Raw genomic sequence first — 47087 nt, 5'->3', positions numbered from 1 at the left:
TGGAATACTGCCCTCATCGCGCCGGCGTCCTAACGCAGGCCCCTTTAACGGGTCGTGCGGACCGTGTCAGGTAGGCAGTTTGACTGGGGCGGTCACCTCCTAAAGAGTAACGGAGGTGCGCGTAAGGTCCGCTCAGGATGGTTGGCAATCATCCTTTTGAGTGCAAGAGCATAAGCGGGCTTGACTGCGAGGCCTACAAGCCGAGCAGGTGGGAAACCAGGTTCTAGTGATCCGGCGGCACAGCGTGGAATGGCCGTCGCTCAACGGATAAAAGGTACTCCGGGGATAACAGGCTGATCTTGCCCAAGAGTCCACATCGACGGCAAGGTTTGGCACCTCGATGTCGGCTCATCGCATCCTGGGGCTGGAGTCGGTCCCAAGGGTATGGCTGTTCGCCATTTAAAGCGGTACGCGAGCTGGGTTCAGAACGTCGTGAGACAGTTCGGTCCCTATCCTCCGCGGGCGCAAGAGGATTGAGGAGATCTGCCCCTAGTACGAGAGGACCGGGGTGGACGGACCTCCGGTGCAGCGGTTGTCGACCAACGGCACTGCCGCGTAGCCGCGTCCGGAACGGATAACCGCTGAAAGCATCTAAGCGGGAAGCCGTCTCCAAGATGAGTCCTCTTTTTGGTAAGGGCACTGGTAGACTACCAGTTTGATAGGCCGCAGCTGTACGCACAGCAATGTGTTTTTAGGCAAGCGGTACTAATAGCCCGAGCTCTTCATCATATTCCATATGACAATTGCGCTTGTATACATCAAGAATCGAGACGCTATGCGGCCCTCAGGGTGCATGACAAGTCCCATAGAAGAACACTCGGATTAAGGCGCCGGCGCGCCTTAAAGAGACCTTACTCTTGAGCGCCCGGCACGAGCGCGGCCATGGAGGCGGGGATCACCCGGTCCCATCCCGAACCCGGCAGTTAAGCCCGCCCTCGCCGAAAGTACTACGGAGGTAAGTCCGTGGGAGGATAGGGCGCCGCGCTCGTGTCGTGCACTGAAGAGGTGGGTGCTTATAGGATGTCTACGAGACTCGCTTAGCGGGTCTTTTGTGTTTAGAACGGCTGCGGCAGTTCTCTCCTGTAAACACTATCCGTGCCTCTCTAGCAGGAACAGGGTATATTGCTCTGCCTTTTGTGTTTCTATCTTCAGCAGTTATGAAGGTCTGCCCAACCTGTCCTGTATCCGAGCGCTAGTAAACTTGTCTTTTGCATTTCTGTTCTCAGCAAGTTAGGGTTGTACTTTCGATACGCTGTTAGACCTCGGTATGACAGGCATCGCGCAATGCTTCAAACAACGGTAAGCAGTTGGGCAGGTATTCGGGATGCCACTGCACACCGATATAGAAGGTGCGATCAGGATCTTCAAGTCCTTCGTAGACACCGTCAGAGGCAATAGCATTAACAAACAGTCCCGAAGCAGGGTGTTCGATGGCCTGATGATGCATCGAATTGGTATTAATTACCCAATCGATATCGTCAATGTGACGCGCCTGAGGGCCAAACAAAATATCAAACAGGCGCGTTTCTGGCTGTATATGCACCGTTTGTACGGCGACATTGTAGGGCTTGTTTTGCTGATGTGTACTCGAATGAGAGCGATGATGCGTACTGACATCGCTGATGAGCGTGCCACCGAGACTGACATTCATAACCTGACAACCGCGGCAAATACCCAGAGTGGGAAGATCCATCTGGTGCGCGCGGCGCGCGAGCTGCAGTTCGCAGAGATCGCGGTCGCGATTGAAATCCATGTATTCGATATCGTCTTCAATCAATCGCCCGTAATGACACGGATGTACATCGCCACCACCGATAAGTACGAGCCCATCAAGGCGTGCGATCTGGGCTTCAAGATCAACAAAGTCGGCAGTATTCTTAAGCAGTACTGGTGTCATATTGCAGCGTTTAAGCACGTCAAGATATACCCGTTCCGAATCGGTTAGGTCGGAAAATGACGTGGTATGAGTGGTAACACCAACAAATATCATGTGTTAGAGCTCCAGGTAACGCTGGAGATCTTCCCATTGCAGTAGGGCCTGTCGGTACCCTTGCTGGTACAGATCAAATAGCTTGTCGGGATTGTTTTCCATGGAATTGACGGTTACTGGTTGGGGTGGCTGAATAACAAAGACACGACCCGCTTCGTGCATACGCGCAAGACGTCGATAGGTGAGGTTGTATTCAAAAGGCCGCATTGTTAAGCGTTCAACATAGAGCGGATAATTCGCATAGAGTGTGCTTGCTAATGCTCCTAACTTAAAGGGTTTCTTTACATAGGTTGCATCCTGGGTCAGTACAATAACGTGTTTTTTTGCGCCCTGCAGCATACTGAAGAGATAGGGGACGCTGTCGCATGTACCGCCATCAAGAAGCTTCTTGCCATCTACTTCAACAATATGTGACACAAAGGGCATGCTTGCGCTTGCGATGAGGTACTGCTCATCTGTTGGGCGGTAGCCTGAAGAGAAGGTATGGTAGTCCGCGTCACCGTATTCCAGGTTGCTTGCGACCGAAGTCAGTTGCATCGGTGAATTATTAAAAGCTTCAAAGTCAAACGGATCAAGACGGTGGGGGATTTCATCAAACATGAAGTCGAGACCCATCGCATTGCCGGTCAGAGCAAAGTTTCGCATTGAAAGATAATGCCAATCGGTGCAGTAATTTATGTTGAGGTAGGCACTTCGTCCGATATCACCTGCGACATAATTAAGACCACACAGCGCTCCCGCTGATGTTCCAATCGTATGCTGTGCAAGTAACCCTCGCTCGAGAAACAGGTCGGTGACACCTGCGGTAAACAGGCTGCGCATAGCACCACCCTCAAGGATAAGGTCAAATGGTTCGACACCATGGTTGACCCATGCAGGGGTTTTCTTGGTTTGTGGTGTAGATGTAGCGTCGTCTACTGCATCAATGGTGTGCGTATCTGTCATGAAACTCCTTTATCACCCTCAGTATACCCTGCGTATTGTTGTGCGCATGCCTTCTACAGGAAATCCTAGCTGGTGTAAAAGGTGTTCAATACGCAGCTATATACAGCTATGTGCACCGTAATTCAGCTGCTATTCGAAGACCACTGTGCGTTCAAGCGGTGGTGGTATGAAATTCAGGGACTTTTAATTACTTGCAAAACGATTGTGTACAATTGAATATGACAAATTGATGACGAAAGAAGATTATCAGTGCGCAATGTGCTCAGAGGCGCTAGAGTGTCAAGGGTACAAGATAGAGTACGTATTGAAGAGTACTCAGAAAAAAAGGAGGCATCATGGCTCAGCAGATCTCTTCTCAGGAATTTGAGGAAAAAGTTCTGAAATCTGACAAGCCGGTTTTAGTTGATTTCTTTGCGACGTGGTGTGGCCCCTGTAAGATGATGTCGCCCGTTATCGATGAGGTTGCAACCGACATGGAGGGCAAAGCTGCTGTTTACAAGCTCGATGTAGATGAAAGCTCTGACATTGCGCAGCGCTATGGGGTCATGAGCATTCCCACGCTTATTGTTTTTGAAAACGGTGAAGTGAAGAATCAAACGCTCGGCGCACAGCCAAAGCAAGCCGTACTTGATCTTTTTAATTAACGGAATAAATAGCCCATTGCATATGATGGGCGCATGCTACGGGGGAGTTGTCTGGTTAAGGGCGGCGCCCCCGTCGTGTATATGTACCGTTTGTGATGCATGAACGGTTGTGTAAATAACTATGTGTGCTTGCTAACGGTCATGTGAACAACTGCGTGCGTGTGGAAACAGCTATAGGTGAGTGATTCGACGCGGGCAAGTCGAGAACAGACAACAAGAATAGACATGCGGTTTTACCGCATGAAGTTATCGCTCACACAAAGTGAATGCGTAATGCAAGGATAACGTGCCTTAAACAGGTTCAATTAACAAGAGTAAAGGAAGACAGCATGGAGACATTTGATATTGCTGTTATCGGGGCAGGTCCTGCTGGTATGACCGCGGCGCTCTACAGTGCGCGCGCAGGCCTCTCGGTTGTGATGTTTGAAGAAATGATGCCGGGCGGTCAGCTGGCTCAGACTGATAAAATTGAAAATTACCCCGGTTTCCCTGGTGGTATTGGTGGCTTTGAGTTATCTATGGCCATGAAAGAGCAGGATGACGGTTTCGGAGTGGTGTATCGCAACGAAGCGGTCAGTGCTGTTGACTTTACGGGTGATGTGAAAACGCTGACGACAGCGAACGGTCAGGTATCTGCCAAAGCAGTCATTATTGCTACCGGTGCTCGCAGCCGCAAGCTTGGTATTGCGGGTGAAGCGGAGCTGGCTGGACATGGTGTATCGTATTGCGCCACCTGCGACGGTAATTTCTTCCGCGGTCAGGATGTCGTAGTGGTTGGCGGCGGCAACACCGCAGCAGCCGATGCGGTCTATTTATCGCGTATCTGTAATACGGTTCATCTGGTTCATCGTCGAGGCGAAATGCGCGCGACTGCTGCTGATCGTCATCGGGTTGCTCAGGCCGACAACGTGGTATTTCATGGCAACAAGGTTGTTGATGAACTACAGCAGCAAGACGGTGCGGTTGTTGGCGTGGTGATTCGCGATGTCAACACGGGTGAAACACAGACAATCCCGACCCGTGCGGTGTTCGTGGCCATCGGTAAACTTCCGAATACAGAAGCCTTTGTGGGGCAGGTGCCACTGACCGATGCCGGCTATATTCGCACTGAAGAGAACGGGGCAACGGAAGTTGCTGGTGTCTATGCGGCGGGCGATGTGCGCGAAAAGCTTCTGAGGCAGGTTGCTACTGCTATTTCTGATGGTGCAATTGCCGCGGAGGCCGCCGCAGAGAGCTGCTCGGCGTGATAGAATAGCGAACCACTTGAAATGAGCGCCGCGTCTATTCGCGGCGCTTTGTCTGGTAAGCCAATGAAGCATGCTGCGATGGGGTAAAAGCATATGTTGGAAAAGGAAAAGCTCGAAAAGATTATTGAAGCGTATCGCGATTTACAGACGCGTATGAGCGATCCAGCGGTTATTTCAGATCAAAAAGAATATAACCGCTTGGCGAAAGAGTATGCCCACCAAGGTCCACTTGCGACGGCAGCGCGTACGTATGTGCAGGATATCGACGATCTCGCCGAAGCTAAAGAAATGATTTCCGATGCTGATATGCGGGAGTTTGCCCAGGAAGAGATTACGCGTATTGAAAACGAGCTTCCCGGTTTGGAAGATGACATCAAGTTCATGCTTATCCCAGCTGATCCAGCAGATGATAAAGACATCATCGTGGAAATTCGTGCCGGTGCTGGTGGTGACGAGGCGGCGCTGTTTGCAGGCGATCTCTTTAAGATGTATTCGCATTTTGCCGATGTCAAAGGCTGGAAAATCGAAGTGCTGAACGCGTCTGCTTCAGAAGCGGGCGGCTATAAGGAAATTCAGTTCAAGGTGAAGGGCGACAAAGTTTATTCCGAAATGAAATTTGAAAGTGGCGTACATCGCGTGCAGCGGGTGCCAAAAACGGAAAGCCAGGGTCGTATTCATACCTCGACGGCAACGGTTGCTGTGCTTCCAGAAGCTGATGAAGTAGAAGTTGACGTGAAGCAGGAAGACCTGCGTATCGACGTGTATCGTGCTGGTGGTCCGGGCGGGCAATGCGTTAATACGACCGACTCAGCGGTACGTATTACTCATTTGCCAACCGGTTTGGTTGTGCAATCACAGGATCAAAAAAGCCAGCTGCAGAACAAGATTGCGGCGATGGCGGTACTGCGCGCCCGCCTGTATGAAAAGATGCTGGAAGAACAGCGTGCGGCTGAAGGTGCCGAACGACGCGCTCAAATCGGTACGGGCGATCGCAGCGAAAAAATTCGCACCTACAACGGCCCGCAGGATCGCGTGACTGACCATCGCATTGGGTATAACGGTACCTACAATGGCATTCTGATGAATGCTGGCGGCGCTGGTCTTGAAGATTTAATTACTGCGCTGCAGGCTGCCGATCGCGCTCAGAAGCTTGAGCAGGCTGTTTAGTCTTACGCGTAAGTGATCTTCAGGGTATAACGAACATGACAGCAGAAGAGGTAGGCACGCAAGCGGGCGAGCCGTGGACCGTGCGGAAAATCCTAAGCTGGATTGAAAGATATCTTTCTGATCGGGGAGATACAAATCCCCGTCTTGCAGCTCAGTGGCTTGTGTCTGAAGCGCTTGGCTGCAGTCGCATAGCGCTCTATGCCGATATTGACCGGCCACTGTCAGCTGAGGAACGCACTATTTTGCGTGAGTATACCCGCCGTCGTGCGGCGGGGGAGCCACTGCAATACATTACCGGATCAGTTGATTTTCGCTTTATTACCATAAAGGTACGTCCCGGTGTGCTGATACCACGTCCGGAAACTGAAGTACTGATGAGCGAAGCACTATCAGAGCTCAAGCCGCGCATTGATGAATGGCGCTCGTTCGAGCGCGAAAGCCTTTTACGGCGTGAACTACAGGCGCAGATGACAGCAGCTGGTGCTTCTACTACTGTTGCCGATAATGCCTTGAAGCAGGCTTTGGAAGAACGAGGTAATTCTACCTATAACAGCGAAGCGGTTATAGGAGCTAACACCAACAAAAACGAAGCAGAAGACAACCCGCTTACCCTGCCAGTAGCACCTCTGCCACTGCGGTTTGTGGATGCCTGCACCGGCACGGGTTGCATTGCTGCTTCTCTTGCGCGTGAGGTTCCCTCATCTTCAATAATTGCCACTGATATTTCTGCGGAAGCGTGCGCTCTTGCCGCTGAAAATGCTGCTGATCTTTCCGTATCTGATCGGGTTGACGTCGTGTCTTGCAACGTGCTTGACGGTGTTGATCCGAACTGGCAGGGTACAGTTGATCTTGTTATTTCGAACCCTCCGTATATTCCCACGGATGTTCTTCAATCGATTGATCAAGAGGTAACTGCTTTCGAGCCGCGTTTGGCGCTTGATGGCGGGGAGGATGGACTTGATGTATTTCGGCGCCTGCTCGATCAAGCACCTGCTTTGTTGGTCCCGGGTGGCGTTCTTGCGGTTGAATTACATGAGGACTGTCTTTCGCAGGCACGCAGCCTTGCCGCTGCTGCTGGGTTTGATGACATTCGTATTGCGCAGGACCTTGCTGGCCGCCCGCGTGTCCTTATCGCCCACAAACCCCTTTCGACCATATCTCCGGTGTAATTTGCTGGATAATCCCCTCCGAGGTGATGTGAATGTACGATTTTAATGTCCTTGACGAACAACTTGCCGAAGCGATGTTGTTTCTTCGCCAGAGGCTGCATGGTCGCAGTCCGCAGATTGGGCTTGTACTGGGCAGTGGCTTGAATCCGCTGGCCGATAAGATTGCAGATGCGGTACATATCGACTTTACTGAGGTGCCGCATATGAAGACGGTAACGGCGGCAGGGCATGTTGGCCGTTTCGTCTGTGGTGAACTTGGTGGTCAGACCGTGCTTGCTATGCAGGGTCGTCTGCACGCCTATGAGGGCTATACAGCCCAAGATGTAGCGTTCCCCATTTGGCTCATGCATCGGTTAGGCATTGAGACCGTTATCACAACTAATGCAGCCGGGGCTCTGAATAAATCATTTGCTCCGGGTGACTTCTGCGCGATAAGCGATCACATTAATTTTACGGGGCGCAACCCCATTGTTGGTATTGATCCATCTGAATTGGCAGAGCGCTGCTTTTCCATGACGGCTGCGTATGATGCTACGTTGCGCGCGACGGCTCATACTGTTGCGAGTGAGAAAAGTATCACTCTTCATGAGGGCGTTTACCTGGGGGTTTTGGGCCCGAGTTTCGAAACACCGGCAGAGATTCGGATGTTTCGTTCGTGGGGTGCCGATACGGTTGCCATGAGTGTGGTTGAAGAAGTCATCGCTGCGCGCCATGTTGGCATGCGCGTGCTCGGCCTTTCCCTTATTACCAATTGTGCAGCTGGCCTCGGCGAAACAGATACCTGCGATGCCAATGCAGCAAATGGTGAAGCGGTGCTTGCGACTGCGTCGGCGTATCAAGATGATTTTGCCGCGCTTGTTATTGGCATTCTTGAAAAGCTTTCCTAAAACAGCGCACGTTATAGTAGTGTCTAGTCAACAGTAATGTGCAACTAAAACCATCTCGACAAGCTTGTCATCGGGTTATAGTAGTGCGCAGTTAATAATAGTGTGCAACTGATAGGAGCGTTCAGTTGGCGCGAGAGCCACGAGCTCACAGCTGACGCTTGCACAGTAAACAGCATGAGGGGAACGGGTATGGATCAGTACAAGCAGGAATTCATTGAATTCATGGTTGAATCGGGTGTGCTTAAATTCGGTTCATTTACGCTCAAAAGTGGTCGTGTTTCACCGTTTTTCATGAATGCTGGCGCCTATGTGACGGGTGACCAACTTCATCGCTTGGGCTGCTATTATGCGCGCGCTATTCATGAGCGCTTTGGTGATGAATTCGACGTTGTTTTTGGCCCGGCCTATAAAGGCATTCCTTTGGCTGTTGTCACAGCGATGGCTTACCACGAACTGTATGGTAAAGAAGTGCGCTATTGCAGCAATCGCAAGGAAGCGAAGGATCATGGTGAAGGGGGCAACCTGCTTGGTGCCGCCCTTGTCGATGGTGACCGCGTGATTATGGTGGAAGACGTTACTACGTCAGGCAAAAGTATCGATGAGACCTATCCCCTTATTACAGCAGCCGCAGATGTTGATGTGCGGGGCCTGATGGTGTCGCTGAATCGAATGGAAGTTGGTCGGGGTGGCGTCAAGGCTGCTATCGATGAAGTGTCAGAGCGCTACGGATTTCCTACTGCTGCCATTGTTTCGATGGCTGAGGTCACTGCCTGGCTGCATAATCGCCCCTGTCAGGGACGGGTAGTCATTGACGACAAGATGAAAGCAGCTATTGACGCATATTACGACACGTATGGTGCCCGCGCGTAATACGTATAACCTGCGTGTATACGGTGTGATACATAAACGTATTCGGTGCCGTACACAGCGCGATATGTAAATATATGCGCACATGGCGTAGCGTATAAGGATACGGCTGCCGCCAGCGCTATCGTGCATAACACTATCTTATCAAATGCTATCGCACTCCAATGTACGCAAGTGAATGCTTTGTGTGTGCTTTCGTTTGCTCTGTCGCGGCGCTTTGCTGAGGGTCTATACTGCACAAAAATTGAAGAGTGCATGCGTTGAAGAGGATCAGTAAGGGCCATCCATCTTTTCAGCAAACAGGCGGTACTGCGAGCCTGTGGTGGACGTTCTGAAATCCCTTGGAGCAGTTCGATCGAACGCGCACGACTGAGTAGGGATGACCTTTCTGCTCGGCGGGCGCCAGTAAGCCGAGCCGGTGGCAGCCGATAGTGTCGTCGAGGGATATCTATACCCTCGGTTTCCCTGATGTCTGAAACCCGCAGCGGCTTGCTCCGGGTTTTTTCTTTTGGCGCACCTCTTCGGCAAGTAAGGGAGAAGGGAAGTGCCGATGAGAAGCGATGCGATTAAGAAGGGTCTCGCACGCGCCCCGCACCGCAGCCTGTTAAAGGCCGACGGCTTTACCGACGAAGAACTCGCTCGTCCGCTTATTGCGGTGGTATCTTCGCGCAACGAAATTATTCCTGGGCATTTGCATCTGCAAACGATTGCTGATGCTGTTTCAGCTGGTATTCGCATGGCAGGTGGAACACCAGCTCAAGTCAATACGATTGGCATTTGCGATGGCATCGCGATGAACCATGAAGGCATGCGCTATTCGCTTGCGAGTCGTGAAGTGATAGCTGATTCAGTTGAATGTGTGGTGCAGGGGCATCGCTTCGACGGCATGGTGCTGATACCAAGCTGCGATAAGGTGGTTCCTGGTATGTTGATAGCTGCTTGTCGCCTTAATATTCCCACCGTCGTGGTCACCGGAGGCCCTATGTTGGCTGGTCGTGATCAGGATGGCAGCGAGACTGATCTCAACACGTTGTTTGACGCAGTTGGTGCTGTGACGGCCGGCACGATGAGTGAAGATAAGTGTAAGTGGTATGAGGATAGCGCTTGTCCCACCTGCGGAAGCTGCTCGGGCATGTTTACAGCTAACTCTATCGGTTGTTTGTGCGAGGCATTGGGTATCGCACTACCAGGTAATGGCACGATTCCTGCGGTATATAGCGAGCGGGTTCGCTTAGCCAAGCACGCCGGCATGAAAGTTATGGATCTTGTTGCCAACAATATATGCGCACTCGACATTATCAATGAACATGCGCTGCATAATGGTATGGCGCTTGACATGGCTTTTGGCGGTTCAACAAATACGATGCTGCACTTAACGGCTATCTCCCATGCAGCCGGTTGCCCCGTTTCGATGGATGACTGGGATGCCATTTGTCAGCACACGCCGAATATCACGCGCATTGCACCAGCTGGTCCGCTGCACATCGAAGACCTTAATGCGCAGGGTGGCGTGGCGGCCGTCATCGGTGAGCTGGGGCGCGCTGGCTTGCTTGATGAGGCAGCACTGACCTGCCATGGTACGATGCGCGAATGGATAGACGCCTGTCCGACGCCTGATGGCGAGGTTGTTCACACTATTGAAAACGCCTATAGCGCGCAGGGTGGTTTGCGCGTGCTGCGGGGCAATCTTGCTCCTCATGCCTGTGTGGTTAAGCAAAGTGCTGTTTCTGCTGCCATGCGACAGCATGCTGGTCCTGCGCAGGTATTTGACAGTGAAGAAGCAGCCTGTGAAGCGATATTTGCCGGCAAAATCGTTCCCGGTGCTGTTGTAGTTATTCGTTATGAAGGGCCATCAGGTGGTCCTGGTATGCGCGAAATGTTAACGCCGACCAGTGCGATTTTCGGTATGGGGCTGGCTGATTCAGTTGCGCTTATTACCGATGGGCGTTTTTCCGGCGCTACAAAGGGACCGTGCATTGGCCATGTGAGTCCTGAAGCGGCAGCGGGGGGTCCGATTGCCTTTGTGCATGACGGCGATGTTATTCGGATCGATCTTGATGCCGGCACAATTGAGCTCGATGTGCCTGCCGATGAACTGGCGCGTCGTCGGGCTGCTTGGCAGGCTCCCAAACCGAAATACACCACGGGAGTTCTTGCCCGTTATGCCAAGTTGGTTTCGAGTGCTGATAAGGGGGCGTATTTCGGATGAGTGGAACCGCTCAAAATTCTTGCCACGTTATAGAACGGCCAGGAAGCGCTAGCGAACATGAAGGCAGTTTATTAACCGGTGCCCAGGCTGTTATTGCTTCGCTTGAGGCTGAAGGCGTTGATGTTCTGTTTGGGTATCCCGGTGGCCAAGCTATTAAGATGTATGATGCCCTCTACGATTCAAAGCGTCTTCATCATGTGCTTGCTCGTCATGAACAGGGCGCAACACATATGGCTGATGGTTATGCGCGTGCAACTGGGCGCGTTGGCGTGGTGTTGGTGACCAGCGGTCCTGGTGCGACAAATACGGTTACCGGCATTGCAACAGCGTATATGGATAGCGTGCCGTTGGTGGTTATTTGTGCGCAGGTGCCCCGCACGATTATTGGTACCGATGCATTCCAAGAATCAGACATTGTTGGCATCACGATGCCTATTGTGAAACATAGCTATTTGCTTCAGCGGGTCGATGATTTACCGCAAACGTTTTGCGATGCGTTTCATATTGCGGCGACCGGTCGTCCCGGACCTGTGCTTATTGACATTCCGAGCGACCTGTTAGCAGCACAGATTGAATTTCATTATCCGCAGAGTAGCAATTTACCGTCCTACAAGCCAACTATGAAGCCTAATGCTAAACAGGTGCGTCAAGCAGCAGATCTTATTGCGGGGGCATCACGGCCACTGTTGTATGCCGGTGGTGGTATCACTTCGTCAGGAGCAACCTCTGAACTGGTTGAACTTGCCGAATTAATGCGCATACCGGTGGTCACTACTCTTATCGGCAAAGACGCCTTCCCTAACGACCATCCACTCGACTTAGGCATGGTAGGTATGCATGGCTCGCGATTTGCCAACTATGCAATGACTCACTGCGACACGCTCATTGCCGTTGGTGCACGTTTTTCTGATCGCGTGACGGGAAAGATACAGGCGTTTGCGCCGCATGCGCAGGTGATTCATATTGATATCGACCCTGCTGAAATCGGTAAACGCCGTATGGCCGATATCCCTCTGGTAAGTGATGCAAAGCCGGCTTTGGCGGGTATTATTGCCACGTTGCGTAAGCGTCAAGCCACGGTGCAAAGCGATGCCTGGTTGAAAAAGATTGATGATTGGCGCACGCGACATCCCTATGCGCATCCAGGGATTACATCACCTTCGGGTTCCATTGCGCCAGAAGGTGCCATGGCAGCACTTTCTGAGGTACTTGATCGACAATCCTCAATTGTTGTTACCGATGTCGGCCAGCATCAGATGTGGGCTGCTCAGTACATCGATCGTGATCGTCCGCGTACCTTTCTTTCAAGTGGCGGAGCCGGTACCATGGGCTATGGGCTGCCTGCGGCCCTTGGGGCGCAGATGGGCAACGCGAGCGCGCAGGTAGTTTGCATTACGGGCGATGGAAGCTTCCAGATGTGCATTCAGGAAATGGCGACAGCCGCAGCTCAAGGGTTTGCCGTGAAGGTAATTATTTTTGACAACGATGCTCTGGGAATGGTTCATCAGTGGCAAGATTTGTTCTACCATCGCCGATTTAGCAGCACGCTTCTTTCGTCTAATCCCGATTTTGTAAAGGTTGCCGAAGCATATGGCTGGCAGGGTGAGCGGGTGAGCGATTCCAAGCAGGTGGTTGCGGCGTATAAACGCTTGCTCGCTGCTCACGGTCCAGCGTTACTTGATGTGCGTATACCAATTGACGAAAAGGTATTCCCAATGGTTGCGCCCGGTGCTGCTATTGATGATGTTATTGGGGCCGTTTCACTGGGTGATATTTCCCAGCAGATCGACGAAGATACTGATCGTGCTTCTGCTTCTGCTCGCACACAAAGTTCGCCGCGGGGTGAAAGGAGGTCTTCTCATGAGTAGGATGAGTAGGCATATCCTTTCTATTCTGGTTGAAAATAAACCGGGTGTGCTCAGTCGCGTAACGGGTCTTATTTCGCGCCGCGGGTTCAATATTGAATCACTGGCGGTCGCGCCGACTGAAGACGTGAATATGTCGCGTCTAACGGCTGTTGTGTGCGCCGATGAAGTTTTGTTTGAGCAGGTTACTAAGCAGCTTCATAAACTAGTAAGCGTCTACAAGATTAACGAAATAGCTGATGATGCCGCAATCGTCCGCGAGCTCGTACTTATTAAGGTTGTCGCCCCACCAGAAAAGCGCAGCGAAGTTATCGAGATCGCCAACGTGTTTCGCGCAAAGATTGTCGATGTTGCCAATCAGTCGCTTACCATCGAGGCAACGGGGGATGAAAGTAAGCTTTCGGGCCTTGAAAATCTCCTGCGTGCCTATGGCATTAAGGAAATCACCCGTACCGGGAAAATAGCCGTCTCGCGCGGGGAGCCAGGAAAATAGTCGTCTTGCGTGGGGAACCGAGAAAATAGCTGCCTTATGTGGGGAACCGAAGAAAATAGCCGCCCCGCGCGGAAAGCTCGATTAATCGTTTCATTCGTTTGATATCAGCCACGAGAAAAGGAGTCTTACCATGGCTGTCACCATCTTGCACGAAGAGGATGCAAATCCAGCAATCATTCAAGGAAAGAAAATTGCCATTATTGGGTATGGTTCACAAGGGCATGCTCATGCGCTTAATCTGCATGATTCAGGTTGCGATGTACGTGTTGGCCTGCGCCGTGATTCATCTTCTTGGAAGATCGCAGAAGAGGCTGGTTTGAAAGTTATGACCACTGCTGAAGCGGCTCGCGAAGCCAATGTGATTATGATTTTGACACCTGATGAAAGTCAGCGTGCGGTGTACGCTCAAGATATTGTCCCGCATCTGCAACCAGGCGATACGCTTGCCTTTGCACATGGATTCAACATCCATTTTGGATACATCGTGCCGCCCAAGGATGTTAACGTCATCATGGTGGCGCCAAAAGGCCCTGGTCATATTGTGCGTCGCCAATTTACTGAAGGATCCGGCGTTCCTGATCTTATCTGCGTGCAGCAAGACTTTACCGAGGATGCCTGGGATATTGCCTTATCGTATGCGTGGGGGCTCGGCGGCACGCGCGCGGGGGTTATTAAGAGTACCTTTAAAGACGAAACTGAAGAGGATCTCTTTGGCGAACAGGCGGTGCTCTGCGGCGGGGTTACTCACCTGATCGAAGCAGGATACGAAGTGCTGACTGAGGCTGGCTATCCGGGTGAGTTGGCGTATTTTGAGGTGTACCATGAAATGAAAATGATTGTGGACCTCATGTACGAAAACGGTATGCATGGTATGCGTAGCTCCATTTCCAATACAGCTGAATATGGTGACTATTACGCTGGTCCGCGGATTATTACCGAAGACACCAAGGCAGCGATGCGTACCATTCTTGCCCGCATTCAAGATGGATCGTTTGCGAAAGAGTTTATCGACGATTGCGATCGTGGACATGAAGTGCTGCTGAGCAAGCGTGCTGAATATGCGAACCACGAAATCGAACAGGTTGGCGAAGAAATTCGCAACATGTTTAGCTGGATCAAACGATAGCGTAGGAGATACGGTGACACGCAAGATAGACATTCTTGATACGACACTGCGTGATGGCGAACAATCGCCTGGCGCTTCTATGAATACGGAAGAAAAGCTTTCCGTTACTCGTCAACTCGTGCGCTTAAACGTTGATGCAATTGAGGCAGGATTTCCCGTTTCGTCGCCCGGAGACTTCGAAAGCGTTCAACGCATTGCTGAAGCGGTTGGCGATAGCGCGGTGGTTGTTGCTCTTACGCGCGCGGTTGAAAAAGACATTGATGCTGCTGCCGCTGCTCTTGCTACGGCAGCTCGCCCGCGCATTCATACGGGGTTGGGTGTATCACCGAGTCACTTGCGTGATAAGCTGCGTATTTCCGAAGATGAATGTGTCGAGCGAGCCGTGCATTGCGTTCGCTATGCGCGCAATCTATGCGATGACGTTCAATTTTATGCTGAGGATGCGGGGCGTGCTGATTATGCGTTTCTCGCACGGGTGATTCAGGCCGTGATATTCGCGGGTGCGACTGTGGTGAACATTCCTGATACTACAGGGTATTCGCTACCTGATGAATTCGGTCGGCGCATTCAGTACTTGAAAGAGCATGTTGATGGCATTGATACCGTCACACTTTCGGTGCATTGCCACAACGATTTAGGCATGGCGACAGCGCTTTCTTTGGCAGGTGTTGCCGCTGGTGCAACGCAGGTTGAATGCACCATTAACGGTCTTGGTGAGCGTGCGGGTAATACGGCCATGGAAGAAGTGGTTATGGGAATCCGCATGCACGAAGACGAACTGGGTGCGCATACCGACATCAACACCCGAGAATTCACGCGCGCTTCGCATTTGGTGTCATCTATCACGGGTATGGGCGTGCAGGCGAATAAGGCTATCGTCGGTGCGAATGCATTTGCGCATTCATCAGGCATTCACCAAGATGGCGTTCTCAAAAAGCGCGACACCTATGAAATTATCAGCCCGGAAGAAGTCGGTGCCGATAAAAGCCGGATTGTGCTTTCAGCCCGCAGTGGGCATGCTGCTTTGAAGCATCGTCTTGAGCATTTAGGGTATACGTTTGATCCGCCGGCGCTTGATGCACTGTATGAGCGGTTTCTTGAGGTGGCCGATCGTAAGAAAGAAGTCTACGACGAAGACCTTGAAAGCCTTGTGGCCGATCAGGCGCGTGTGACTGATGCTATCTATACGCTTGAGGCAGTGCAGGTAAGCTGCGGTTTTCCTCTCACACCAACAGCTACGTTGACACTGCGCGACGATCAGGGGGCCACACAAACGGTATGCGCTTTTGGTACGGGTCCTATTGATGCGGCGTTTAAAGCGGTCGATGAGATTATGAATGTGCAGGGTGAGCTGCAGGAATTTAGTGTCAATGCGGTTACACATGGTATTGACGCACTTGGCGAAGTGACAGTGCGGGTGCGCTGTGCCGAAGGAGATGTCTTTATCGGACGCGCTTCGGATGGCGATATCATCGTGTCATCCACCAAAGCCTACCTGCATGCTTTGAACCGCATGATATCTCGTGACCGGGCACGTAAGGCAAAACGCGCCTGATTTTGATTTCAGGAACGCATTCATGAGGGCCTGCTTAATGCGAGCCAGACAGTGTTAGAGTACCCGCCCTCGTTGCTGGCGGGTGATCTCTTCGGCAAGCGAGTCGTGGATGATGTTGTCGAATGCCCCTATCTCGGCAGCAAGCGGGGTGGTGTGCCCTTCGCGCACGCGGCGGGTGAAATAGGCAAGTGCGGCGCCGGTATAAAAGTCGGCAAGAAAACGCTGATTGGCTTCCTTCAGATAGCGATTGCTCAGAATAAACTTGATATCGTCTAACAGGGCAGGGGAATACAAATTAAACAGGTAGTTTGGTAGCCCGTCGGGGGAGTTGTCGGCGAACATACAAGCGTAGTAGTGTGCGCGGTGGCACAGACAGGCATCAAGTGCCTGGAAGAAGGGGCGTCCGTCTATGGTGCGGACGCCCGATTTGATACAGGTGTAATACGCAAGCGAATCAAAACCCAGTGGGTCGTGACGCTTATAGATCAGGCAATCTTTCTCGATGTGCGCTTCTAATTGCTGGGCGATATCCCAGCGGAATATCCAGGCGATAAGATGATTGCGGCTGGGAAAATGGTAGTAGAACGTCTTACGGTTTTTTTCGCAAGCCGCCACAATGGCAGAGATCGGCACCTTGTCCGTGTTGTTTGTTTCGACTAGGTTGATGAATGTTTCTGCGATGAGCAACTTCGTATCGAGTGTCGACATTGCATACTTCTTTCGACTCGCCCATTCGGTTTGTTCAATGTACCAGTTTGTTTTTAATGCACTTGTTTGAACTCAGTAATGCGGCGCGATGCTGGGTATCTACGGTCATTTGAGCTTTGGTGTCTATCTTATCTCCTCTGGTAGCTTTGACTCTTGTATATCTTATCGTCTTCGGTAGTTCCCGCATGAGGGTATAGTGCATACATTTCTCGTGCGATGCATCCAAGTTGAACCCATTCTATTCTCTGAATCTATCAATGACGCCCGATTGCATTCCTTTTTCCCTTATGCACATCGCTGAACAGGTGCTTTACAAATCATACGGACAGATTTAGAAAAATGACCATCCGATGTGTATTCCACCATCGTATTCTATGTCCATCGGCTGCTGAGCGTCTCGGGGGCGTTCCCCGTCAGATCGAGGAGGAAACATGGATTTCAATCTGACCGATGAGCAAGAACTTCTTCTAGAAAGTGTCGACGAATTCTGCGAACGCTACTTCACTGATGAAGCTATTGCTGAAATGTACGAGACGGGTACTATGCCCGATGAAATTGCTGAAGCGTATCGCGATGCTGGTTTCGGGCTTATGGGTATCCCCGAAGAGTTCGGCGGGATTCCTGCCGACCGTCAGACGATCGGCTTGATGATCGAGCGTCTGTATGAAAAAAGCGGCTGCATGCACATTCTGTATCAGAATTCACTTTCGATGTTTGACATTATGGAATTCGGTACTGATGAGCAGAAACAGATGTGCATGGATCATTACATGGAAACCGGTTGGCCCATTTCGTCGCTTTCTATTTCAGAGCCTGGTGCTGGTTCCGACAATCGTTCGATGACCTGTGTAACGAAGAAACAGGCCGACGGAACGTATCTCTTGTCTGGTCAGAAGACCTGGGTGACCATGGGTGCGGTTTTGCCCTACACCATCGTTGTTGCCAAAGATGAAGATCCCAGCCACGACAACGGGGATATGAGCTTGTGGCTCGTCAAGATGGACACCCCGGGTGTTTCGACGGCGGCGCTACATAAGATCGGGCAGCAGTGCATTCCCTTCTGCGAAGTGTACTTCGACGATGTGGTGCTGACTGAAGATATGCGTATGGGTGAGGCTGGCAAGGGCTTCATGATGCTGATGAAGAACTTCGAAGTCGAACGTGCTTATATTGTTGCGGAACAGCTGGGGTTGGCTCAAGCGGCACTGTCTGATGCGGCTCAGTATGCTAACCAGCGCATTGCTTTTGGAAAGCCGATCTTCAAGCAGGAAATGATTCAAGAGCTGTTAACCGACATGGAAATCAAGGTTCAGACCACTCGCCAGTTCCTGTATAAGGTGCTGTGGATGATGGATAACGGTGAACCAGTTCAGCTTGAGAGTGCTCTTCTGAAGCGCTACGGCTGCAAAGAGTGCTTTGAAGTAACGGATATGGCACTGCAGATATATGCGGGTCTCGGGTATACCACCGAGGTGCGTATTGGACGCCTGTGGGCTGACACGCGTGGCAACATGTTTGGTGGCGGCACGCACGAGATTATGGCCTATATCGGCGGACGCCAAGTGGCGAAAAAGTACGCTCTGTAGGTTTGTGTGAGGGTGCGTTCTGATAGCGATCTTGCGCGTTGCTGAGCTGTCAGGATGCCCCTTGAGCACTGCTGTGTGATAGGCAGTGCACTGCGATACGGTATCTGGGCAAATTTGAAAACTGCCGCTTTAGTTATTTAAAGGGGCACCGTATTGTGAAAGTGCGTTATTCACCTGGAAATACCTCGTTTTCTCAAGGTGTTTGGCGCAATGGCAAACGACATACTGCGGCTGGAGCGTGCATAGTGCTTACCGTTTGTGTGGATGAATGAATTGAATGTTCGAGAAAGGATCCTCTATGAACATCCTCGTGGCATGCAAGATTGTTCCCGATGACCAGGACGTCAAGACCGGTTCGGACGGATCACTTGACTTTTCCCGCGCGCATCAGGTTGTCTCTACCTACGACCTGAATGCAATTGAAGCGGCAGCGCTTCTGGCCGAAGCAAATCCAGGTTCTACCGTGAAAGCTATTTCGGTTGGATCTGCAAAGGCGGATGACTCCAAGACCAAGAAAAATATTTTGGCTCGCGGTGTCGATGAGCTGTTCCTTGTTGCCGACGATGCTGTTGCTGGCCTGGATGCGTTTGGTACGGCAGCCGAACTTGCACGTCTTGCTGGGCAGGCAGGCGACTGGGACGTCATTATCACCGGCGATGGATCGGCTGACTTGTACGCCAAGCAAACCGGCGCGCAGCTTGCTGCAGCCCTTAATGTTCCCTTTGTTTCGGGGGTCGTTTCCGCTGAATTAGCTAGTAACACCCTTTCCGCAAAGCGTCTTCTAGAAACCGAAATGGAATCAGTTGAGATTCCGCTGCCGGCTGTTATATCAGTTGCTCCTGAGTTTGCTGAGCCACGCATTGCGGGCATGAAAGACATTCTGGCAGCCGGCAAGAAGCCGATGAATGTCGAAGGGGCTGCAGCGGCGTCTGCGGCCGTAGTCGAAGAAGTTTCGGTGGCTGCCCCTGCCGAAGTTGATCGCAAGCGGGAAATTTTCACTGACGTTGATGAATTCATCGCCGCCGTCAAGGCTGCGCTGTAAGAAGGGTAGGGAAAGAACATGGCTAAGGCATTTGTTATTGCTGAAACGAAAGCAGCTGCCGCTGAGTTAACGTGCGGTGCTCGTACGCTGGCCGAAGAAGTTGTTATTGTTTCGGTGGGGGATGTTCCTACTGGTGTGGCTGATACAGCGTTTCATATCGAGATTCCAGCTGGCAATGTGGCTGATGACGCCTATGTCACCGTCAATCGTCTCTTTGATGAATCAGGTGCAACTATTGTGTTGGCGGAACCGAGCTTGCACGTCCTGTCGTTGGTGGGACGCCTTGCAGCCCATTTGGGTGCGGCTACCATTACGGGCGTGAGCGCTTTCGAGGACCTTACTGCAACAAGTATGTACTTTGGTGGTACGGGCGTACGCAAGGCACGCGCGACAGGTGAGGTGTCGCTCTTTACGGTTGGCGCAGGTGTGTTTGATGGCTCAGCCGCCACTGGTACCGACAGTGTTGAAGAAGTTGCTTTTGAAGCACCTGATCACGCGGTGGTAAAAACCGGCACTGAAGCTTTGCCAGAAAGCGATGTAAACCTTGCGGGCGCAGAGGCAATCGTGGCCTGCGGTCGTGGATTCGCCGACGAAGCTGATCTTGCGCTTGCGCGCGATCTCGCAGCTAAGCTGGGTGCTGAAGTGGGCTGCACGCGTCCTTTGGCTGAAGGTGTCGACTGGTTCCCGCGCGAGGCATACGTGGGTGTATCGGGTGCGGTGGTATCACCGAAGACCTATGTCGCTGTTGGTATTTCAGGGCAGATGCAGCACATGGTTGGTTGCAACGGTTCTGAAACCATTATTGCCGTAAATAAAGACAAGAATGCACCCATATTCAAGCAGTGTGATTACGGCTTTGCCGGTGACTTAAAAACTGTCTTGCCAGCTCTTACTGCTGCTCTGTAACGAATAGATACCGTAAAGCGAAACAGTACAAGCCGCCTGTGAAGCGGGAGAAGCAAGGACATCTGAGGAAAAACGGGGCATCTATTAGCAACTGATCATCTGCCGGCAACTAACCATTTGCTGGCATGCAGGCCACCCCTTGGCGACTGACAGTTGATTGGATGCCCCGCACGGGATAAGAGAGAAAGGAATCGGCATGGCAGACACCGATTTCGACGTAATCGTGGTCGGCTCCGGCTGTGCCGGTGCCATAGCAGCGTATGTCGCTGCCAAAAAAGGTAAGTCCGTCTTAGTGGTGGAGCGCGGCGAATATGCTGGCGCTAAGAATATGACTGGCGGGCGCATCTATGCTCATTCACTGCGAAGCGTCTTTAACGACTATTCAGACGGGGAAATCACGATTGATGATATTCCCTTCGAGCGTAAGATCACGCACGAGCGTATGGCATTGATGGATCCGGCAGCGAACATGACTATTGACTTCACGAGTCCTGAACTCGCGGCGGCTGGCTCTGATTCATACAGTGGGTTGCGCGGCCCGTTTGATCAATGGCTTGCTGAAACCGCTGAGGCTGCTGGTGCTGAATATATTTGCGGCATCGCCGTCGAAGAGTTGCTCAAGGATGATGCCGGCCGCATTATCGGCATTAAAGCAGGCGATGACGAAATTACGGCCCAGGTTACTATTGTGGCCGAAGGGGTGAATAATCTTCTTGCCGAACGTAATCTTGGTGCTCCGCGCCCCGCTGATCATGAAATCGCTGTGGGCATTAAAGAAACCTTCGAGCTTCCTGCTGCCACCATTGAGGATCGATTCCTGGTTCCCGAAGGCGAAGGTGCCGCCATGCTGTTTGTGGGCGACTGCACACATGGCAGTGTTGGCGGTGGTTTTCTTTACACCAACAACGAGTCGATAAGCTTAGGTCTGGTGGCAACCATTAAAAATATGGCAGCGTCTGACACGACCATTTATCAGGCACTTGACGACTTTAAACGCCATCCCGCTGTTGCGCCTATTCTCAAAGGGGCTGAGCTTGTTGAGCATTCGGGTCACATGGTATCCGAAGGTGGCTACAACATGATTCCTGATTATCTCTTCGATGGGTGTCTTATCGCAGGTGATGCGGCGATGCTCTGCATGAATCTGGGTTATCAGGTGCGTGGCATGGACTTTGCGGTGGCAAGCGGCCGATTTGCTGCTGAAGCTGCTGTTGAAGCTCTTGACGCAGGTGACGTCAGCAAAGAAAGTCTTGCTGGATATCGCAGCCGTATGGAAAACAGCTTTGTGCTCAAAGATCTGGAAACATTTAAGGCATGGCCGACCACGATGGAAAACTGGCCTGAGATGTTTACCGATTATCCCGTGATGATACGTGAAGCTCTGAATGCGCTCTTTGTAGTAAACGGGAAACCCCAGGTGCATTTAAAGGCGCGCATGATGCCGATTGTCAAACAACGCGGCCTGTTCAAGCTGTTCAAACAAGTGAGGGGAGCTCTGAAGGCGCTATGAGCATGAAACTACCTGAGATTACCGTTAATGTTGACGAGCTAATCGCCTTAAATCACTACAATGTCGATGAAGAAAATGCGCATATTGTATTGGCAGGCGACGATATCGATAACGTTGATGATGAAGAGTTTGCTAAGCTGGTACGCGTGTGTCCTGCGGCTTTGTATAAGGTAGACGACGAGGGTCACAAGTCATTTGATTATGCTGGCTGTCTTGAGTGTGGCACGTGCCGCATCGTGGCAGAAGCGACAATATTGGCCAAGTGGGATAATCCCGGTCCAACTATGGGGGTTCAGTACCGCTTTGGCTAGGATGCCCGCGTGGCTTGGAGGTAGTGGACATGGATTTCTCGCTCAGCAATGAACAGAGGAGCCTTGTCAATTCATTTAAACGTTTTGCCACTGAATACCTTACGGTAGAAAACATTAGACAGTGGCAGCATGACGAGGGTCTACCAGACAAGGTGCGCCGCGCGTTTGTCGAAGAATACTATCGTCATCCACAGCTGGCTGGTTTTGAAGATCGAAGCGGGTCTCTGCTTGCACAAGCTTTGATCAACGAAGAAATGTGTCGTGTCGCCGGGGCGTCGCTGCCCTTTGCGAGCGATATTATGCACGTGCGTATCTTGCAGGAATTTGCCGCTGCTTCGGATAAAGCACGTCCGTTGATTGAGGAATACCGTACCTCTGGCAAGCTGGCTTTTTCCCTTGCGGTTACCGAGCCGGCAGCGGGCAGCGATACGATGGGTATGAAGACAAAAGTGACGAGGCGCAGCAACCGTCTATTTCTTGATGGTCGAAAAACGTTTGTCGAGAATGGGGAATATGCGCCACAGATTATGGTGGCGGCCCTTGACGAGACTAACACGCAAGCAACCGAGCGTCCGCACCTTTCTTTTTGGCTGGTTCCTCTTGATACAAACGGGATTGAAGCCTATCCCATCGACAAGATTGGCCAGAAGATATTACCCTTCGCTGACCTTTCATTTTCGCAGGTTGAACTTGATCCTTCCTGGCGGCTTGACGATACGGGAATGGCTGGCTTCCCGCGCTTATTTCACGTGTTTGAAATTAGCAGAACACTCGTGTGTGCTCAGTCGTTAGGAATGGCTCAGGCGGCACTTGAAGATGCCGTGCATCATGCACAGCAGCGTGAGGCATTTGGCCAGGCTATTGGTGATTTTCAACAGATTGAACAGTTGTTAGTTGATATGGAAATCAACGTACGGGCAATGCGTGCGCTTGTCTATGAAGCGGCCTGGGCATTCGATGCGTCGTGTTCGGATAAGCGTCTCGCCGTTGCCCTTATGAAGCGTTTTGTTCCTCAAGCGGCGTGCGACGTTGCGAGTAGAGCGATGCAGATACTGGGTGGACGAGGATATACCACCTATGAACGGGCAAGTTGGATTTGGCAGGACTGCCGCGGCAACCAGATTGCTGATGGAACCGACCAGATTATGGTGCGTATTGCTTCTCCACTTTTAAAAGAAAAGTATCAGTAGAACCCACGCCATTTTATGGCACACAGTACCTTTGTTGTTGTGAATGGTGCGCGAATAAGCATGCACAGTGCGCTGATTGGCACATCGATAGACACGTACGGTGCTTTAAGTGAGCGCATTTACAGCATCTATAGGTGGTTCTGTCTTCTTACATTCCAAAATGAAATATAAATGCGGATATGACCCCCTTTTAATCAATTGGCTTTCATATTCTGCAGGCCATATTATGAATGAGGTTCGATATATCCTTTTTGCGAGCCATAACGGGTCGGCAGTCGATGAATCTTGATGAATCGAGTAGGTCTGCCTCTTATGTTGTGGCTTATGTATGGGAGAGGACAGACGAACCTGCGTAATACGTAGGACTCAATGCGATGAGGAGAGATGCAATGAGTGCAGCGAAACAGGCGAAGAAGTACCTGTTTGCCATCGCCACCGTGTATATGTGCTATCTGACGCACGGCGTGCAGGCAATCATCTTCAGCCAGAATCAGGTTGACTTCTATACGCAGTGGGGATTTACTGATCCGAAGTTGGGTGCCGCAGCGGTATCAACCGCCATTGTTTGGACGGGCGTCGGTAAATTTATCTCCGTGTGGATTGGCGGCGAGATTTCCGACCGTATTGGGCGTAAACTCCCCGCTGTTCTTGGTGGCGTTCTGTATGTGATTTCGTTCGTTATTATGCTGGTTACCGATAATGCAACGGTAGCTGCTGTTGCTGGTTTCCTGTCTGGTTTAGCGACATCAGGTTTCTGGGATGGTGCACTGTATCCTGCTATCGCCGAAGCTAATCCGCGTCAAGCTGGAGCGACGACAATTGGTATCAAAGCAGTTATTTCGGTATCGGGTATTGTGTATCCGTTGTTCGCTGCTCTCAATGCAAATCACGTTCTCGATAAGGCAACAAACACCGTTGTTACCACTGCCAATACGGGCGATTGGCATATCAATGTGTGGGTTGCCATTATCCTGTCAGTTATCGCCACCGTTTGCGCCATTTTTACACCGTTTGTGTATGACGATCAACGCAAGACTAAGGTCGACTCTGATTCTGATAAAGCAGCTGCTAAAAACGCTGCAGAGGCTGAAATTCAGGCGGCCCGTGATGCAATGCTGAAGAAGCCCAATGGTCTTACTCAGTTCGTTACGCTGTTCTATGGCTTTGTCATCATGTTTATTATGTACGGCGCTCAGCAGTACTCCAAGGCCTTTGGTCAGGCACATTTAGGGCTTGACCCTGTTGCGGCTGCGGGTCTGACGTCCATCTACACAGCTGGCTCTATCATTGCAGTGTTGTTCTGGGCTTTCATGATGGGCAAGCTCCGGTGGAATCCAGTTAAGGTTATTCTTATCGACTCTATTATTGCTGTAGCTGGTCTGGGTGTTGTTCTGCTGGCACTTCCTCTGGGTGTTGGTGCTGGCGCCGTGTATGTGGGCATTGCTCTTCTGGGCTTTGGTGCTGCTGGTGGCATGCTGCAGACCGGTGTTACACAACGTCAGCTTATCTGCCCAGGGCCGCGTGGTCGTAATGTTGGTATGTATTACACCTTCATGGGTGCGGCATCGGTATTCTTGCCTGGCATTGTTGGTGCCATGACTTCAGCTACGGGTGAAGCAAGCGCAGTATGGATCATGATGGTCTTGCTGTTGGTCGCCGCTATTCTGTCTGTCTTGATGGCACTCTATCTGATCAGCCAGTTCAAGAGTATGTTCGGATACAGCGCACTTGAGAAGGTACGCGATTAGCTGCAGTGAATTGTAACGAGAGCTTGTGCTGCGTGCACTGATGGGCTCAACTTCTTTTTCGATGTTTTGGTCTTTAAGCTTATAAGCTGCCTTTTAGCAGGTGCGTGCAAACAAAACATAGGGGAATTTCTTAACCCACATCTATGTGCACAAGGGGTGGTCGATGTACTCGGCCGCCCCTTTGTGTCCAATCTAATGCCGCAATGATTCAATAGATATGATTCACTCGATGTGCACGAGCGCTTCGAACTCGACACAGCCAGGTTAGTGTTCAGCTAGTACTCGGTGATTCACTAGCCATGGGAACGTAGACGCTCGGCAACCGTCACGTGCCTCGCATTTATCTAATGTTGCAGCGATCCAATAGGGGGCTCAATGTGGCCATATTCGCGTGCCACATCGATAAAATGCTGAACAGCGGGTGTCTTATAGCTTCCCTTTTTGTAAATTAGATAAATGGTATGAAAGTCTTCGGGCACATCGTCGAGCGGAATGGTTACCAAGTCGGGGAAGATGTTAAATCCTAAGGTAGCCAGTGCCAGTCCAACAGCTGAGGCATTCGCATCAACCATTGAGGCAAGGGTAATCTCATCGTCGTATTGTTCGGTCGGCAGTAGTCCTTCATGGCCAATCACGGTTTTTACTTCCATACCCAATGGCGTATTAAAGTGATACGTAATCAAATGCTCACCGTGCAAACTGGAAAGTGGAATGCTCTTGTGCTTTGCCAAGCGGTGATTTCGATGCACCATGACGCGCAGACTTTGAGTTGTCACTGGGATAAAGTTTAAGCTTTCGCGGTTGGGCTTGTAGGCGCCAAAAATAAGATCATACGTGTCGTCTTCCAGGCCTTCTATAAGGGCATTGGTAAGTCCCTGTGCGACGTGAATGACCGGTTTGGTGCCAAAACGCTGGCGATATTCCTTAATGATGCTAGGCAGAAACGCGTCTTCAATGGTGTAGACCGTACCAATTGAAACTGTGCCCGTGTATTCGCCTGCCTCGTCTTGTGCGAGCTGTTTGCCTTTGTCGATTGCTGCAAGTGCCTGCTTTGCATACTCGTTGAACTCGCGTCCGTACTTGGTCAGGCGTACATTGCGCCCATCGCGCACAAAGAGAGGGACACCCAGTTCGTCTTCGAGTCGCGAGATAGAATTCGAAAGGGTTGGCTGTGTGATGTAGAGCTGTTCAGCTGCTTTGGTGTAATGCTGGAGTTCCGCCAATTTACAGAAGTACTGAAGCTGAGACAGGTTCATGGGTGCTCCTTTGACGACCGAGCGAAGCGTATCTGCGCGATGCGATTTTCTCTGAGAAAGAACACGTGTAGACGTGAAACTCTTCGTGGGTTTAGCTTAGCAGATATCAGCCATTTAGGACTGCTGTCAATCTGTAACGGGTCAGTGAATCCATGAAGGGAAAAGGGATTTGCGGCTTGATGTATCTAAGAAATCGTTCGGAGGCTCACTTCGGGTTTGCAAATAATAGGACAGGCAAGGCACCTACCATATGTATGGAGAGTGCCTTGCCTTCTAGCGGCTGTCTTCGAGTAACCGTATTGCTGTCGGCTGCTACGATCAATTACATTACTGCTCGCTGCTGCTAATCGCGTGCTGCTAGCTGCCATCAACCAAATTGCTGCCAGCTACTGTTGCGTAGCACGTTTTACTTTCCCTGCAGAACGGCAAGATCAACCGCACCGCAAACTGATCCATCAGATTCGGCTGCCTTGATTTCATCGTCGCTATAGCCCAGTTCACGCATAACGTCTTCGGTTGAAGATCCCAGTTTTCCGGTGGGTGCAAGCGCAGCTGTTTCGCTTACCTCAAACTGAACTGGTGCGGTTGGGCACCACTTGCCACCGCTCGGGTAAGGAACCTGTGCGATATATTCATTAACGAGTGCGTTCTGGTCTTCATATACATCAGCAGGTACCTGAGCAGGTTCGCAGGGCATATCGTTTTCGGTAAACATAGTCAGCAGTTCGCTGCGGGTGAATTGAGCGAATCCGTCATCAAGGATGCGAACAACCTCTGGCGAGAGTCCCTTGGCATTTACCGATTCAATGCTTGCGAGGTCAGTGCGGTCGAGCAGATCTTCACGGCCGATAAGCTTGAGTACCCGAGGCCAGTCGCGGTCATATTCAGGCAAGCACAGCACAACCCATTGGTCGTCGCTGGACTTAAACACGTTGTTTAAGGGGTTGTTTACTTCGAGGCGACTCTTGGGGTAGGGGTTGCCATACTGGGCTGATACCATACCGGTTGACAGGGCATAGATGGCCGCGTGTTGCAGCGCGCAGGTTACATAGTCACCTTCGCCAGATTTCTCGCGGGCGATATAGGCGGCCAAGAGTCCTGCAGCCAAAAACATCGAAGCTTGAAAGTCACCATAGCCATTGGTGGGGATCATGGGGAAACTGTCTTTGTCAACCGTTGTGCCAAATACGCCGCCGCGACCCATATAGCAGGTTACGTCGAAGCCAGCATTATCCTTTTCAGGACCCTTCTTGCCATATCCCAGGCCATGACCCATGATGAGGCGTGGATACTTCGCATGGAGGCTTTCCCAGTCAAGCCCCATTTTTGCCAGGCTCTTTGCGCGGTTATTGGTGATAAAGATATCAGCATCGGCAAGAAGCTTATTCATAACCTCGAGACCCTTTTCGCTTTTCAGATTCAAACTGATAAAGCGCTTATGCATATTGGCCATGTCGAAGCCAAGATTTTCCTCGTCTGAAGAAGGCATACCGAATACGGCTGCCTGATTAACGCGGCCCGGATCGCCCTTTGCTGCTTCAACTTTGATAACGTCGGCACCCCATTCGCCGAGCACCCGTCCGGTGGTGGGGGTTGCAAGAAATGTCGTGAGATCGATGACCTTTACACCTTCAAGAGGCTTTGACATAATTTCTCCCTTTCTCGAGAGGTTGTGGTCCACTTAGTTGCTTTACTTTGTATGGCCCTGTTTCAGGCATATCTGAAGCGATTGTGCGTACCACGGATTTGATTTCATCGCACAACCAGATGGCTTGCCCGCTATCGATATTGCAGGATTAACGCTCAGTGCAAAAAGGGAGCCGGCCTGTGTGCCAGCTCCCTTTTTCGGCAGTGCGATGTCAAGCTGGTGTTAAACCGCTTTAGAAGTTGTAAACAACCTTGCCGTCTTTGTTCTGGCATTCGCGAGCAATCGTGATGCGCTGAACGTTCGGGGCGCCTTCTTCAAGCCACATAGCGCGGCAGTCGCGATACAGACGCTCGGTAGGACCATACGGGCTATCCTCGAAGTAGCCATCGCCACCGAAGATTTCAAGCATTTCGTCAGAGACACGCTTGACGGTATCAATGGAGAACAGCTTGCAGATAGCAGCCTTCTCGGTGATGTAGTCATTCTTCGGGTCAATGTCGTAATCGCGTGCGAAATCGTAAATTGCGGTACGCAGTACGTGAATCATCATCTGCATATCGGCAATCTTAGCCTTGATCATCTGGCGCGTAGCAATCGGCTTGCCAAACGTGATGCGGTCGTTAGCACGCTTCAGTGAAAGTTCAAGCATGCGCTGTGCCATGCCAAGGTTACTCATAGCAATATGGACGCGCGATACGGACAGGCTGTGGATAGCTACTTCCATACCCTGGCCTTCTTTGCCCAGCAGGTATTTCGGCTCAAGCTTAACGTTGGTGAAGCGCAGACCTGCATGACCAGCGCCACGGCAGCCCATCATGTGGGGCATTTCAACAATTTCAAAGCCAGGAGCATCGTTTGGTACGAGGAAAGCAGAAAGACGGTCGTCCTTTTCCTTGGTTGGGTCGCTCACAGCGATAACATAGGTGTAGTCAGAGCAGTCGGTGTGACTGATAAGCCACTTTTCGCCGTTCAAAATCCATGAGCCATCAGGCTGCTTTTCAGCGGTGGTGTGAATGTCAGCACCCGTGCCGCCGGTCTGCTCGGTAATGGCAAAGTTGCAATAAACGGACTTATCCTGGAACAGAGGCATCAGTTCGTCTTTGACTTCTTGTTGACCGTAGTCGTCAAGGATACGCCAGTTCATGTCAGCAGCATGATGCAGATGCATGCGCATGCCGCCAGGACCACGAGAGAATTCTTCCTGGACGCGCAGGATTTCAAGTTCGTTGAGATCCCATCCACCATACTGAGAGGGAAGATAGAAGCGATACAGATCGTTCTTCTTAGCCAGCTCGTAGAATTCTTCGGGGAACTTGTTGGTCACCTCGATTTCCTTCTGCATCTCGTCGAAGGGGCCTTCGACGAGCTCTCGGATCTGCTTGAGATACGCCTCAAACTGCTCGTCAGTAATCTTCGCGTTCGGGTTCATATGATCCTCCTCAATGACCGTAATTGATCTACGCGATTGTTTGCAGCGGGCATGTGCCCTTGCTTGCTTCTATTGTGGGAGGAAGAGCCGCTGAATTCCAATTGATAGCGAAGACGTATTTTTCAGGAACTCATTGATATTGGGAATACCCCAATATTAAAACGGAGATTCGAGGAAAGAGGGCAGTTTCATACAGGCGGCTGCATATGCTGCTGTGCTGAAAGGCACCTGCCTGTTCATCTACTTACATGTTTATCTATCTATCTATCTATCTATCAACTTACTTACTTACTTACTTACTTACTTACTTACTTTACTGGGTTACTTTATGGGAGTTACTTCACCGGGTGGCGAATTACCGTTATCAATTTTTTGAGCACAAATATGCTCTTATGCGATTTCAAACCACCGGTACGTATGGTCGGTACAGTTTCTGGTCGTTGGTGCTTATCGCTTTGAACGACGCATCCCTTCGTTGCGCGCACCTGATCCACTGGCAAGCATGCGATCAAACGGCATGTGTACGAGCCCTAATCCCATGATAAAGCAATAGGCACACATACCAAATTTGCAGCGGAACATGCATTCTTCGCACGGATCACTATCGCAATAGCAGTAAGCATCCTCATCGGCGAAAGCAAAGGTGAGGGGCGAATACTTCTTTTCGTGAACATATTTGAGCTGGCTACCGGTGAAGGTTTTAATAAGCACCCATTGAAGTTGATAGCGTGCTGTATCGCGGATGTCCCATTTGATCTTTACGCAGTTATTATTGAAACCTCCGCGGAACTGGAAATCGAGCTCAATTCCGTCAGGCAGGTTGTCATGCTCGATAAACGGTATTGGCTCAAGGTGTTTGCCACAGTGAGGGCAAAGAGGAGCTGCAACGTTTTGAAACGGCAGCTCGGCTACGAGCGACCGACCGGTGCCCAAAAAGGTCAGCGGCGATCCGTCAGTAATACCCTGATAGACATGTCCGCATTCGGGGCAGTGAAAGAGGGGAATATCTGCTTCAGTGACACGCGGCTTCCATGTGGCATGGGTGCGCGTTGCACTGAACTCTTGCTTCACCATTGTTTCAGTTCCCCCTGCTATCGGTAGTGTGTGAGGACGCGCCCAAACGACGTAGCAATTCCTCGATAAGCTTGTATCTCTGTATCTTACCGGTGGGAGTCAAGGGGAGCGCATCGATCGTTTCAATGCGCTCAGGCCAAATACGTTTGGGAACTTCTTGCGTGGCAAGCCAGCTAGTAACATCGGCAACGGTGGGGGTCTGTGTACCAGTTGGCACGACGAAGGTGCAGATGCGTTCACCGAGCCGTTCATCGGGACAGCCTATTGTTGCGTGTGCGCCAATACCAGGGCAGCCATTAAGATGCTCATCCACTTCGGTGGCGGATATATTTTCACCGCCGCGAATGATAATTTCTTTTTTGCGGCCATTGATACGAATGCGACCTGCGCTGTCGATCGTACAAAGGTCGCCGCTGTAAAACCAGCCATCCGCATCGAGCACGCGTGCTGTACGTTCGGGCTCGTTGAGGTATCCAACAAACACCTGCGGCCCGCGTGAGCATTCTTCACCTTGCACGCCAAGCGCAACCTCTCTGCGGTGTTCATCAACGACTTTTACTTCGATCCCTTCATACGGAATGCCCGAAAAAGCGCCATTCCATTCCAGGCACTTGTCGAGGGGGACATACGTATGAGGAATGCTTTCGGTGGATCCATACGACTCACAAAGAAGGATATGGTGTTCCCAGGCATGCTGTATTAAGTCGGAGGGAACGGGGGCGCCTCCGCAGAGGAAAAATCGCAGAGTGGGTACTTCAGTTTTGCTTGAATCGAGATGGTTCAGCAGATCAAAAATAAACGGGGTTGCCCCATGAGACCAGGTGCATTTCTCACGTCTGATAAGTTCAGCCGCTGTATCAGGTCGATAGTGCTGCTGCAACACTACACTGCCCCCGGCGAGCATGGTTGCAATCAAGCCATGAAAGAAACCCGTTGCGTGATTAAGGGGGCTTGGCATCCAGACGATATCGTTGCTCGTCAGGTTGAGAACCGACAGGTAAGACCGTTCAGCAAATAGGATGTTATTGTGCGTGAGCAAGGCGCGTTTGGGCGTTCCTGTTGACCCTGACGTTGCTAGAATACAGGCCACATCATCTGCGGCGGCGGGGCAGGACGCTTGAAGTGTTTCACCGTTTTCAAGCACCTGTGAAAGCGACCAATCGGCTGGTAGACTAGGACGTTCTTTGTCGATAAACAGAGCACCGCGAAGATGGGGCACTTCATGGGCAATAGCGTGAAATTCAAGCTCGTAGTTGCGTTTGTGATAGTAGGTCGGTCCAATATAAACAACGCTGTTGGTAAAGTTTAATGCTTGGGAGAGACTGTCGTGTCCGCCCCGTACATCGACGGGATACATGACCGCGCCTACTTTTAAACAGGCGACATAGACAATGGCGAACTCAGCCCACTTCGGCATCTGGAAGGTGACAACATCACCGTTTTTGACACCCTGCTGAGAAAGCCACAACGAAAGGCGCTCGGCTGCGTCATCAACCTGGCCATACGTGTAGGAACTGGTCTCATCTTTTATATACGTACTATGGGGAGATTGCTCGACGCGATGCGCCCATTCATCGCATAAGGTGGTGTTGCGCCACCAGCCTTGTGCGTAATACAGCCGCTTGCGATCCTCATCGATGTCGAGCCCACTGATCAACGGCATCCTCCCTTGCATACCGTCCTGTGTGACTGTTTTCTTTTGTCTCCAGCTGTTTCAAACGTAACAAAACAGGATCAACAGACGAAAAGAGCACCGTCGCTTTCAAACTCACTGAAAGTGTAGCGTGGGGGGAGGCCTTTGAGGTATTTGCTCTCACACAGTAAAATGGCGCGATTCATTGGAATATCTGATATATAGCGATATATAGTGCGTTGGAAAATCGTGAAAAGGGTCTTGCGGGCTTGATGGTCTTCGGTATAATTACCTTCGCTGTTTAACGCATGGGGTGTTAGCTCAGTTGGTTAGAGCGCCGGCCTGTCACGTCGGAGGTCGCGAGTTCAAGTCTCGTACATCCCGCCATTCGTATGTAAAAGCCTCCTTTCGGAGGCTTTTTGATAGATCCCTTTTATAAGAGGCTGCTTTAAAACATTAGCTAATTTTGCAGATCCAGCCGTCTGGTCCTTCGACGGTACCATCTTGAATACCACAAAGCGTTTCACGAAGTTTGCGCATAACAGGCCCCGAGGTAGTGGCGCCATCGGTGAAGGTAATGTCAATGCCTTCAGCTTTAATGTGGCCGACGGGAGAAATAACCGCTGCGGTGCCACACAGTCCACATTCTACAAAGTCACCTGCTTCAATTTCGGCAAATCGCACTGGACGCTCAACCACGTTCATGCCGAGCATATCGCTTGCAACATGTGCCAGTGAACGACGAGTGATAGAGGGTAGAATAGAATCGGTGTGACTCTGTGGAATCACGAGGGTGCCTGTCTTGTCGACAAGCAGCACGTTAGCGCCACCTGTTTCCTCTACATACGTGCGGCTTTGAGAGTCGAGGTAGAGATTTTCAGCATAGCCATGCCGATGGGCTTCTTCATAGGGGTACAGGCTCATGGCATAGTTCAACCCCGCCTTGATGTTGCCGGTACCATGGGGTGCGGCACGATCATAGTCGGATACGGTAATAGTGATCGCTTCATCGCCACCTTTGAAGTAGGGGCCAACGGGCGTTACGAGGATGCGGAATTGGTATTCGTCAGCCGGTTTAACGCCGATGACCTCGCCAGAAGCAAACATATAGGGCCGAACATAGAGCGTGGCACCAGATCCGAACGGGGGAACCCACGCTGCGTTAGCTGCTACCACTTGTTTTACCGCATCGATAAAACGCTCTTCCGGAAAGGGTGGCATAACAAGACGCCGCGCTGAGTCAGCCATGCGCGCCGCGTTGAGGTCAGGACGGAAGCATACGATATCTCCTGTGGCGGTCGTGTAGGCCTTAAGCCCCTCGAAGATTTCTTGACAGTAGTGCAGGATGCCGGCGCATTCGGATAAAGTAACGGTGTGATCGCTGGTAAGACCACCTTCTTCCCAGGCGCCGTTGCGGTAATTACAAACGTAACTGTAATCACAGGGCTGATAGCCAAATCCTAAGTTTGCCCAGTCCAGATCTTTCTTTTCCATTTTAGTTGGCTCCTTGGCGTTCGGTTACTTTTTGTGCACTATAGAACAAGAGAATGCCCCTGCTTTCTGCTGATGCCATTTTTTGCAAAGATAACGACTTCACGTCATCGGAAATACGTTCGTCGTACGCAGGGGCGAAAGGGCTACAATGAAGCGCCATATATACGTGCGGTACAGATACACGTGAGATATACGTGAGGCATATACGGGAAATAGAAATATATCGAAAAGAGGGGTGAATACGGTGTCTGATATTTTGGTACACGAACCGGGTGAGGACGATGTTCTCAACAACAGCAATATCTCTGACGAATTAGCCGATGTCACTGAAATTCAGGCTGAGCCCAAAGTGATTGAGGGCGCATTCCGCCGCGCTGAACTTCCTCTGCCTCGTGAAGTGCGTAAAGCACCGGGTATTAAGCTGTACAACCATTTAGTGCGTTCGTTTGTCTTTTCAACCGATTTGGTTGTTATCCGCAACTGTGATGCCGATGCTGTGTTGGCGGTGTACCCCTTTACCTGCCAGCCAGCTATTACACAGGCATTACTGACTGTTTCGGAACGCCCGGTGGTTACCGGTGTGGCAGGGGCGACAACAACGGGTGTGCGCTCGGTACTGCTGGCTGCTCAAAGCGAAATGCAGGGTGCCAGTGGTGTTGCGGTCAATATCGCAACAAAACCGGTTGTTATCCGCAATATTGCACGCAGCGTTGATATTCCGGTGGTTCTTACGGTGTCTGAGTTAACGTCTCGCACGCAACTGCAGATTGCAGCGGGAGCGCGCATTATTAATATATCGGCAGGTCGCGAGACACCGCGTGTTGTTGAAGCAGCGCGTCGTGCCTACCCGCACATGCCCATTATTGCTTCAGGGGGTGGCACGCCTGAAAGCATTATGAGCACAATCAATGCTGGTGCTGATGCGGTTTCTTGGACACCGCCCAGCCTACAGGAAATCGAGCGTCAAGCGATGCGTACGAATCGCGCCCGAGCGGAAGGTACGCCTGCTGCAACGCCGCTTGGTCGCCTGCTGCGGCGCTAATAAAGTCCCATCGACAATACTTATATACTGCGTGAGGAAGGCGCGTGTGAGGAAGACGTTGAGCTTTCGCCACTGCGCACCAGATCGATCAGTTCTTGCTGAGAGTGAATATCGAGTTTTAAGTACACATGCTTGATGTGGCTTTTTACCGTATTAACACTGACAACATAATGATCTTTGATGAAGCGCGCGTTACGTCCTTGCGCCATCATGGCAAGTATTTCGGTTTCGCGTTTTGTGAGTCCATGTGCTGTGGCAATCGTAGCACAGCGCTGCGCAAGGGCATCGTCGCTGGCGGATTGTCCATCTACTTGTTGAGCAGGACTATGCGAGAGGCTGTGCACTCCATTGATGGTGTCGCTGAAACTAAACGAGCGAAACCCAATCCAAAGAAACGCGACGAAGATAAACAGGGCTGCGCCAATAAAGCCCAGTGTCTCTTGTGGTGAGATAGCAAACCCAGCGCCAACAGCATGCCCACTCATTGCGCCAAGCGCCACCCCAATGGCATGAGCAGCTCTTGAAGCGGAGAGAACGGGGATAAGGGCAAGCTGGTTACGCAGCCCAATGGCGACAGCCGTTGTCCAAATAAGGGCGCGAAAACATTCACCACCGGCTGAAAACAGTGCATTAGAGGCAGTGGGGGATGTATTTTGCAGCCAAGGAAGGAATGCAAGTCCGGCAATAACCAGCAGAATAGCCAGCGAGAAAAGGTCGTCTTCGCGCTGCGCGCGTGTTGAAAAGGCAAAACCTATCGCGGCTATTGCCAGGATAATACCAGTCAGTATGGTGGTGGCGGGCACGCGGTCGGATTGATTGAGCGCCAGAGAAAAGCCGAAGGCGAGTCCAAAGAATAGCGAGCAGGTGAGAACGCCGTTTAAGGGCTTAAGAAACGCTTGTGGTTCTGTCATGTTCAACAGGGTAGGAGCTTCGCTTTGAGCGATGGATTCAAGCAGGATACGCGCTTGGCGCCAACAGGCGATGACAATGACGACCATGCAGAGCCCTCGTATGAGGATGCCAGCACCCATTGGTGGCAGCGGCAAGAATTCACAGCAGATATTGCCAAGTGCGGTACCGCACAGACAAACGGTCATGATACTGGCAGGTTTTTTGAGTGCGCAGAGCTCGCAGGCAATTAAGAGATTGCAGGCAGCGCGCGCGAGCGCATTGAAGAGCATGGCGATGGCACAAAAGACAATTTCACCTGTTGGGGCTGCCAAGAAAAGAATGAGCGTCGACGATACAAGACTACCCAAGCAGACAAGCAGCACCCCATCCGGCTTAAGCCAACGGGGAGCGCGCCAGGCGAGGAGTGCAGCAACAAGCATGGCAAGACCCGAAGCAAGGGTGCTTGCTTCGCGCAGCCATGGTGCAACAAGGGCAAAGCGGGAAAAGATACAGCCGTTTAATAACCAGGTGCCAACAACGTCAAGTGCTAATACCCCCAGAGCAACAGCGAAAATGGCAGGTTGAATCGGTTGCTGCGCTTGCGACAGCTGGTTTTCCTGATTCTGTTTGAGTATCTGTGGTTTCAATACCGCCATATCATCCCCTTTAGGCTCCCTCAAAGCTATTGTAAGAGAGACAGTGGATTTTTTCCTGTTCGATACGTTTTCTTGTTAGACAATTTTTCGCGCGATAATCCGTCAACTTAAAAAGAGGGCGGGGAAGGTACGGATGGTTCTCTTTCTTTCTGAACTTGTTGCTGTTAGATTGCCACACATACCGATACACGTCATTTAACAGGTATAACTAGCAAAATCACCCTAGTAGGGTGTGCGGATTTTAGGGCAAAACATCATGGTGGGGTGGTGCCAGGCGGCCTCGCATGCGACACCATGTGTATATCCGATTTCTTGGATATACGACATGAGGGGAGAATATCATGGAGGCAATGAATTCAGGGATTTCACGGCGCGCGTTTCTCGGCGGTGTATCAGCTGCTGGGGCGCTTGCAGCACTTGGTTTAGCAGGCTGTGCCCAACCGAAATCGGTCACTGAAAAACAGGCTGTTGCCACTTCGTCAAAAGGGGCGGGTAGCGCGCAGGTGAGCATGGATGTCTATGAAATTCCTGCGTGGGCAGGTACCGATCCAGATGTCGGAACCATTGCAAGCACGAAAGAAACCGACCTTCTTATTATTGGTGCGGGAAACGGTGGTATGGCTGCTGCCGCTTATGCATCTGATCAAGGGGTTGACTTTATCATTTGCGAAAAAGGTGCCGAAGTAGGAGCGACGCGCCATTGGTTTGCCGCCGTTGATACCCCGCCGTTCACCAGCCAAGGGATTACGGTTGACAAGGCACGTCTGCGCGGTGAAATAGCCCGTTATTCGTCAGGAACATGCTGCATGCCGCTTATCAACATGTGGATCAATGAAAGTGCCGACATGTTTGAATTCGTCAATGGCATCATGACGGCATCAGGGGCACAGGTCATTGCCGATGAATACGAAATGCCAGGCGGCATGGGTTCGACTTCGTTCTATACTCCGCCTTTTGAACATCATTATGCTGATGCCAACGGCGACCGTAAGGGCATTGAAGAGCGCAATAAGCTCTTCGAAAAGCATATTCAGCAGGCTGGCCACGAGGTGTCGTACAATCATCGGCTCGTTAAGCTTCTGGGGAGCGCCAAAGACGGTATTACGGGTGCTGTGTTCGAAACATCTGACGGATATGTGCAAATTGATGCGCGCAAGGGTGTTTTACTGACGACGGGCGGCTATGCGGCTAATCCCGAAATGGTTACCGCGCTTTCTCCCATTACCGCCAAGAGCGTTACGGCACTCGGCTATAACCAAAACAATGAAGGTGAAGGTATTCAGGCAGCAGTGCGTGCTGGAGCCGTGAAGGATCTCACGAGCGCTACGATGATTTTCGATCGCGGGCTGGTGGCTCCCGGTACCGAGGCTGGCTATACTGCAGATAGTATTGCAGCTGGTAAACCAGTATTTCCTGGTAATGGACAGTTTAATCCGGGTACACAACCGTTTTTGAAAATGAATCTGCGGGGTGAACGATTCGCCGACGAATCAGCCGATTACGACTATTTACCGCATGCCGCAGCACAACAGCCCGGTGGCGTGTATGTTTCGGTGTGGGATGGCAACTTTGGCGACGACGTTCAGCGTTTCCATACCCTGGGTTGCTCGGCAGGCACACGTATGGGTGTGCTGGCCTTTAAGAAGAATGATGGGAGCTACGATTTAGATGGCTTCTTCGAAAAGTATCTTTCTGACGGGCGCCTACAAAAGGCTGACACCCTCGAAGAGCTTGCTGATAAGCTTGGCTATAAGGATGAAGCGAAGAAAACATTTCTCGCAACCATCGCTCGCTACAACGAACTCTACGATGCGCAAGATGACACCGATTTCGGCAAGGAAGCATATCGCCTGTCTGCCATTCGCCAAGCGCCATTTTATGGTGCAACACTTGGTGGAACGTTGTTGACCACGATTGATGGTATTCGCATTGACGAGCATTGCCGTGCACTTGATGCTGATGCAAACCCCATCAAGGGTCTGTACTGTGCTGGTGATTGTTCGGGTTCGGTATTTAGTGGCAATTATCCCGATCAACTGCATGGGTTTGCCTGTGGCCGCACGATGACGGAAGCGCTTCATGTCGTGAAGGAGATCGTTGCGCTCTAGATGCGCGAGAGTCGGTATCGAGCTATAAGGCTATAAACGGCTACAAGGCTACAAGGTGATTGCTCGAACAGCAGCACTCGACTGCCTGCTTCATAACATGAACGGAATTGGTGTTTGAGGGGCATCGCCCAATACAGAGGTATCGTACCTGTGCGCGCCGCCGAGGAAACAGCCCTGTTTAAAGGGAGCTGTATAAACCCTCGGTGGCGCGCTGCGTTCGTTTGCTATACTCCATTTGTTCCGATTGAATAGGAAGAACACGGGTGAGTATGCCAGATATGATGGTTGAGCGCGCATCGACGACCGAACAGTCCGATGCATCTGAGATATCTGAGGTATCGAGTGTGTCCCCTAAAACGGCGGATAGTGCGTTGGCATCTGCGCGGAGGCATGTGCTTCCGCTGCCCATAAGTCCAAAAGGGTCACTATTTGTTATGCTTGCCGCTTCATTTGTGACCTGCTCGGCACAGAGCATGCTTTCGGCGGCACTTCCGTATATCATGTCCGACTTTAACGTTGATACGACACTCGCTCAGCTTTTAACCACCGGCTATTTCTATGTGCTCGGTATCCTCAGTGTGCTGACAGCATTCCTTATCAATTCGTTTGATACCCGTAAGTTGTTTCTTGCGGCGATGTGCTTCTTTGTGATGGGGTCAGGCATTGCTATTTTTGCGCCGAACTATCCTGTGCTTCTTGCTGCGCGCTTCCTGCAAGCTGGCGGCAATGGCATTATGATCCCGCTGATTCAGAATGTTGCCGTAGAGGTGTATCCGAAAGAACGTCACGGTTTTGCATTAGGCCTGGTTGGTATGGTTATTGGTTTTGCGCCAGTGCTTGGTCCGGTGCTTTCTGGTGCCATCGTGCAGTTCTGGGGATGGCGAGCGGTTTTTGATATCTTGGGTGGCCTTGGCGCAATGGCATTGATTGTTTCTGTGTTCACCGTGCATAATTTTGGCGAGCATCATCACGAGGTGCTCGATATTCGGTCATGTCTGCTGTTTATTCCGGGCCTTATCATCTTTATGGTTGGGGTTACCTGTACTGAACAGCAGGGTCTGTATCAGTGGTTTAGTTATTCGCTTGATCTGTTGGGTGCATTTCTGATTGTTGCCTTCTGTTATCGGCAGGCTCATATGGAACAGCCCCTGTTGCGTTTGTCTCTTTTCCGCGGGAAGCATGTCATCTTGGGAGTGGGGCTTACTGCGCTTGCGCAAATTGCCATGGTGGTCGGCACTGTTCAATTGCCGTTGTATATGCAGGAACTCCATGGAGTTAGTGCGCTTAATGCGGGACTTATTTTGCTACCAGGATCATTGCTGATGGCATTTGCCAGTCCGGTCGTTGGTGGATTTTACGACCGTCATGGCATGCGCGTAAGTGCAACAATTGGGCTTTCCTGTCTTGCGGCTGGATCTCTTGGTTTTACTATCTTTGACGGTGAAACTCCTCTGGTAGTGGTGGCACTCGTATATGGTGTTCGTATGATTGGCTTAGCCTTCTTAATGATGCCGATGACCGCCTATGCTCTTGAGAAGCTTAAAGGTGGTGATGTGGCACATGGTACCGCTATTGTTAATTCTTTTCGCCAGATCGGCGGGGCGCTTGGATCAAGCGTGCTCGTTGCCATGATGTCGGCAGCCACTATGCAGCTTGATCCAGGGGCACCTACTGCTTCAGAAGGGCTTTCAGTTGTGGGGCTTAATGCCAGCTTTGGTATCCAGGTTGCCTTAGCAATCTTTACCCTGGCTATCGTGCTTATGGTGGTAAAGCCTTTGAAGCGCCGAGATAATAAGTAAGAATGGGATGTAGTAGAGCAAGGCACGCATGAGCAGTTGCTTGCGCTTGGCGGCTTTTATGTAAAGCTGTACAATTCTCGATTCGAAGCACAGGAAGAAGACGGGCTGGAAGCATAAGGACATGAGTCATTCTGCGCATGATGCGCCGTCTCAACCGGACAGTCCGGTTCAGTTGGCAGTCTACGATTTTGATGGTACGAGTATCACGGGTAATTCTCCCGTTATGCTGGTGCGGTATCTTCTGCGTAATCGTCGCCTTCGCTTAACCGCAGGTTTGCGTATTGGTCTGTGGGCATTGCGCTATAAACTGCGTTTACCGCAAAACGAAAGCTGGGTGCGCTCTCAGGTTTTTAAGGCGTTTGCCGGTGAACCGAAGGCCGAAGTCGATGCCTACCTTTCTCACTTTTACGACGAAGAAGTGGCATCCTGTTTCCGTGAGCAAGCCGAACAGAGTATGCGTGCTCATACACAAGCAGGTCGTACGGTGGTTGTCGTTTCAGCAAGTTGGGAGCCTATTGTTAAGCGAGCTCAGCAAAATCATTCGTTTGATTTACAGACATCGACGCGCATGCATGTCGATGCAGCAGGACGCTACACTCGCCAAGTCGAAGGTTTACCAGTGGAGGGCGCTGAAAAAGTCGCTGCGCTTACCCGGCTTGCTGATAAAACATTTGGCCCCGGAGGTTGGGTTGTTACGCATGCTTATGGCGACCATCATTCCGATTTACCGCTCTTGCGCATGGCCGATCATCCCTATGCGGTAACGCCCGATAATCCGCTCGAGCGTGAGGCAAAGCGGCAGGGCTGGCCCATTCTTGACTGGAATTCCTGATACAAGAAGCCCAAACTGTTGTCAGGAAGGTGACGATTGTATCGGCTCTTTCATTTTGTCGCTTGTTCTTGGGCAAGAGCAGCTACCATAAATTCGAACACTATCGGTGAACACGAACAACACCACTACTATTGAGGCCTACGACGTAAAGGAGGGTGGACGCTATGTTCGGTTTCAACTTGAACTTTGGTGGATCTGCCGGCCGCCGTGCCCGTAGTTCTGCGCCCTCAAGCTCGGAGGCATATCTTACCCAGGCTGAACGTGCCCGCGAAGCGGGTGATGGGTCTTTAGCTGCTCATTTGTATCTTGCTGCTTTTGAAAAAGCACAGGAAGATTCTGAATCTCCTTCTCGCCGCGTGGTTGAAGGTTTACGCCAAGCGTGGATTACGGCCTGCGAATCAAATGAGCGCTCTCTTGCTGAACATATTTTTGAAAAGCTTCAGCCGTACTCTACTGCCGATGAACAGCGTAATCGCGCGCGTCAGCTTCAGCGGATGGCACTCGACCGTCTTGAAGAATTTGGCTTTACACCTGAAGCAGCCCAAGGCATGGCAGATTTACTTGCCGACGATCTGATTGATGCCGATTCAATCATGCAAATAGGGGATATGACGCTGGCGGTTGGAGGGCTCACGCCTTCTTCGAGTGCAGCGAAAGAATCCCACGCCACGTTAGAGCACGCAGCAGCTGAGACAGACGATGAGTCAGCCAGTAGCGCAAGTAGTGCAAGTGGCGCATCTGCCATGGACGAAGCTCATACCGTGAAGGATACTTCTCACAGGCAGAAACAGGCATCTGATACATCTAATGCTGTGCGTAAGAAGATTCCTTTGCCATCTGCGAAGAAGACATCTGCGGTACAGTCAGACGAGCCTCAAAAAGAATCAGATACCGATGGGGCAGGTGATAGCGAAGAGCGCATTACTTTTGCAGACCTCATCGGGTATGACAAGGCAATTGCACAGATGCGTCGCCGCGGGATTGGTCTTTCTGACGATGAAGCATTTGGTCAACTGGTTGATTTGCTTGACAGTCGTCACGGTGTGTCAGGTATTCCGCAGATTGATACCATCCTCGTGCGCGCTGCTGCCCGCGAAGATGCTAACCAATTTATGCTTGCACTGGCGGGTGAGTTGGCTGGCCCGCTCGTACGCATGTCGATGGATATGACGCCACAAGGTATGCCGGTTCTTTCCGTTATGGCTTCACCTGAATTTCGCCTGCGTCCACATTTCGGCCATGCCTCGTTCGAGGGTCCGGGCGTACTCATGCTTGAGGATGTTGACGACTGGGGTGTTCCCGATCTTCCTTCCGATATTGATCCATCCATCACTTCAATGCAGCTCACGCGCGGGGCGCGCGAAGTTATCAATTTCATACGTCAGGCGGTAGAAAATCCCGCTGTTGCGGTGATTGCTACGGCATCGGATATAACGCCACTTGATGGCTTTTTCGCAAGCCTCCTCGATCCGATCGACGAAGTATCTATCGGGCTGCCAACTCGCACCGAACGCGCTGCTATTTGGCAACACATCTGCACGTTGCACCCATCGCTTCGTCCTATCGATCGGGAAGATTTGGTGACATATTCATCGCACCTGACACGCATTGAAATCTATGAGGCAGCGCGTCAGTCGGTGGAGGAAGCATTTCGTGCGGGTGTGCGCGAGCGTCGGTTTGTGCCGGTGACGCGTGCGAATGTGTTTGAGAAACTCGCCTCGTACCACCCGGTTGAATCCGATGAATATCGCCGGCTTGAAAATGCGGTTATCGATAGTATGCAAGGGGAGTTCGAACGCCTTGACGACCTTCTCGATGAAGAAGGAGGCCGATAAGGTGGAACTGACCCGCCGTTGCGACTATGCCTGCCGTATTCTGCGCAGTGCTTACCGCCACCGAGACCGTTTTGTGTCGGTTGCTGAAATCTCTGAGGAAGAAGAGATTCCCTATGCCTTTGCCCGCACCATTCAGCATGATCTTGTGCAAGCGGGGTATGTACGTACGGTACGGGGCGCACATGGTGGATTGCAGCTTGCGATTGATCTTTCGCAGGTAACGGTGCTTGATGTATTGCATGCATTGCAGGGTGAGGTAACGGTGTCGGCTTGTGCGGCTGATCCGCAGTCATGTTCAAAAAGCGAGGGTTGCCGTTTCAACCAGCTCTGGCAAGTTGCCGATAAAATGCTCAACACGCTGTTCGATTCGGTAACGCTTTCCGATATGTTTGAGTCAACAAGTTCAAATATCCCTGCTTCAACCATTGAGGCGGCGGATGAGGCGGTACGTACGAGTCTTGATGAGCTTCTCGATGGACGCGCTCCCACGTCGTGCGCGGTTACTTGCAACTAAGCAGCTATAGGTAGAAGCACGATGACTCAAAAGCGCGTTTCGTCTGCAGCATCATCTAACGCATACGTTCAGGGAAGCACTATTGTTGGTGATGGTGCTTGTACCGAGTTTAATCATGGCGTACCGACAGAAGAACGGCTTGAAGCATTTCGTCGCGCTGTATGGGAAGCTGGCCTTGCATATGCGCGTGATAATTTGCCCTGGCGTGGCATCGACGACGCATATGCGGTCTATGTATCCGAGGTTATGTTGCAGCAGACGCAGGTTTCTCGTGTTGAAAAGTTCTGGCCGCGTTTTATGGAAGCCTTTCCGACAATTGACGATCTGGCACATGCCGAAACCGCACAGGTGCTCGAACTGTGGCAAGGCCTTGGCTATAACCGTCGCGCTCTCGCGCTTATGCGAGCAGCTTGTGCGTGTGTCGAGCGGTTTGACTCGACGATGCCCGATACGCTTGATGATCTGCTATCACTTCCGGGTATTGGACCCGCAACGGCTGGTGGCATTCTGGCATTTGCGTTTCAGAAGCCAGCGGTGTATGTGGAAACGAATGTGCGCGCGGTTTTTATTCACGAGTTTTTTGCTCATCACACTGAAGCGGTACACGATCGCGAGCTTATTCCGCTTGTCGAGCAAACATGCAGCCATGACAACCCACGGGGATGGTATTATGCCCTGCTCGATTGGGGTGCGCATATCAAGCAGACGGAGAAAAATCCTACCCGGCGCTCAGCTCATTATGCACGGCAGAACACTTTTGAGGGGTCGCATCGTCAAAAGCGCGCCTTTATCTTACGTACGGTGCTTGCTCATTCAGGAATATCGTTCACAGAAGTTGGTGCGTTACTGAATACGGAAGAAAATCGGATGGGTCGACCGTCTGTCGATCAAACGACGCTGAACCGCCTTGTTGACGAGCTAGCTGCTGAAGGATTTTTTCAGCGCGTGGACGATGCCTTACAGGTGTAACACGGCTCGATAGCATATTCACGATGCTGCCGTCCTCTGTTGGTGCTACTGCTTATCACCTGACTAATGTACTGTGTACTTCCAAGCCGGGCTGTTTATTATTTGCTGACCCGCTGTGTCTCTAGCTCTGTGGGTATTTGAGCTGAAAGTATATAGACACTTATGAGAGTAGGGGATAGGTCCCGAGTACTTTTACTTCGCGCAGTTTAAGTCGCAGGCAATTAAGCGCTGTTTGCACACGTGGGTCGCTTTCGCGGCCAAGGATATCCACGAAGAACATGTAATCGCCGAGCCCTTGTTTAGTTGGGCGCGATTGAATCATCGATAAATCGATACCAGCATAGGCAAACTCGGAGAGAATCATATTGAGTGAGCCCTTTTTGTTGTCCTGCAAGAACAGCGCGAGCGATGTTTTCCAAACACCATCATGCGAAAAGGTGGGCTGCTTGCTACGACTGATGAGAGCAAATGAGGTGGCGTTACGAACACGATCACCAATTTCACGTGCATAGACCTGTGTGCCGTATAGTTTTGCTGCGTACTCATCAGCGATAGCAGCCATGTGGGGGTCGGTTGCAGCAAGCCGGGCTGCTTCAGCGGTTGACGACACGGTGATTGTTTCGCAGCCACGGAGTTGTTCGGATAGGAACCGGCGACATTGAGCAAGTCCCTGTGGGTGGGATGCTACGCGCTGCACGTCTGCAAGATCTGCTGTTGGCGCGATAAGCAAGCAGTGATGAATGTCGAGAACCGTTTGCCCAACGATACGCGATGTGCCGCCAAAAGCGAAGAGATCAAGAGTACTGGTAACCGAGCCTTCAAGTGAATTCTCAACGGCGACGACACCATAATCGGTCTGTTCGCGTTCAACAGCATCAAATACTTCAGCAAAGCTTGGGCAGGCTATAAAATCGAAGTTATCTGTTGTGCTTTCCTTTCCCATATGGCAGGCAAACACACGAGCAGCTTCATCGCAATTTGTTCCAGCGGGTCCTAAATACGCGATCGTTGTCTTCTCCATGCGTGAGTGCTCCTTGCTTGCCCGGGAATATCGAAGTGCCTGGTATTCCTGCGGACACTCCGTGATAGGTTTATTGCTTACCAGTGGAATACTACCAGTGGAATAGCCGCAAGGATACACAATCTCTTTGCGAAGGGGGACGGCTTTAAACAAATTACGAAGAGGCTAAATAAATACTGGTAACTGGTACTTTCTAGTAAGGCTTCCCTTCCTTTTCAAGATTATGTGACAGACTCTTATTAGGAATCAGTCCGCGTTATAATCGCCTCATCGAGAAGCAAGCAGACGAAAGGGGCATCCCGATGGAACTAAAGGGCAGTCAGACTGAAAAGAACCTGCAGACCGCTTTTGCAGGCGAATCACAGGCACATACGAAGTATCAGTACTATGCGAGCCAGGCCAAGAAAGATGGCTATGTGCAAATCCAGAATATCTTTTTGGAGACTTCACAGAACGAAAAAGAACATGCCAAGCTGTGGTTTAAGGCACTGCATGACGGTAGCATCCCTGATACTCTGACCAACCTTGCTGACGCAGCTGCCGGTGAATACTACGAGTGGGACGACATGTATGCCGACTTCGCTAAAACAGCACGCGAAGAGGGCTTCAACAACCTCGCTGAGCTGTTTGATGGCGTAGGTGCTATCGAAAAAGAACATGAGGCTCGCTATCGCAAGCTGATCGATCGCATTAACGCTGGTGAAGTATTCAAGCGCGGCGATGTCGTTGTCTGGAAGTGCAACAACTGTGGTCATATCCACATCGGCAAAGAAGCTCCGAAGGTTTGCCCCGTATGCAACCATCCTCAGTCATTCTTTGAGATTCGCGCCGAAAACTTCTAGGATCAAATCTACCTATTCTTTGCAGTAGACGTTATTTAAGCGTTCTGCGGCAAAGGTGAGGCAAAGGACAAAAGTGTGTCTGATAAAGGGATGTCAACGCAGGTTGACATCCCTTTTTATGCCTAGGGGTGGATTTTAGGGGTCGATTTGTTTGACTTTTTAGGGTCTCCATAGTCTTAACTGACAATAAATGCGCTCAAATAATCGAATCTGCGGGTTTTCCCCGATCCCTGTGATACGGAAGTAACAACAAGGCTTATACTAACCATACGAGCGCTCAAGGCAGACGAGAGCGCTGTGCTTCAGGGTCGTAAACACATGAGCATGCAGTTCTATGAGTGTTACTTTTTAACGTATAAGTAACATTTTGGTACCGTTTGTTGCGTGTGGGTATCTATCGACCGGGAGACAGCGCGAAACATATGCACAAGGCGCTACCGTTTTCCATGCAGGCAGGAGAAGACACCAAGGAGGTGCGCACATGGAAAGAGAGGCCACCCAGACGGGTTTTGAGGCACTGCTCGAAGCGCGTGGAGTTTCGCGTCGCAGTTTCCTGAAGCTCTGTGGGGCTGTGGTCGCTGCGGCTGGTGCAAGTCAGCTGACGATACCCCAGGTAGCCGATGCTCTCGAGAAATCTGTCATCGGCGCAAAAGAAGGAAAGCTTTATCCGGTTATCTGGATAGAGGGCGCTTCATGCACGGGTTGTACCGAAGCTTTTGCACAGGTTGAAACCCCTGATCCAGCAACTATTGTTCTCGAAATGATCTCACTGAATTACAGCGAGACCCTTTCAGCTGCTGCGGGCTATTCCATGGAAGAAGCTAAAGAGCAGACCATCGAGGCCGGTAATTACATTCTCATTTACGAGGGTGCGGTACT

37 protein-coding genes, 1 tRNA gene, 2 rRNA genes and 1 pseudogene (2 of these 41 running past the window's edge) are annotated in these 47087 nt (G+C 51.2%); 30 read left to right on the top strand and 11 right to left on the bottom strand.

Annotated elements, in window-relative coordinates; all coding sequences use genetic code 11:
- Together CCUR_RS04435 and rrf are read left to right on the top strand one after the other, a co-directional pair.
- A 23S ribosomal RNA gene (locus tag CCUR_RS04435) occupies nucleotides 1-729 on the top strand (it extends 2279 nt beyond the left edge of the window).
- A 143-nt stretch (nucleotides 730-872) separates the two neighbouring features.
- Nucleotides 873-988, top strand: a 5S ribosomal RNA gene (rrf, locus tag CCUR_RS04430).
- A gap of 267 nt (nucleotides 989-1255) precedes the next feature.
- On the opposite strand, the gene CCUR_RS04425 is transcribed toward rrf, so the two are convergent.
- Together CCUR_RS04425 and CCUR_RS04420 are read right to left on the bottom strand one after the other, a co-directional pair.
- Complete coding sequence (locus tag CCUR_RS04425) at nucleotides 1256-1990, bottom strand: gamma-glutamyl-gamma-aminobutyrate hydrolase family protein (protein ID WP_012803282.1); 735 nt, start codon at nucleotides 1988-1990, stop codon at nucleotides 1256-1258.
- Between the two features lie 3 nt (nucleotides 1991-1993).
- A complete protein-coding gene (locus CCUR_RS04420) occupies nucleotides 1994-2935 on the bottom strand; it encodes a patatin-like phospholipase family protein (protein ID WP_012803281.1) in 942 nt (313 codons plus the stop codon).
- 335 nt (nucleotides 2936-3270) lie between these two features.
- On the opposite strand from CCUR_RS04420, the gene trxA reads away from it, so the two are divergent.
- From trxA to CCUR_RS04360, 11 genes are all read left to right on the top strand, one after another.
- Nucleotides 3271-3579, top strand: coding sequence for a thioredoxin (gene trxA / locus CCUR_RS04415; RefSeq protein ID WP_012803280.1), 309 nt, complete (start codon nucleotides 3271-3273; stop codon nucleotides 3577-3579).
- Between the two features lie 329 nt (nucleotides 3580-3908).
- Nucleotides 3909-4826 (top strand): thioredoxin-disulfide reductase, encoded by a 918-nt coding sequence (gene trxB / locus CCUR_RS04410; RefSeq protein WP_012803279.1) that lies wholly within the window; start codon nucleotides 3909-3911, stop codon nucleotides 4824-4826.
- Nucleotides 4827-4919: 93 nt separating this feature from the next.
- Nucleotides 4920-5993, top strand: a complete 1074-nt coding sequence (prfA, locus tag CCUR_RS04405; RefSeq protein WP_012803278.1) for a peptide chain release factor 1 — start codon at nucleotides 4920-4922, stop codon at nucleotides 5991-5993.
- Between the two features lie 35 nt (nucleotides 5994-6028).
- A complete protein-coding gene (locus CCUR_RS04400; RefSeq protein WP_012803277.1) occupies nucleotides 6029-7162 on the top strand; it encodes a N5-glutamine methyltransferase family protein in 1134 nt (377 codons plus the stop codon).
- Nucleotides 7163-7194: 32 nt separating this feature from the next.
- Nucleotides 7195-8049: a purine-nucleoside phosphorylase gene (locus CCUR_RS04395; RefSeq protein WP_012803276.1), complete on the top strand. Its 855-nt coding sequence runs from the start codon at nucleotides 7195-7197 to the stop codon at nucleotides 8047-8049.
- Nucleotides 8050-8238: 189 nt separating this feature from the next.
- Nucleotides 8239-8919, top strand: a complete 681-nt coding sequence (gene pyrE, locus CCUR_RS04390) for an orotate phosphoribosyltransferase (protein WP_012803275.1) — start codon at nucleotides 8239-8241, stop codon at nucleotides 8917-8919.
- A 547-nt stretch (nucleotides 8920-9466) separates the two neighbouring features.
- A complete protein-coding gene (ilvD, locus tag CCUR_RS04380; protein ID WP_012803274.1) occupies nucleotides 9467-11125 on the top strand; it encodes a dihydroxy-acid dehydratase in 1659 nt (552 codons plus the stop codon).
- Nucleotides 11122-12993: a biosynthetic-type acetolactate synthase large subunit gene (gene ilvB / locus CCUR_RS04375; protein ID WP_012803273.1), complete on the top strand. Its 1872-nt coding sequence runs from the start codon at nucleotides 11122-11124 to the stop codon at nucleotides 12991-12993. The genes ilvD and ilvB overlap by 4 nt, the downstream gene beginning before the upstream one ends.
- Before the next feature lies 1 nt (nucleotide 12994).
- Entirely contained in the window at nucleotides 12995-13483 is a 489-nt protein-coding gene (gene ilvN / locus CCUR_RS04370; protein WP_012803272.1) for an acetolactate synthase small subunit, read from the top strand.
- A 130-nt stretch (nucleotides 13484-13613) separates the two neighbouring features.
- Nucleotides 13614-14609, top strand: a complete 996-nt coding sequence (gene ilvC / locus CCUR_RS04365) for a ketol-acid reductoisomerase (protein WP_012803271.1) — start codon at nucleotides 13614-13616, stop codon at nucleotides 14607-14609.
- A 13-nt stretch (nucleotides 14610-14622) separates the two neighbouring features.
- Nucleotides 14623-16164 carry a 2-isopropylmalate synthase gene (locus CCUR_RS04360; RefSeq protein WP_012803270.1) on the top strand — a complete coding sequence of 514 codons (1542 nt, stop codon included), beginning with the start codon at nucleotides 14623-14625 and terminating at the stop codon, nucleotides 16162-16164.
- Nucleotides 16165-16218: 54 nt separating this feature from the next.
- Here CCUR_RS04360 and CCUR_RS04355 read toward each other — a convergent pair whose 3' ends face one another.
- Entirely contained in the window at nucleotides 16219-16872 is a 654-nt protein-coding gene (locus CCUR_RS04355) for a TetR/AcrR family transcriptional regulator C-terminal domain-containing protein (protein WP_012803269.1), read from the bottom strand.
- 431 nt (nucleotides 16873-17303) lie between these two features.
- On the opposite strand from CCUR_RS04355, the gene CCUR_RS04350 reads away from it, so the two are divergent.
- The 7 genes from CCUR_RS04350 to CCUR_RS04320 all read left to right on the top strand — a co-directional run bounded on the left by CCUR_RS04350 (nucleotide 17304) and on the right by CCUR_RS04320 (nucleotide 25165).
- Nucleotides 17304-18458 carry an acyl-CoA dehydrogenase family protein gene (locus tag CCUR_RS04350; RefSeq protein ID WP_012803268.1) on the top strand — a complete coding sequence of 385 codons (1155 nt, stop codon included), beginning with the start codon at nucleotides 17304-17306 and terminating at the stop codon, nucleotides 18456-18458.
- Nucleotides 18459-18756: 298 nt separating this feature from the next.
- Nucleotides 18757-19500: an adenine nucleotide alpha hydrolase family protein gene (locus tag CCUR_RS04345; protein WP_012803267.1), complete on the top strand. Its 744-nt coding sequence runs from the start codon at nucleotides 18757-18759 to the stop codon at nucleotides 19498-19500.
- 18 nt (nucleotides 19501-19518) lie between these two features.
- Nucleotides 19519-20406 (top strand): electron transfer flavoprotein subunit alpha/FixB family protein, encoded by an 888-nt coding sequence (locus tag CCUR_RS04340; protein WP_012803266.1) that lies wholly within the window; start codon nucleotides 19519-19521, stop codon nucleotides 20404-20406.
- 196 nt (nucleotides 20407-20602) lie between these two features.
- On the top strand, nucleotides 20603-21916 hold the full coding sequence (locus tag CCUR_RS04335; protein WP_012803265.1) for an FAD-dependent oxidoreductase: 1314 nt from the start codon (nucleotides 20603-20605) through the stop codon (nucleotides 21914-21916).
- 2 nt (nucleotides 21917-21918) lie between these two features.
- A complete protein-coding gene (locus CCUR_RS04330; RefSeq protein WP_012803264.1) occupies nucleotides 21919-22227 on the top strand; it encodes a ferredoxin family protein in 309 nt (102 codons plus the stop codon).
- 29 nt (nucleotides 22228-22256) lie between these two features.
- Nucleotides 22257-23417: an acyl-CoA dehydrogenase family protein gene (locus CCUR_RS04325; RefSeq protein WP_012803263.1), complete on the top strand. Its 1161-nt coding sequence runs from the start codon at nucleotides 22257-22259 to the stop codon at nucleotides 23415-23417.
- Between the two features lie 389 nt (nucleotides 23418-23806).
- Nucleotides 23807-25165: an MFS transporter gene (locus CCUR_RS04320; protein ID WP_012803262.1), complete on the top strand. Its 1359-nt coding sequence runs from the start codon at nucleotides 23807-23809 to the stop codon at nucleotides 25163-25165.
- 344 nt (nucleotides 25166-25509) lie between these two features.
- On the opposite strand, the gene CCUR_RS04315 is transcribed toward CCUR_RS04320, so the two are convergent.
- The 5 genes from CCUR_RS04315 to fadK all read right to left on the bottom strand — a co-directional run bounded on the left by CCUR_RS04315 (nucleotide 25510) and on the right by fadK (nucleotide 32235).
- Nucleotides 25510-26421, bottom strand: coding sequence for a LysR family transcriptional regulator (locus CCUR_RS04315; protein ID WP_012803261.1), 912 nt, complete (start codon nucleotides 26419-26421; stop codon nucleotides 25510-25512).
- Nucleotides 26422-26827: 406 nt separating this feature from the next.
- Nucleotides 26828-28069: a CaiB/BaiF CoA transferase family protein gene (locus tag CCUR_RS04310; RefSeq protein WP_012803260.1), complete on the bottom strand. Its 1242-nt coding sequence runs from the start codon at nucleotides 28067-28069 to the stop codon at nucleotides 26828-26830.
- Between the two features lie 232 nt (nucleotides 28070-28301).
- Nucleotides 28302-29498, bottom strand: a complete 1197-nt coding sequence (locus CCUR_RS04305; protein ID WP_012803259.1) for an acyl-CoA dehydrogenase family protein — start codon at nucleotides 29496-29498, stop codon at nucleotides 28302-28304.
- A 447-nt stretch (nucleotides 29499-29945) separates the two neighbouring features.
- A complete protein-coding gene (locus CCUR_RS04300) occupies nucleotides 29946-30572 on the bottom strand; it encodes a hypothetical protein (RefSeq protein WP_012803258.1) in 627 nt (208 codons plus the stop codon).
- A gap of 4 nt (nucleotides 30573-30576) precedes the next feature.
- Nucleotides 30577-32235, bottom strand: coding sequence for a medium-chain fatty-acid--CoA ligase (gene fadK / locus CCUR_RS04295; protein WP_245526086.1), 1659 nt, complete (start codon nucleotides 32233-32235; stop codon nucleotides 30577-30579).
- 280 nt (nucleotides 32236-32515) lie between these two features.
- Between fadK and CCUR_RS04290 the strand changes: the two genes are divergently transcribed.
- Nucleotides 32516-32592, top strand: a tRNA-Asp gene (locus CCUR_RS04290).
- Between the two features lie 69 nt (nucleotides 32593-32661).
- On the opposite strand, the pseudogene CCUR_RS04285 reads toward CCUR_RS04290, so the two are convergent.
- Nucleotides 32662-33702 (bottom strand): annotated as a pseudogene (locus tag CCUR_RS04285) (branched-chain amino acid aminotransferase); the annotation flags it as partial.
- 241 nt (nucleotides 33703-33943) lie between these two features.
- Between CCUR_RS04285 and CCUR_RS04280 the strand changes: the two are divergent.
- Nucleotides 33944-34741: a dioxygenase gene (locus CCUR_RS04280; protein WP_012803255.1), complete on the top strand. Its 798-nt coding sequence runs from the start codon at nucleotides 33944-33946 to the stop codon at nucleotides 34739-34741.
- A 20-nt stretch (nucleotides 34742-34761) separates the two neighbouring features.
- On the opposite strand, the gene CCUR_RS07260 is transcribed toward CCUR_RS04280, so the two are convergent.
- Nucleotides 34762-36288: a helix-turn-helix transcriptional regulator gene (locus CCUR_RS07260; RefSeq protein WP_012803254.1), complete on the bottom strand. Its 1527-nt coding sequence runs from the start codon at nucleotides 36286-36288 to the stop codon at nucleotides 34762-34764.
- A 341-nt stretch (nucleotides 36289-36629) separates the two neighbouring features.
- Here CCUR_RS07260 and CCUR_RS04270 point away from each other — a divergent pair, with 341 nt between their 5' ends.
- From CCUR_RS04270 to CCUR_RS04245, 6 genes are all read left to right on the top strand, one after another.
- Nucleotides 36630-38396, top strand: coding sequence for an FAD-binding protein (locus CCUR_RS04270; RefSeq protein ID WP_012803253.1), 1767 nt, complete (start codon nucleotides 36630-36632; stop codon nucleotides 38394-38396).
- Nucleotides 38397-38665: 269 nt separating this feature from the next.
- Nucleotides 38666-40195: a DHA2 family efflux MFS transporter permease subunit gene (locus CCUR_RS04265; protein WP_012803252.1), complete on the top strand. Its 1530-nt coding sequence runs from the start codon at nucleotides 38666-38668 to the stop codon at nucleotides 40193-40195.
- Between the two features lie 121 nt (nucleotides 40196-40316).
- Nucleotides 40317-41027, top strand: a complete 711-nt coding sequence (locus CCUR_RS04260; RefSeq protein ID WP_012803250.1) for an HAD family hydrolase — start codon at nucleotides 40317-40319, stop codon at nucleotides 41025-41027.
- A gap of 164 nt (nucleotides 41028-41191) precedes the next feature.
- On the top strand, nucleotides 41192-42862 hold the full coding sequence (locus CCUR_RS04255) for a hypothetical protein (protein WP_012803249.1): 1671 nt from the start codon (nucleotides 41192-41194) through the stop codon (nucleotides 42860-42862).
- A 1-nt stretch (nucleotide 42863) separates the two neighbouring features.
- Nucleotides 42864-43376: an RrF2 family transcriptional regulator gene (locus CCUR_RS04250; protein ID WP_012803248.1), complete on the top strand. Its 513-nt coding sequence runs from the start codon at nucleotides 42864-42866 to the stop codon at nucleotides 43374-43376.
- A 21-nt stretch (nucleotides 43377-43397) separates the two neighbouring features.
- The gene (locus CCUR_RS04245; RefSeq protein ID WP_012803247.1) at nucleotides 43398-44345 is read left to right on the top strand and encodes an HhH-GPD family protein; all 948 of its coding nucleotides are present in this window, start codon (nucleotides 43398-43400) and stop codon (nucleotides 44343-44345) included.
- A gap of 160 nt (nucleotides 44346-44505) precedes the next feature.
- On the opposite strand, the gene pheA is transcribed toward CCUR_RS04245, so the two are convergent.
- Nucleotides 44506-45366: a prephenate dehydratase gene (pheA, locus tag CCUR_RS04240; protein ID WP_012803246.1), complete on the bottom strand. Its 861-nt coding sequence runs from the start codon at nucleotides 45364-45366 to the stop codon at nucleotides 44506-44508.
- A 302-nt stretch (nucleotides 45367-45668) separates the two neighbouring features.
- Between pheA and rbr the strand changes: the two genes are divergently transcribed.
- Both rbr and CCUR_RS04230 read left to right on the top strand, forming a co-directional pair.
- The gene (gene rbr, locus CCUR_RS04235) at nucleotides 45669-46208 is read left to right on the top strand and encodes a rubrerythrin (RefSeq protein ID WP_012803245.1); all 540 of its coding nucleotides are present in this window, start codon (nucleotides 45669-45671) and stop codon (nucleotides 46206-46208) included.
- Nucleotides 46209-46689: 481 nt separating this feature from the next.
- Nucleotides 46690-47087, top strand: partial view of a hydrogenase small subunit gene (locus tag CCUR_RS04230; protein ID WP_012803244.1) — the beginning only. It continues 922 nt past the right edge of the window; 398 of the gene's 1320 nt are visible here — the first part of the coding sequence; its start codon is at nucleotides 46690-46692; its stop codon lies beyond the right edge, outside the window.

This window comes from Cryptobacterium curtum DSM 15641 (assembly GCF_000023845.1).
GTDB lineage: Bacteria > Actinomycetota > Coriobacteriia > Coriobacteriales > Eggerthellaceae > Cryptobacterium > Cryptobacterium curtum.
The sequence above is the reverse complement of the archived record's forward strand: the minus strand, read 5'-3'. Positions and strand labels throughout refer to the sequence as shown.

Excerpts from the sequence above, each read along its gene's own strand:
- trxB (WP_012803279.1), top strand. The coding sequence starts at position 3,909 with ATGGAGACATTTGATATTGCTGTTATCGGGGCAGGTCCTGCTGGTATG.
- CCUR_RS04310 (WP_012803260.1), bottom strand. The coding sequence starts at position 28,069 with ATGTCAAAGCCTCTTGAAGGTGTAAAGGTCATCGATCTCACGACATTT.
- CCUR_RS04255 (WP_012803249.1), top strand. The coding sequence starts at position 41,192 with ATGTTCGGTTTCAACTTGAACTTTGGTGGATCTGCCGGCCGCCGTGCC.
- CCUR_RS04245 (WP_012803247.1), top strand. The coding sequence starts at position 43,398 with ATGACTCAAAAGCGCGTTTCGTCTGCAGCATCATCTAACGCATACGTT.
- CCUR_RS04335 (WP_012803265.1), top strand. The coding sequence starts at position 20,603 with ATGGCAGACACCGATTTCGACGTAATCGTGGTCGGCTCCGGCTGTGCC.
- ilvC (WP_012803271.1), top strand. The coding sequence starts at position 13,614 with ATGGCTGTCACCATCTTGCACGAAGAGGATGCAAATCCAGCAATCATT.
- prfA (WP_012803278.1), top strand. The coding sequence starts at position 4,920 with ATGTTGGAAAAGGAAAAGCTCGAAAAGATTATTGAAGCGTATCGCGAT.
- ilvB (WP_012803273.1), top strand. The coding sequence starts at position 11,122 with ATGAGTGGAACCGCTCAAAATTCTTGCCACGTTATAGAACGGCCAGGA.
- CCUR_RS04395 (WP_012803276.1), top strand. The coding sequence starts at position 7,195 with ATGTACGATTTTAATGTCCTTGACGAACAACTTGCCGAAGCGATGTTG.
- CCUR_RS04265 (WP_012803252.1), top strand. The coding sequence starts at position 38,666 with ATGCCAGATATGATGGTTGAGCGCGCATCGACGACCGAACAGTCCGAT.
- rbr (WP_012803245.1), top strand. The coding sequence starts at position 45,669 with ATGGAACTAAAGGGCAGTCAGACTGAAAAGAACCTGCAGACCGCTTTT.
- pheA (WP_012803246.1), bottom strand. The coding sequence starts at position 45,366 with ATGGAGAAGACAACGATCGCGTATTTAGGACCCGCTGGAACAAATTGC.
- CCUR_RS07260 (WP_012803254.1), bottom strand. The coding sequence starts at position 36,288 with ATGGCGGTATTGAAACCACAGATACTCAAACAGAATCAGGAAAACCAG.
- ilvN (WP_012803272.1), top strand. The coding sequence starts at position 12,995 with ATGAGTAGGCATATCCTTTCTATTCTGGTTGAAAATAAACCGGGTGTG.
- pyrE (WP_012803275.1), top strand. The coding sequence starts at position 8,239 with ATGGATCAGTACAAGCAGGAATTCATTGAATTCATGGTTGAATCGGGT.
- CCUR_RS04270 (WP_012803253.1), top strand. The coding sequence starts at position 36,630 with ATGGAGGCAATGAATTCAGGGATTTCACGGCGCGCGTTTCTCGGCGGT.
- ilvD (WP_012803274.1), top strand. The coding sequence starts at position 9,467 with ATGAGAAGCGATGCGATTAAGAAGGGTCTCGCACGCGCCCCGCACCGC.
- CCUR_RS04340 (WP_012803266.1), top strand. The coding sequence starts at position 19,519 with ATGGCTAAGGCATTTGTTATTGCTGAAACGAAAGCAGCTGCCGCTGAG.
- CCUR_RS04355 (WP_012803269.1), bottom strand. The coding sequence starts at position 16,872 with ATGTCGACACTCGATACGAAGTTGCTCATCGCAGAAACATTCATCAAC.
- CCUR_RS04420 (WP_012803281.1), bottom strand. The coding sequence starts at position 2,935 with ATGACAGATACGCACACCATTGATGCAGTAGACGACGCTACATCTACA.
- trxA (WP_012803280.1), top strand. The coding sequence starts at position 3,271 with ATGGCTCAGCAGATCTCTTCTCAGGAATTTGAGGAAAAAGTTCTGAAA.
- fadK (WP_245526086.1), bottom strand. The coding sequence starts at position 32,235 with ATGCCGTTGATCAGTGGGCTCGACATCGATGAGGATCGCAAGCGGCTG.
- CCUR_RS04330 (WP_012803264.1), top strand. The coding sequence starts at position 21,919 with ATGAAACTACCTGAGATTACCGTTAATGTTGACGAGCTAATCGCCTTA.
- CCUR_RS04350 (WP_012803268.1), top strand. The coding sequence starts at position 17,304 with ATGGATTTCAATCTGACCGATGAGCAAGAACTTCTTCTAGAAAGTGTC.
- CCUR_RS04320 (WP_012803262.1), top strand. The coding sequence starts at position 23,807 with ATGAGTGCAGCGAAACAGGCGAAGAAGTACCTGTTTGCCATCGCCACC.
- CCUR_RS04315 (WP_012803261.1), bottom strand. The coding sequence starts at position 26,421 with ATGAACCTGTCTCAGCTTCAGTACTTCTGTAAATTGGCGGAACTCCAG.
- CCUR_RS04400 (WP_012803277.1), top strand. The coding sequence starts at position 6,029 with ATGACAGCAGAAGAGGTAGGCACGCAAGCGGGCGAGCCGTGGACCGTG.
- CCUR_RS04305 (WP_012803259.1), bottom strand. The coding sequence starts at position 29,498 with ATGAACCCGAACGCGAAGATTACTGACGAGCAGTTTGAGGCGTATCTC.
- CCUR_RS04345 (WP_012803267.1), top strand. The coding sequence starts at position 18,757 with ATGAACATCCTCGTGGCATGCAAGATTGTTCCCGATGACCAGGACGTC.
- CCUR_RS04425 (WP_012803282.1), bottom strand. The coding sequence starts at position 1,990 with ATGATATTTGTTGGTGTTACCACTCATACCACGTCATTTTCCGACCTA.
- CCUR_RS04300 (WP_012803258.1), bottom strand. The coding sequence starts at position 30,572 with ATGGTGAAGCAAGAGTTCAGTGCAACGCGCACCCATGCCACATGGAAG.
- CCUR_RS04260 (WP_012803250.1), top strand. The coding sequence starts at position 40,317 with ATGAGTCATTCTGCGCATGATGCGCCGTCTCAACCGGACAGTCCGGTT.
- CCUR_RS04325 (WP_012803263.1), top strand. The coding sequence starts at position 22,257 with ATGGATTTCTCGCTCAGCAATGAACAGAGGAGCCTTGTCAATTCATTT.